The sequence below is a fragment of the Asanoa iriomotensis genome (assembly GCF_016862515.1).
GTDB classification, from domain to species: Bacteria; Actinomycetota; Actinomycetes; order Mycobacteriales; family Micromonosporaceae; genus Asanoa; species Asanoa iriomotensis.
The window spans coordinates 1-55,798 of sequence record NZ_BONC01000014.1 but is presented as its reverse complement, the minus strand read 5'-3'; the positions used below and the strand labels follow the sequence as shown (position 1 = coordinate 55,798).

Sequence of the window (55,798 nt, the reverse complement as noted above, 5' to 3'; positions counted from 1 at the left end):
TGTGCGGCACGAGCGGATCGCACCCCACGATCTCGCCGCTCGGCAACACCACCGACCCAAGCTCATGCGGCTCGACAACGAAGGTGACCCCGTCGCTCTCGACGCTGAACCCAGGGGTCAACAACAAACCAAGATCCGGCACGTACGGCATGGCGCGTAGCGTATCCGCGCTACGCGCGACGGCTCATCGGTTCGCCCATGACGGCAGGGGTTCGCGGGCCTTGAGCCATTCCGGAGGTAGGCCGCGTACGCCGGGGCGGTCGCCGATGCCGGTGTACGCGGACACGATCCCGCCGACGATCGCGGCGGTCGTGTCGACGTCGCCGCCCGCCTGTACACAGGCCGTGATGGCCGTCGGGTAGTCGTCCAGATAGGTTGCGGCGGTCCAAAGAGCGAAGGGCACCGTGTCCTGCGCCGTGACGCGGGAGCCGTTGCCCAGCTCGTAGGCCGCCTCCTCGACCGAGTGCCCGATCAGCCGGACCGCCCGTGCCATGCCGCGTTGGACCGCGCCTTCGACCAGGTACGGGCTCAGCCGGTCCAGTAGCGTCCCGGCAGGTGGACGGGCACCGTCCAACCGGGACGCCGCTGCGTGGGAGGCGGCGACGGCGACCAGGACCGCGCCCGCTACGCCTTCCGGGTGCGCGTGGGTGACCTCGGCCGACGCGATGGCCTCCGACGCCGCGAGGTTCGGTCGGTCCGGGTGGTAGGCGCCCAGCGGCGGCACCCGCATCGCGGCGCCGTTGCCCCACGAACCCTGACCGCCGAACGCCTCGGCGGCCGCCTGCCGCCACGGCACGCCGTCCCTGATCTCGTGGAGGATCACGACCGCGCCGCCGCCGTAGCCTCGGTACGGCTCGCAGCGGTCGGCGAAGACCGCGGCCAGGCGGTCCTGGTCGATCCGGCCGTGGTCGCGCAACTCCCCCGCCACCGAGCAGGCCATGTGCGTGTCGTCCGTCCACTCCCACGGCGCGGCGGGTGGGCGGCCGGCGACCAGGTCGGCCAGCGACCGGCCGACCATGAAGAACTGCGCGCCCAGCGCGTCGCCTACCGACAGGCCGTCGAGGCTGTCATAGGCCAGGCCGAGCCGGGTCGGCTCGTACACGACGGACGTCATCGGCGTCGATCATGCCAGGTCAGTCAATCTTGCCGATCGGTTCGCGCTTCTCCGCCTGGAAGGCGTCCTCTGTGCGGCCGCGGGCCCAGTAGCCCGAGATGGAGATCGACTCGCGGGGGACGCCGCGGGTGCGGAGGACCGCGCGGATCGCTTTCACCGACTCGCGTTCGCCGTGGGCGAAGACGTGCACCCCGCCGCCGTCCGGCCACGGGCCGGCGTCGAGCGCGCGGGCCAGGAAACCGGTGTCGTCCGGGGACGGGTTGACCAGCCAGTTGACCGTCACCTGCTCCGGGCACTTCAGGTCGACGATCTCGGCCTCGTCGCCGATCTCCAGGTGCGCCACGCCGCGGGCGTCGCCGCGCATGGACTCCAGCGCCGCGGCGATCGCGGGCAGTGCCGACAGGTCGCCGACCAGCACGTGCCAGCCGACCGCCGGGTCCGGCGCGTAGGCGCCGCCCGGGCCGGACAGCACCAGGCGGTCGCCGGGCACCGCCTTCATCGCCCACGGTGCGGCCACGCCGGTGTCGCCGTGTGTCACGAAGTCGATCGCGAGCCGGCCCGCGGACCGGTCGACCCACCGGACCGTGTACGTGCGCACCACCGGCAGCTGTTCCCGCGGCAGCGTCGCCCGCAGCGCGGCCAGGTCGTACGGCGGCTCCAGCCCGAGCGCGGGATCGACGAAGACCAGCTTCACGTACGCGTCGGTGTGCCCGTTGTCAGCGAAGTCGGCCAGCGACGGACTCGTCGCGACGACCCGCACCAGGTGCGGGGTGAGCCGTTCGGTCGACTCGACCGTCAGCACGTACTGCGCACGTGTTCCCATGGGAGCTTAGGCTACCCTCACGGCCGGCGATCGTCGGTGGCCAGGCTGGCCGTCAGGTCCGCGCGGGTGGTGACGCCCAGCTTCGCGTACACGTGCGTGAGATGGGTTTCGACCGTCCGGCGCGTGACGTAGAGGCGTTGGGCGATCTCCGGATTGCTGCAGCCCTGCGCCGCGAGTGTCGCGACCCGGTGCTCGGCGGAGGTGAGCGCGGCCGAGCCGGTGACCGCCGCGCGGCGGGGGCGTGCGCCGGCCGCCGTCAGCTCGTGCCGGGCGCGCCGCGCGAGCAGCCGCATGCCGCCTCGGTCGGCCAGTGCCAGCGCCTGGCGGAGTGGCGCGCGGGCGGCGACGCGCTGGTTGCCCCGGCGCAGGGCGGCACCGAGGTCGACCAGCACCCGCGTGTGCTCCAGGCGCTCCGTGCTGCCGTCCAGCAGCGCTGCCGCCTGTTGGAGGTGTTCGACGGGTGCGGCCCCTGTCCGCGCGAGCGCGCGCAGGCCGGCCGCCCGCGCCCCGGGCAGGCGGACGCGGTCGGCCAGTTCGAGGTGCTCCTGCGCCAGCCGGCGGGCCGCGGCCCGGTCACCCAGCGCGACCAGGGCCTCGGCGGCGTCGACCCGCCAAGCGGCCAGGCCCGGGTGCGCCGCGCCGAATGCCCGCCAGAGGTCGCCCGCGGCGCACAGGTCGGCGTGGGCGGCGCCCGGCTGGTGCCGGGCCAGCGAGAGCCTTCCCCGGGCTTCCAGCAGATGCGCGGTGGCCAGGAGGCCGGGCGGCAGGTCGCCGTCGGCGCCGATCGTCCGCAGCACGCGCTGGGCCTCGTCCAGCTCGTCCAACTGGGTCAGCGCCTCGACGAACGGCAACGCTGTCCACATGAGAATCGGCAGCGGCGAGATCGGGAGCTTGAACTCGTAGGCGAACCGCGCGTCCGCCTCCGCGTCGCGGATCCGGCCGGCCCGGATGTCGGCGAGCGCGCGCAGGAAGCTGCCGTGGGTGAGCGCGACCAGCCAGCCCTGTGGCCGCGCCACCTCGATCAGGGCGGTGCACTGGGCCCGCGCCGTGTCGAGGTCACCGCTGTCGATGAGGACGAACTTGGCCAGGGTGCCCACCACCGTGCCGTCGATCGCTCCACTGTCGAGCGCGGGCGCGAGCCGGGCCAACGTCTCCGTGGCGGGCACGCCGTCGAACAGGGACGCGCACGCCGTGACCACCTGCCAGGCGGGGTCGTCGTGCGGCGCCGCGGGCTGCCGCAGGCGCTGCCGCGCCGCATCCACGGTGGACGCGTCGAGCCAGCTGTTCGCGATCAGCTCCGCTTCCAGCTGGACGCGGCGGTCGGGCGCGATGCCGGCCGCCCGGTCGAGACCGACCCGGCACAGTTGGGCCGCCTCGACGAACCGCCCGACGAGGCCCAGCGCGCGAGCCCCGGACAGGGCGATCCGCGAACGTTGCTCGGCCGTCGTCGCCAGCTCGACCGCGGTGGCGAGCAGCGCGGGCGCGTCGGGCCGCACCTGAGCGGCCAGCGAGAGGGCCAGCTCGCTGCGGACCTCGGCCTCGTCCGCGCGGGTCGGCGGAGGCTCCGCCAACGCGCGCTGTAGGAAGACCACCGCGCTCTGCGGCGCGCCGCGGACCGCGGCCCGGGCGGCCGCCTCGCGAAGCGTGTCGACGGTGGCGGCGTCCCGCACCGGCTGCGTGTGCAGCAGGTGGAGCGCCACGGTCTCCGGGTCGGCCCGCTCGGCGTGGAGCAGCCGCGCGGTGCGGGCGTGCCAGCGGCTCAGCTCACCCGCCGGCAACTGGGCGTGCAGGGCCGCGGCGACCAGCGGATGCACCAGGAACCACCGGTCACCGTCGCGGTCGAGCAGGCCCGCGGCGCACAGGCGGTCGGCCAGCCCGATGACCTCGTCAGCGCTCAACTCGGCGAGTTCGCCGGCGTGCCGCAACGGCGCGTCGCGACCGAGCACCGCGAACGCGCGAGCGAGCGCGGCCGCGCCCGCCGGCAGCCGCGCCAACAACCGCCCGACGCTGCGGGCGACCTGTTCCGGGCCGAAGGTGCGCAACGTGGCGGCGACCGCGTCGGTCGGCTCGACCCGCTCGGCGACGATGTGGTTGATCAGCGCGCCGAGCAGGAACGGGTTGCCGGCGGTGGCCGCGTGGCAGGCGGTGGCGAAGGCCGGCTCGGCGGCCGGCAGCCGCGCGGACACCACCGTGGCCACGGCGTCGGACCCCAACGGCCCCGGGCGCACGGGCGGCTCCGGAGCCGTCGCGAGCAGCTCGTCGAGCAGATCGGCGTCGCTGGGTGGCTCGCCGGATCGCACCGCGCACAGCACCGCGAGCGGCAGGTCCGCGAGCTGCCGGCCGAGCCCGGCGAGCCAGCGCAGCGACGGCGGGTCCGCCCAGTGCACGTCGTCGACGACCATCAGGGTCGGCCGTTGCTCGGCGACGCCGGCGGCGAGCCAGGTCAGGCCGTGCGTGGCGGCGTGCATGGCGTCACCGCCGCGCACCGGCTCCGCCTCGTCGGCGTCGAGCGCCCGGCGGGCGAGGGCGGCCGCGCCGACCGCGAGCCTGTCCCACTCGGCGCCGCGGAGCGCCGCGAACACCTGCCGGGCGACGCCCCAGCCGGCGTCCTGCTCCAGTGGGCTGCCGGCGGCGCGCAGGGTCCGCATCCCGGCGCGTGCGGCCGCCGCCGCGGTGGCCGCCAGCAGGCTCGACTTGCCGATGCCGGCCGGACCGTCGACGACGATCAACCGTCCGGCGCCGGACCGCACCTCGGTGAGCTGCCGCCACAGCGACGCCAGCTCGGCGTCGCGTTGCAGCAGACCCATAGACACACGCCAACGGTACGGGCCGGGCGCCACCCGTAATTGTCGTGGTGGCCTCCACGATTCGCGCTCGGCGGCGGCGGACCAGCATCGAGACACATCCACCTACGAGGAGACGGACATGAATCTCAACTCTGTGCGCCGGACGCTGGCGGCCGCAGCGGCCGCCGTCCTGTGCGGCACGATCGCCCTGTCGGCCGGGCCGGCGTCGGCCAACGTGCTGGTGCAGGTGCCGCCCGGGTGCGGCAGCTACTCCGGCACCTGGGTCCCGCGAGTGCAGCTTGACGACCACAGCGGCGACGCATCCCCGCTTGGCAGCCTCGTTGGGGCGCCCCACATCATCAACGGCGGGTTCGGGCTGATCGTGGTCGGCACGCGGTTCTCCGATCACATCCAGGGCAGCGGGGTGGCGGACATCATCTGTGGTCTCCGCGGGAACGACTGGATTCACAGCGGCAGCGGCAACGACGAGATCTTCGGCGGGCTCGACGTCGACAGCCTCTGGGGCGAGGCCGGCGACGACACGCTGTACGGCGCCGAGGGCGACGACTGGATGTGGGGCGACAACCCGGCCAACTCCAACGGCACCAACGACGGCCCCGACACGTTCTACGGTGGCGCGGACGACGACACGATGTTCGGCGGGCAAGGCCGCTCGAACGGCGACGGCGACGATTTCCACGGCGGATCGGACGGGTTCGACACCGCCGACGGGGAGACCGGCGACGACGATTGCGAGAACATCGACGACATCGTCTGGTGCTGACGGACCTCCGCCGCGGTCGGCACGGCCGGCCGCGGCGGGGTGCTGGGTACCGTTGGGGCATGGATCGACCGGAGGTCCGGGACCTCGTCTACTTCGTCGCGGTGGCGGAGCACCGGCATTTCGGCAAGGCCGCCGCACAGCTGGGCATGGCGCAACCTCCGTTGTCCCGCGCGATCAGCCGGCTCGAGCGCCGCATGGGTGTCCCGCTGCTCACGCGCACCAGCCGCCGGGTCGACCTGACCGCCGCCGGCGAGGTGTTCCTGCGGGAGAGCCGCAGGCTGCTCGCCGGGCTCGACAGCGCGGTGCGCCGCACCCAGCAGGCGGCCCGGCCGCGGCGGCTGGTGGTCGCCGCGCCGACCGGCACCGGCGCGGGCCTGCTCGCCGAGATGCTGGACGCCTACCGGAGCGGCCCGGAGCCCGTGCCCGTCGACGTGCACTTCACCGGCGACACCGGCGGCGCCGTGCGGGACGGCACCGCCGACGCGGCGCTGATGTGCAGCAGCGACGACCTCGACGGGCTGGAGACGGTCGACCTCGTTGACGAGACCCCGATCGCGCTCCTCCCCGCCGGGCACCCGCTCGCCGCACGCGACACCCTGACGATGGCCGACCTGGAGCGCGACGAGCACTTCCAGGCGCAGCCGCCCGAGGTCGGCCTCGACGAGCTGCTCGACCGGATCGCGCTCGGCGAGCTCGTGGTCCTGTCGGGTGCCAGCGCGGCCGGCCGGCTCGGCTCGTCCGTCGTCGCCGTCCCGGTGCTCGGGGTGCCGGCCAAGCAGATCGTCATGGCCTGGCCGCGGGCCACGCCGTCGGCGGCCCGCGACCGGCTCGTGCGCGCCGCGGTCGCGACGGTCAGATCTGGTTGACGCCGCCGTCCACGTGCAGCTCGATGCCGGTGATGAAGCTGCTCTGGTCGGAGGCGAGGAACAGGGCCGCGTTGGCCTGTTCCGCGACGTCGGCGACCCGGCCCAGCGGCACACCCGCGGCCACCATCGCGAAGAACTCCTCCGTGCTGAGACCGGCCGGCGTGTTGCCCCGGACCATCGACGTGTCGGTCGCGTGCGGCGCGAGCGCGTTGACCCGGATGCCGCGGTTCTTGAGCTCGTTGGCCCAGCTGCGGGCCAGCGAGCGCACGCCGGCCTTGGCGGCCGCGTAGAGACCGACGCCGGCCGCACCCCGACCGGCGGTGGTGGACGACGACAGGATGACCGACGCGTGGTCGTTGAGCAGCGGCAGCGCCTTCTGCACGGTGAACAGGGCGCTGTGCAGGTTGAGGCGGGTCGCGCGCTCGTAGTCCTCTTCGGTCACCAGCGACAGCGGACCCATGGGCGCGGCGCCGACGTTGGCGTACAGGACGTCGACCCGGCGCCCGTCGGCACCGATGGTGGCGAAGAGCCGGTCCAGGTCGGCCAGGTCCGTCGCGTCCCCCTGCACTCCGGTGGCGCGGGCCGCGCCGATGCCGGCCACCGCGGCGTCGAGCTCCGTCTTACGCCGGCCGGTGAGATAGACGTACGCACCTTCGTCGGCGAAGCGCGCCGCACTGGCGTACCCGATGCCCTCGCTGGCACCCGTGACCACCGCGACCTTGCCGTCGAGCTGACCCATTCCCGATCTCCCCTGACTCGCTGTCGTGGCCGGCGGTTCCGTTGACCGCCGGCCACCCCAGTGCATCGCGCGGGAGCTGCGCAAACAATGATCAATCCGGTACGGACCAATACCTCAGGGGTATCGAATTCAGTTGACCGCCCGCAGGTCCAGCACGACGAGTTGCTCGTCCGTCGCGCTCAGGGGAATCACCTCGGGCTCGTAGTCGGATGAGTCGCCGTTCGGGCGGTACCGGGCAGGGGCGTCAGAGCCGCGAGGCAACCTGATCCCGGCCGCCCAGCCGGTGGTGCGGTCCCACACCACCCTCACCCGCCCGTTCGCCACATCCAGGTAGCCGACCGCGAGGCGGCCGCCGGCGGCCTGCGCCAGGTCACCGCTGTGTGGCAGGACGACCGGATCGCTGCCGTCGAGTGACTGCAGCGCGACCGCGCCGCCGGAGCCCTTGCCGGCGCACCAGGTGGGCCCGCAGAACACATACTGGAGGCTGGGTGCCGCCTTCCACGGCCGCCGTTCCCCGGTCACGACGTTTCGCAGCTCACCCGCTGTCCTCGGATCGGTGCCGGTGCCCCGGTGCTGGTTCTTGATCCACGGCCCGATGTTCGTCAGGTCGAAGCCCTGGCTGCCCGGCACGAGCTTGGCCGGACCGCCGTCCAACGACACCGTGTGTACGGAGTTCGGCGGCGTCTCCGCGTTACCTGGCCCCTGCTGGTCCCAGATGATCGCGTTGCCCGCCACGCTGAACCGGGGTGCCACTCCGTCGGGAAGGTCCGCGAGGTGCCGCGCGGGACCACCGTCGAGTGGCGCCGCCCAGATCTCCCGGCCGGAGCGGTTGTTCCGGCTGCCTTCGAGGAACCAGACGGCCTGCCCGTTGACCTCCCGGGCCATCAGGAGCCCGAGCCCTGGCACGAACCCGTCGCTCACCGTCGGCGTGCCGAGCTCGGTGACCGTCCCGGCCCGCGTGTCGAAGACCGAAGGGGCCGTGTCGCCCTTCCAGAGGCCGCCCGTCACCAGGTATCGGCCATCCCCGAGCACGGCCGCCACCGCGTACTGGGATCCGTCGGGAAGCCGCCCCGGCAGCTTGTGCACGGCGTCCGGCCAGAGCTGCTCCGGCTCCGGCAGGTTGGCGAAGTCGGGGATCCGGTCCGGCGCGAAGCCGTACACGACCGCGGGGTCGGGCTTCGGCGCGGGCGAGGGCCCGGCCACCTGAGTGGCGGTCACCCCGGACACGGCCGCGACCACGACCGCGCAGGCCGAGGCGAGCGTCGCCCGGCGACGCCGACGCCGACGTTGGCGTGCGCGAACCGCGGCGACCGGGTCGGCACCGCCCAGCACCGGCGCCGCGTCCGCCGCGCGGGCGAGCGTACTCGTGAGACGTTCTTCGAGATCGCTGTTCATCCTTGCCTCCCCGACGTCGTCTGCTTGCTCGGTGTGCAGTGCGCGCGCAGTTTCTCCAGGGCGCGCGAGGCCTGGCTGCGCACGGTGACGCGAGAAATGCCCAGCAGCGTGGCGATCTCGTCGTCCGTGCGGTGCTCGTAGTAGCGCAGCACCACGACCGCGCGTTGTCGCCGCGGCAGGCGGGCCAGGGCCGGCCACAGCTCGGATGCCGAGTCGATCCGGTCGAACGCCCGGTCCCCGGCCGGCTGGTCCGGCACCTCGGACATCAGGCGTTCCCGCCGCAACCGGCGCCACCAACTGATGTGCAGCCGCACCATCGCGGTGCGGACGTACGCCTCGGGGTTGTCCCGGTTGACCACGCGCGGCCAGGCCGACCCCAGCCGCGCCAACGCCTCCTGCGCCAGGTCCGCCGCGTCGTGCGGGTTGCCGGTCAACACGTACCCGTATCGCACGAGGGACGTCCATCGTGCACGGACGAAGTCCTCGAACTCCGCTGCGGCACCCTCCATGGCCACCTCCACGTACTCCGGACGCCCGAGCGGCCCGAACTGTTGCATGGCGTCTTGACAATCGGATCCGGGCCGCCGTTGGCTGTGTGCGTAGCGTCGTCCGCAACCCGGTCTCGGCTGAGCTGGCAAGGAGCGTCATGATGCAGAAGGTCCAAGGCGTGGTCGCTCGCAAGAAGGGCGCGCCGGTCGAGATCGTTACGATCAACGTCCCGGATCCGGGGCCGGGTGAGGCGGTCGTGACGGTGCGGTCCTGCGGGGTGTGCCACACGGACCTGCACTACCGCGAGGGCGGCATCAACGACGACTTCCCCTTCCTGCTCGGCCACGAGGCGGCCGGCATCGTCGAGTCCGTCGGGTCCGACGTCCGCGGCCTCGCGCCCGGTGACTTCGTGGTGCTGAACTGGCGCGCGGTGTGCGGTCAGTGCCGCGCCTGCACGCGGGGCGACCTGCACTACTGCTTCGCCACCCACAACGCGAAGCAGAAGATGACCCTGGAGGACGGGACCGAGCTGTCACCGGCCCTCGGCATCGGCGCGCTGGCCGAGAAGACCCTGGTGGCCGCCGGGCAGTGCACCAAGGTCGACCCGCAGGCCCGGCCCGCGGCGGTCGGCCTGCTCGGCTGCGGCGTGATGGCCGGGATCGGCGCCGCGATCCACACCGGCGGCATCACCCGGGGCAGGAGCATCGCCGTGATCGGCTGCGGCGGCGTCGGCGTGGCCGCGATCGCCGGCGCGGCACTGGCCGGGGCGAGCCCGATCATCGCGGTCGACATCGACGCGAAGAAGCTGACGACGGCACGGCAACTCGGCGCCACCCACACGGTCGACTCCTCGCAGGCCGACCCGGTCGCGGAGATCAAGCGGATCTGCGCGGAGACCTACCCGGGCGCCGACGGCGCCGACGTCGTCGTCGAGGCGGTCGGCCGTCCGGAGACGTGGCAGCAGGCGTTCTACGCCCGCGACCTGGCCGGCACGCTGGTCCTCGTCGGGGTGCCCACCCCGGACATGAAGGTGCCGGACCTGCCGCTGATCGACGTCTTCGGCCGCGGCGGAGCACTGAAGTCGAGCTGGTACGGCGACTGCCTGCCGAGCCGTGATTTCCCGATGCTGGTCGACCTCTACCGACAGGGCCGGCTGGACCTCGACGCGTTCGTGACGGAGGAGATCGCCCTGACCGACGTCGAAGCGGCCTTCGACACGATGCGCGAGGGCAACGCCCTCCGCTCGGTGGTCATCTTCTGACCTCCTCGCCGCCGCGGCGGGCGAGGTGGACGATGACGTCGGCCACGATCTCGACCGTTTCCGGCAGCACCCGGCGGATCCGGCCGTATACCTGCTCCTGATCCGCGGGCGGCAGTTCGAGGTAGGCCGAGACGGTCGACAGGTAGCCAACGTAGTCGTCGGCGGTCACTGTCAAACGCTGCGGGATCACGGACTGCCGCACGTCGGTGAACCACTCGGAGCGTTGGAGCTGCGTACCCGGCCATTGCATGTCATGGTCCGGGGGTGTGCCGTCCGGAGACGGGATGTCGTCGGTCTCCAGGAACGGCGACCGGGCCGCGCGGACAGCGTGCTCCACGGCGGGGTCGGCCGGGGCGATCGGGCCGCCGCACGAGGCGAACACGCCGCCCGGCTCCAGCAGCGACGCCATCCGCGGCCAGCGACCGTCCGGGTCCGTCCAATGTAGGGCTGCTGCCGCATAGACCAGGCCGTAGCGCGCGCCGCCGGGTCGCAGGTCCTCGAACGCGGCTCGGACGGTCGTGACGTTCGCCGGCACGTGCCTACGAAGCTCGGCGAGCATGGCACTGTCGGGATCGGTCGCGGTGATCGCGATCCCGTGTCCAGCGAACAGGCGGGTCGCCTTGCCGGTCCCGGCACCGATCTCGAGGGCGGTCCGCACCGGCCGGCCCGCGTAGGCCAGCACCAGGTCGAAGAGTTCCACCGGATAGCCGGGCCGGAACCGTTCATAGGCTTCCGCCACCGCCCCGAAGCTGCGCGCACGAGCAGACATGCCGAGCATCCTGACGCGATCGTCGGCGCGGACGCCACGGCTTTTCGCTCACCAGTGAGCGGAGGCTCGTCCCACCTGCTCGTTGTGCCGGAAGTGCAGGACCGGGCCGCTGGTCCACGCGACCGCCGGCCCCGCCGCGCGGTGCAGTTCGTATGTGCCGGCCTCGGACCGTTCGACGTGGAGCTCCGCGGGCGGGTGGGCGATGACGACGAAGTCCGGATGCGGCCACCACCAGTGGCGTCCGGCGGCGGCATACGCGTCGAACACCGACCAGCGGTCGTCTTCGGCTGGTCTCCTTGTGCGCAGCCACGCCAGACGTGCCACCCGCCCGTCGTGCTGCCTGGCGATCGGCTCGCACGCGACCCCGAAGTGGGACCACCCCGAGGGCGGCTCGACACCCGGCGGCAATGCTCTGCGGATTCCCTGCTCCACCTCCCAGCCCGAGTCCGGGCCGGTGAGATCGGGCCAGCCACGAGCCGCCTTGCGCAACGCCGCCCAGACCGGCGCCGCCGCGGCGTCGACAGCGACCTCGATCCGCGTACGCAACCGCTTGTCCTCGGCCCGCCCGAGTGCCGCACGCACCTCGGTGTCGAGCGGGTCGAGCACGGCCGCGCGGATGCGCGCGCGGGTGCGGTCGATCTCGGCGACGGCGTCGGCCAGCCGGCGAGCGGTGACACGGTCGTATGCCGGATCGCTCCCGAGCGCCTGCCACAGCCAGATCCCGAGCCAGTTGCCGACGACCGTGCCGATGACCGCCCCGAGCCACCAGACGCTCCCGCCGGCCCAGGCACCCAGACCGAGACCCGCGACCACCGGCGCCGGCCGCAGCACCGACCACCACAACGCCCGGACGCTGTCACGCACGCCCACGATCGTGCGGCGCACGAGCCGCGGCCGCGCCTGCCACCGCACCTCGGCCCGGCGGCGTGCCAACGCGAACGCGGCACCCACCGCGATCGGCTCGCCCGCCCGCGGCGCCGACACCCAGACCACGGTGCCCGGCCAGGTCAGGCCCGCCGCTTCGTAGCACAGGCTGACCTGCGCCACCGTGTCCGTGCGCCAACCGCCGCTCGGCCGGCCGCGGAATTCACGCTCCATCCACGCGTGCGCGTGCGCCTCGGTCACCTCGAGCATCGACCCACCTCGACGCGAGGATACCTACCGCCGGCGACCGCTCGTCGCCTCGACGGCCTGCAGGATGAGTTGGGTTGCCGCCTCCGGCTGCGACACGAAGGACACGTGCGACGAGCGCACCTCCACGATCGTGGCGTTCGCGCGTTCGGCCATGAACTTCTGGAGGGCCGGCGGGACCGCCTTGTCCTCGGTGCCGAGCAGGTACCAGCACGGCAGGGACTTCCACGCCGGTGTGCTCGACGGTGCGCCCGCGAAGGCGGCGGCACCGTACGGGCGTTGCGCCGCGGCCATCACCGCCGCCGTCTGCTCGTCGACGTCGGCGGCGAACGTCGCGCGGAACGCGTCCCGGTCCAGGTAGAGGTCCGCGCCCTCGCTGCCGTCCGGCGCCGTGAATGGCACGGGCCGCACCGACGGGCCCACCAGGCTGCCTTCGAACCGGTCGAGGAGTTGCTGCTGGCTCTCGCCCTCGTCGCACATCCAGCCGTTGAAGTAGACGAGGGCCTTGACCTGGTCGTTGCCGGTGGCGGCGACCGAGATGACGTTGCCGCCGTAGGAATGCCCGACGAGCACGATCGGGCCGCTGCGGGTCTTCAGGAACTCGGCCAGGTACCTGGCGTCGCCGGCCAGGTCGCGAAGGGGGTTGGCGAACGCGATGGCGGTGAACCCGCGCTCCCGCAGCGCGCGGATCTCCGGATCGAAGCCGGTCGCGTCGGCCCACGCACCGTGGACCAGGACGATCGTCGGAGCCCCTGTGTCGTCCATGGTCCAAGGTTAGGTCGGCACGGCCCGCCCGCGGGCCGGTATCGCCGGGGAGACGTCGAAGCCTTCCGGCGGCGTACCTCGTTGAGCAGTTAGATGAGCACGCACATGATCGTCCTGCCCGGCGGAGGGTACGCCGAACACGCCGCACACGAGGCCGAGCCGGTGGCCGCGTGGCTCGACGACGAGGGACTGCCGGCGAGCGTGTTCCGCTATCCGGTCAACGTCCCGCATCCGGAACCGCTGCGTGCGCTGCGGGCCGAGATCGCACACCGCCGGGCGCTCGGCGCGGAGAGAATCGGGCTCTTGGGTTTTTCGGCGGGCGGCCACCTGGCCGGGCTGGCCGCCCTCGCGTCCGGCGCCACGCCCGACGAGACCGTGCAGTTCGCCGTGCTCGGTTACGCCATCACGTCGATGGAGACCGAGACCTACCGGCCCGCCCGGCTGATCCTGCTCGGCGAGGACGCCAGCCCCGGGCTGCGCCGGTCGACGTCGCTGGACGCGCTGGTCTCGCCCGACGCGCCGCCGTTCTTCCTGTGGCACACCGCGGAGGACCCGTACGTACCGCCCGAGCACACCTACCGCTTCGCCGCCGCCCTGGCCGCCAACCAGGTGCCACACGCCGTGCACGTGTTCGCGCACGGCCCGCACAGCCTCGGTCTGGCCCGGGACACCGGCGAGACCGCGAACTGGACGACGCTGGCGACGGCCTGGATCCGTGAGCAGACCGTTTACCACAGGAGAAGCCGATGACCCTTGCATTCAACGTATTCGTCGTCGACCCCAAGCCCGTCCCCAGCGCGATCCCCGGATTCGAGGACGCGACCTGGCCGCCGAGCACCTCGACGCTGATCAGCGACGACGACGGCGCCCTGCTGGTCGACTGCCTCATCACCCGGCAGGAAGGGCGTGACGTGGCCGCGTGGGTGAAGTCCTTGAACCACCGACCGGGGTACGTCTACATCACCCATCCCCACGCCGACCATTTCCTGGGTCTGCCCGAGGTGCTGGCGGCGTTCCCGGACGCCCGGCCGGTGGCCCTGGCCGAGTCGATCCCGGCGATGGAGGAGCAGGTCTCACCGGCGTACATGCAGATCTGGGGTGGTTTCTTCCCCGACCAACTGACGGATGCGCCCGTCGTCCCGGCGCCGCTCGACGGCACCACCGTCCCGATCGGCGGATCGACGGCGACGTTGATCCCGGTCGGCACCACCGACACCGTGCACTCCAGCGTCGTCCATGTCCCCGGCCTGCGTTTGGTCGTCTCCGGCGATGTCGTCTACAACCAGACGCACATGTGGTTGATGCGCTCCACACCGGACTCCCGCGCCGCCTGGTTGCGCGCGCTGGACGAGGTGGCGACGCTCGACGCCGAGAAGCTGATCGCGGGCCACCGCCACCCGGCGGCGGTCGACGACGACGCCCGCCGCCAGATCGCCGACAGCCGCCGCTATCTGACCGATTTCGAGGAGGCGCTGGCGCGCAGCACCTCGCCGGCCGAGCTCATCGACCGGATGACCGCCGGCTACCCGGACCTGGCGAACCCCTACACGCTCTGGGTCGCCGCCTACGACCTGCTCGGCACTCGCTAGGCGGCGGCCGGCACCGGCTCGCCGAAGAAGTCGATGATCAGTTGTGTGACGCGCTCGGCCTCGTCGTGATGCACCCAGTGCGACGCGCCGGGCAACCGCTCGACGCGGTCGAGGTTGGGCACGTCGTCCCGCTCGGGCTCGGCAAGCTCGGGGCCGAGGTACTGATCGCCTTCGCCCCAGATGACCAGGGTGGGAGCCTGGATCGGGCGAAGCGCGGCCTCGGCCCGCTTGGGAGACGTCCGCACCGACGACCGGTAGTAATTAATCATGCCGGTCGCCGCCCCCGGCTGCGACCAGGCCTCGAGGTAGTGCGCCATCTCCTCCGGCGTGTAGGCCGGGTCGGCGTCCCGCAGGAAATGCCGGAAGAAATGCCAATCATTGGCGTGTACGACGGTTTCGGGGAGCTCCGGCAGCGCGAAGAAGAAGAAATACCAGGACTTGCGCAACTGGCCGGGGTGGTGGAGCCCCTGCGACAGCTTCCGCGGGTGGGCCGCGTTGAGGACGACCAGGCGGTCGACGACCTCCGGGTGGTTCATCGCGGTGGTCCAGGCGACGGTGCCGCCCCAGTCGTGACCGACCAGAGACGCCGACTGCGCGCCGAGCGCGTGCACGAGCCCGCGCACGTCGTCGGCAAGCTTCTCGCCGTCGTAGGCCTCGACCCGACCCGGCCGTGACGACAGGTTGTAGCCGCGCATGTCGGGCGCGACAACCCGGAACCCAGCCGCGGCGAGCGGCGCGATCTGCCGCCGCCACCCGTACCAGAACTCCGGAAAACCGTGCAGCAGAATGATCAATGGCCCGGTGCCGGCCTCGACGTAATGCAGCCGCACGTCGCCGACCTCGGCGTAACCCTCACTCACCCCACCGAGCCAGTGCCCCTGCTCCTGCCGTTCCACATCCGCCCCCACCGCCGGTAGGTGACCCTTGGTCACACGGATGACAGTACGACTCCGGCTGTTGCCTCGACCGAGGATTGGCTCACACCGAACCACGGCCGGAAGCATCGAGGCTGACGCGGTTGTCCGCGCAGTCGCCTTGCCGACGCGAGGCTGGTGGTCAGTCGCGGGCCGGGGGTCAGTCGCGGGCCGGGGCTGGGTCCACGGCCGTGAGGAGGGTCGCTGGGTCCAGGTCGTCCGGGTATGGGGTCGGGGAGTCCGCGACAGCGAACTGGGTGCGGTAGAGCTCCGCGTAAAGCCCGTCAGCCGCGACCAGCGCCTCGTGGCGGCCGCGTTCGACGATGCGGCCGTGGTCGAGGACCAGGATCTCGTCGGCGTCCCGAACGGTCGACAGGCGGTGGGCGATGACCAGGGCCGTGCGTCCCGACAAGGCCGTCGCGAGGGCGCGTTGGACCGCGGCCTCCGACTCGGAGTCGAGGTGGGCCGTGGCCTCGTCCAGGATGACCACCGACGGGGCCTTGAGCAGCAGGCGGGCGATGGCGATGCGCTGCTTCTCGCCGCCCGAGAAGCGGTAGCCGCGTTCGCCGACCATCGTGTCGAGGCCGTCAGGTAGGTCGCGGACCAGGTCGGCGATCTGGGCGCCCGACAGGGCCGACCAGATCTCCTCGTCGGTCGCGTCGGGTTTCGCGTAGCGCAGGTTCTCCGCGATGGTCTCGTGGAACAGGTGGGCGTCCTGGGTCACCACGCCGATCGTGTCGCGGAGCGAGTCGAGCGTCGCGTCGCGGACGTCGACGCCGCCGACCAGGACCGCGCCGCCCGTCACGTCGTAGACGCGGGACACCAGCATCGACGTCGTCGACTTGCCGGCGCCCGACGGGCCGACCAGGGCGACCATGCGGCCCGGCTCCACCGCGAAGGAGATGCCGTGCAGGACCGGGTCGGAGACCGTGCGGTCGAGGACCGCGACGTCTTCGAGCGACGCCAGGGAGACCTCGGCCGCGGACGGGTAGCGGAACGTCACGTCGCGGAACTCGACCGAGCCGGCGTCGCGCGGAATGGTCACCGCGGACGGCTTCTCGGTGATCGCCGGGGTCAGGTCGAGCACCTCGAAGACCCGGTCGAAGGAGACCAGCGCGCCCATCACGTCGACCCGGACGTTGGACAGCGCGGTGAGCGGGCCGTAGAGCCGCGTCAGCAGCAGCGCCAGGGTGACGACGGTGCCCGCGCTGACCGCGCCCGTCACCGCCAGGTAACCGCCCAGGCCGTAGGTCAGCGCCTGCGCCAGTGACGCCACCAGCAACATCGCGACGAAGAACGTGCGGGAGAACATGGCCTGTTGGATGCCGATGTCGCGGACCCGCTCGGCCCGCTCGCCGAACCGGCGCGCCTCGATCTCGGGCCGGCCGAACAGCTTGACCAGCATCGCCCCGGCCACGCCGAAACGCTCGGTCATCGTGGCGTTCATCTTGGCGTCGAGGTTGTATGACTCCTTGGTGATCGCGGCCAGCTTCCGCCCGACCCGGCGGGCCGGGATGATGAACAGCGGAAGCAGCGCGAGCGACAGCAGGGTGATCTGCCAGGAGAGGGTGAACATCACGACCGCGGTGAGCACCAGCTGGATCGTGTTGCTGACCACGCCCGAGAGCGTGGAGGTGAACGCCCGCTGCGCGCCGAGCACGTCGTTGTTGAGCCGGCTGACCAGCGCGCCCGTCTGGGTGCGGGTGAAGAACGCCAGGGGCATCCGTTGGACGTGGTCGTAGACCCGGGTGCGCAGGTCGAGGATGATGCCCTCGCCGATGCGCGCCGAGTACCACCGCTGGGCGAGCGAGAGCAGCGCGTCGGCGACCGCCAGCACCGCGATCAGTATCGCGATGCGGACCACCTCGGCGGCCGCGTCGGAGGCCCGCCCGGTGATCGTGTTGACCACCCGGCCGGCCAGGATCGGTGTCGCGACGCCGATCGCCGCGCCGACGACGACGGTCACCAGGAAGACCGACATGTCGAGGCGGTAGGGTCGGGCGAACCGCATGATCCGCCGCCAGGTGCCGCTGGCCAGCTTGTGCGACCTGATCGAGTCCCGGTCGCGCTCGGCGCGCAGCATCGTCCAGGCGTTCATGCCTCCCGGAGAAGTCACCCCGAGCCTCCCTGTTGCCGATCGAGGGGGTCAGTCTCCCCGACGGGTACGACAACATTGGGGGTAATCGAGATCTTCCCGAAGGCCCCTTACTCCCCCAGCCCGGCCAGGTCCCGCAGCCGGCGCACCTGTGCGTCCCGCTCGGCGTCGAGCTGCTCGGGCCACGACCGGGAGGCAGCACCGGCGAGCAGGGCCTTCGTCTCCACGACCGCGTCGCGCGGCGCCGCCAGAACAGCTGCGACGAGGTCGGCGACGGCCGAGTCGAGGTCAGCGAGAGGCACGACCACGGCAGCCAACCCCAACTGCAGCGCCTCCTCGGCGCCGACCCGCCGCGCCGTCAGGCACAGCTCCAGCGCACGGGCGTACCCCACAAGCTCGACGAGCCGCTTCGTCCCACCCAGATCCGGCACCAGCCCCAGCGTGATCTCGGCCATCGTCAACCGGGCGTCGGAAGCCAGCACCCGCAGGTCGCACGCGAGCGCGAGCTGCAGGCCCGCGCCGATCGCGTGCCCCTGCACGGCCGCCACGGAGATGAGGTCCGGCCGGTGCAGCCAGGTGAAGCCCTCCTGGTACGGACGGATGCGCTCGGCGGCGGCGTCAGGCGCGAGAGAGGTGATCTCGGCGAGGAACGACGGGGCACCGCCGGAGATGTCCAGACCGGAGGAGAACGACCGCCCTTCGCCGCGCAGCACGACCACGCGGACGTCACCGGGCAGTTCACGACCGATGTCACGCAGTGCCAGCCACATCTCGGGGGTCTGCGCGTTGAGCACGTCGGGCCGGCGCAACGTCACGGTCGCGACCGGCCCGGCGCGGTCGAGCTCTACTCCGCTGGTGGTCATCGCGGGAAATGATCCACGAGCGACGGAAAACCGGGAGGGATGGGGGTCAGGCCTTCTTGCGGCGGCGGGCACCGCCACGCTGACGAAGCTGAACGCCCGACTCCGTGAGCACCCGGTGGACGAACCCGTAGGACCGGCCGGTCGAGGCCGCGAGCGCGCGGATGCTCTCACCGGAGGTGTACCGCTTGACCAGGTCCTTGGCCAGCGTCTGCCGCTCGGCCCCGACGATCCGGCGACCCTTCTCAGTGCTGGTGGCTGTGCCGGTGGCTGCCATGTTGATTCCTCACGTCCCAGACTGTGCGGTTTCATGCGGTCCCACCTATTAGACCGCCTCGGACGATCATGCGCTAGATATCAACTCTTCGCCAACCGACACGCACGGTACTGTCGGCAACCCGATACCGTGATGGCCCGTGACTCCTGAGGAGGCCCGAGCCGCCCATCGGGACGAGCGGACCGACCTCGTCGGCTGGCTCGTCCTGGCGGCGGTGGGAGCGCTTGCGACGTGGCTCGCGGTGCGCGGCGGTGCCCGGCTCGGCACGGCGGGAGCACCGTTCCTCGGCTCGTACGCGTTGACGATCTCCCTGGCCAGCGTGCTTGCGCCGATGGTCGCCGCGGCGGTGGTGGCGGCCGCCTACCGCGGTTGGTGGGAGCGCATGAAATGGCCGCTCGTGCTGCTTTCCGGGTGGCTGGTCGCGATGGCCTGGATGGTGAGCCTGGCCCTGGCCCACGGCCGCGCCGGCCTCACCGATCCATTGATGGCCGACGATGCATACCTGGCCGACGCCACCCGAGTGGGTGACGATCCTCTTCACTATCTGCGGGCTTACACCACCGAAGGGGGTCTTCCTTCCGTGTCGGCCCGGGGACATCCACCGGGGCCGATCCTTCTGCTCTGGGCGTTGATGCGCGTCGGTGTCACGGACCGTATCGGCCTGGGCCTCCTGCTGACCGCCGTCGGCGCGGCCGTCGTGCCCTTGGTGCTCTTCGCGGTGAAGGGGGTCTGCGGCGACCTGGCGGCGCGGCGCTACCTGCCGGTGCTGGCCCTCGCCCCGTACGCGGTCTGGCTCGCCGGCGGCGTCGAGGGCGTCGTCGCGGTGCTGGGCGCGGCGATGATCGCGGCCGGCGTGCACGCCTCCGACGAGCGCCGCACCGGCATCCGCGCCGGCGTCTGGGCCAGCGTCACGGGCCTGCTGCTCGGGGTCGCGGCCCTCTTCGCGTACGGCGTCCCCTGGCTGGGTCTGGCCGCGGCGTTCCTCTACTTCGCCCGGCGACGCGCGGCGCTCAACCTGTTCACCGGCCTCGGCGCGCTGATCCCGGTCGTGGTCGCCGAGCGGCTGGGCTTCAACTGGGTCGACGGGCTGATGGACGCCCGCCACGACTTCGCCGTACGCGTGGAACCGCACCGCAGTGTGCTCTGGTGGAGCGGGATCAGCCTCGTCGTGCTGCTGCTCGCGGCCGGGCCGGCGCTCTACGCGTCCCTGCGCAAGTCGCGCAACACACCGGGCTGGCCGTTCCTCGTCGCGGCCGGCATCGCCGTGCTGTTCACCCTGGTCACCGGCCTGGCCCGGGGCGGGGCCGAGACGAGCTGGCTCCCCTACTTCCCCTGGCTGACGATGGCCGCCATCGCGCCGCGGCACCAGGGCGGCGAGACCATCCCGACCCCGCACCTGCTGGTGGCCGCCGGCGCGGTCACGGCGATCATCATCAAGATGATCTTGACCTGAATCAGGCGAGCTCGACCAACTCGAGGAGGTCGTCGCTCCACGCGTCCTCGTCGCCGTCCGGCAGCAGGATCGCGCGGTCCGGCTTGAGCGCCTGCACCGCGCCCGGGTCGTGGGTCACCAGCACGATCGCGCCCGGGTAGCGGGCGATCGCGTCCAGCACCTGCTCGCGGCTGACCGGGTCGAGGTTGTTGGTCGGCTCGTCGAGCAGCAGCACGTTGGCGCCTGAGCAGACCAGCGTGGCCAGCGCCAGCCGGGTCTTCTCGCCGCCGGAGAGCACGCCCGCCGGCTTGCTCACGTCGTCGCCGCTGAACAGGAACGCGCCCAGGATCTTGCGCAGGTCGCCGTCGGTCTGGTCGGCCGCCGCCGAGCGCATGTGGTCGAGCACGGTGCGCTCGACGTCGAGCGTCTCGTGCTCCTGCGCGTAGTAGCCCAGCCGCAGCCCGTGCCCGGCCACCACCTCACCGGTGTCGGGCGTCAGGATCCCGGCCAGCATCCGCAACAGGGTGGTCTTGCCGGCACCGTTCAGACCGAGGATGGCGACCCGGGAGCCCCGGTCGACCGCCACGTCCACGTCGGTGAAGATCTCCAGCGATCCGTAGGACTTCGACAGACCGGAAGCGGTCAAGGGGGTACGCCCGCACGGCGCCGGCTGCGGGAAGCGCACCTTGGCCACGCGGTCGCCGACCCGCTCGTCGTCGAGCCCCGCGAGCAGCTTCTCGGCCCGCTTGGCCATGTTCTGCGCGGCGGTCGCCTTGGTCGCCTTGGCGCGCATCTTGTCGGCCTGGGCCATCAGCGCCCCGGCCTTCTTCTCCGCGTTGGCGCGTTCCCGGCGGCGCCGCCGCTCGTCGGTCTCGCGCTGTTCGAGATAGGTCTTCCAACCCACGTTGTACGTGTCGACGACGGACCGGTTGGCGTCGAGGTACCAGACCTTGTTGACCACCGCGTCGAGCAGCGTGACGTCGTGGCTGATCACCACGAGGCCACCCTTGTGCGCCGCCATGTAGCCGCGCAGCCAGACGATCGAGTCGGCGTCGAGGTGGTTGGTCGGCTCGTCGAGGAGCAGGATGCCGGCGCCCTCCTCCCCCGCGTCGCGGAACAGGATGCGGGCCAACTCGATCCGGCGGCGCTGACCACCGGAGAGGGTGCCGATCGTCTGCGCGAGCACCCGGTCGGGCAGGCCGAGGTTGGCGCAGATGCGGGCGGCCTCGGCCTCGGCCGCGTAGCCGCCGAGCGCCGCGAACCGCTCCTCCAGCGAGCCGTAGCGGCGCACCAGGGCGTCGGTGGGGTCGGCGGCGAGCTTCGCCTCGACGACCGTCATCTCGGCCAGCAGGGTGTCCAGGCCGCGCGCGGACAGGACCCGGTCGCGGGCGGTGACCTCGAGGTCGCCGGTGCGCGGGTCCTGCGGCAGGTAGCCGACGACGCTGGTGCGATCGACCCCGCCGGCGTACGGGCTGCCCTCGCCGGCGAGCACCTTCAGCGTGGTGGTCTTGCCGGCGCCGTTGCGGCCGACGAGGCCGATCCGGTCGCCGGGCTGCACCCGCAGGGTGGTGTCGGACAGCAGGATCCGCGCGCCGGCGCGAAGCTCCAGCCCGGTGGCAGTGATCATCAGAAACGCTCTCCCCGATTCGAAGGCTGACTCTGGGCACACGAAAGCGCCGATCGGGGCTTTTCCCGTCGGCGCCGGGGCTGGTCAGTCTTCGCAGAGCAGCACGGCGTGAAGTGTACCGGCTCCCCCGGGCAAACCCCCACCGGATTAACGGTGAAGATCATCGGGTACATCCCGGCGCGTCCACACGCGTCGATTGGATGGGGCATGGAACTCAACGAGCGCGCTGACGTCGACACCAGTCAGATCGAGGACCGGCGAGGCGGCGGCGGAGGAGGCGGAGGGATGGGCATCCCGCTGCCGACCAGCGGCGGCGGCATCGTCGGGCTGATCGTCACCCTGCTCGCCGTGCTGGTCGGCGGCGGCTTCGGCGTGAACGCCATGACCGGCGGCGACGAGCCCGCCGACAACGGGGCGATCGAGCAGAGCTGTGACGCGGCCGACAAGCTGAAGCAGCTCGACTGCCGCAACGCCCTCTACGTCAACTCGATCCAGTCGTGGTGGGAGAAGCGGCTGCCGCAGAGCTTCGGCGAGCAGTACAGCGAGGCGCCGACGGTGTTCTTCGACCAGGCGGTGCAGACCGGCTGTGGCGCCGCCGACTCCGGGGTCGGACCCTTCTACTGCCCCGCGGACCACAAGGTCTACATCGACCTCACCTTCTACCAGGTGCTCGCCGACCAGCTCGGCGCCAGCGGCGAGTTCGCGCAGCCCTACGTGCTGGCACACGAGTACGGGCACCACGTGCAGTCGCTGATCGGCACCGAGGCGACCATGCGTCGCCAGCAGGAACGTGACCCGGGCGACGCCAACGCGCTGTCGGTCAAGCTGGAGCTGCAGGCGGACTGCTACGCGGGCGCGTGGGCGAAGAACGCGACCCAGACCGCGGACGCGGACGGTGACCCGATCTTCACGTCGATCACCGACCAGGACATCAAGGAGGGCCTGGACACCGCGGCCGCGATCGGCGACGACACCCTGCAGAAGAAGTCGGGGCAGGACGTCAACCCGGACGGGTTCACGCACGGCACCTCGGCACAGCGCCAGCAGTGGTTCCGCACGGGCTACGACAGCGGCGACCCGAAGTCCTGCGACACGTTCGGCACCAGCTAACCGGCGTCCAGCGGGTTCCCACAGACCCGCCACGTGCCGCGGTCGTCGGTGACCCGCAGCTCGTACGGGGTGATGGCACCGGTCGGATCGACGAGCGCCGCGCTGACGGTGGCGTCCGCCGACCCGGTCGCCACCACCCCGTCGATCTTGTAGCTGGTCACCGCCGGCCGCCCGCCGATGCCGGCGACGAAGTCCTCCCGCTCGACCCGCTCGCGGGTCTCGTTGCAGAGCTGGTCGTACGCGCCGCCGATGTTGCCGGCGGCGAGCCGGGTGAGGAACGTGTCGGCGGCCAGCCGGGCGCCCTGCTCGGGCCCGCGGTGCCCGCCGAGCGCGAAGAAGCCGCCGACCACCAGGCCGGCCGCGACCAGGGTGCCGCCCATGATCCCCACCCGCTTGAGCGGCTGGCGCAGCGCGTCGTCGACCATGCGCGGGAGGCTACTCCCTAGGAATCCGGGTCGCGCACCAGGATCGATACCGCACGCGCGGCGCTGACGGCGTCGACCAGCACGGCGTGCCGGGGCTCGGGCACGTCGAGCAGGCGCTCGGTGCGCAGGTCGCGCAGCGGCGCGAGCCGAGGGTCCGCGAGCACGGCGTCGACCGCGCGCCGGTCGCCGCCGCAGACGACCGCGGCGAGTTTGTGCGCCACCGGCAGCAGGACCCGGACCGCCAACTCGGCCGCGTCCCTGGCCTGGGCCTTCGCCTGGTTGTCGCGGCGGCGGGCGAACCGCTGCTGCGACCAGCCGCCGGCCGCGGTGCGGCTCTGCACGTACGAGCTGTCGACCTTCGACGCGACGAGCCGGTCACCGTCGGCCACGCCGACCGCGACCGACGCCTTGCGGGCCAGCAGCAGCCCGATCCGCCGCGACGCCTGGGCGGCCTCGACGAAGTCGGCCAGGTCGGCGGAGAGCGGCGCGCCCGGCGGCGGGTGCAGCGCCGCGGTGGCGCCGTCGAAGGCCGCGAGCACCAGCGCGTCGTCGGTCGGGCGCTGGGCATAGTCGCCGTGCCGTTCGCGGAAGCCGTCGACCCAGCGGGTCAGGCGGTCGGGGTCGACGTCGACCCAGCGCCCCCCGCCCGCGGCCGGTCGGCTGGTGGTCATTCCCGCGACGGTACGGCACGCCACAATGTCCGGATGACGGAGCCGGTGCTGGACCGCCTGACCGCGTTGTTCGAGGCCGACCGGGACCCCGAGCGGGCCGTCGCCATGCGCGCGTACATGCGGGATCAGTTCGATTTCCTGGGCATCATGTCGCCGCGGCAGCGGGCGCTGGCCCGGCAGGCGGTCGCGGGCGCGCCGCGGCCCACGGAGCGCGACCTGCTCGACCTGGCCGACGCCTGCTGGGCCCGGCCGGAGCGGGAGTACCAGTACTTCGCCTGCGACTACCTGCGCCGGCACGCCGGAGCGCTGTCGCCGGACGCGTTGCCGGCGGTGCGCCGGTTGATCACCACGAAGCCCTGGTGGGACACGGTCGACGTGCTGGCCGCGCGGGTGGTCGGCCCGATGGTGACCCGGGACCGCGCGCTGGTCGCCGCGATGGACGACTGGAGCTCCGACAGCGACCTCTGGGTGATCCGCACGGCGCTCCTGCACCAGCTCTTCTACAAGAAGGACACCGACGCGGACCGCCTGTTCGGCTATTGCAGGCGGCAGGCCGGGCACACCGACTTCTTCATCCGCAAGGCGATCGGCTGGGCGCTGCGGGAGTACGCGAAGACGGATCCCGCCGCTGTCCGCGCTTTTGTCGAGAACACGGTTCTGTCCGGTTTGTCCCGACGCGAGGCGCTCAAGAACCTCTAGTCGTCGAGCAGGAACTTGTCGGACCAGTTGGCGATCTCCCGCAGCGCGGGCGCCAACCCGTAGCCCGCCTCCGTCAGCTCGTAGGTGACGGAGATCGGCGGCCCGGGGTCGACGCTGCGGGTGGCCAGCCCGAGCTCGCACAACTCGGACAGCCGGTCGGAAAGCACCGAGTCACTCACCCCACCGACCTGCCGGGAGAGCTCGCGGAAACCGGTCGGGCCGTTCATCAGCGTGCCGATCACGAGGCCGGACCACCGCTTGCCGAGCACGCTGAACGCGCGCACCAAGCCCTGGTCGCCGCGCGCACAGCGCTCGCCGACCTCGGTGGTGGTGTGACGTTCCGGACTCTCGGCCACAACGCCATGCTATCTCGATAGAGGTCGCTAGTATTTCCGAAGCAGCTAGCGAGACAAGTGTCGCTAGCCTTTTAACGGAGGTAACACTGGTGACGAACACCGAGGTCAAGCGTCCTTCCGTAGTCGTCCTGGGCGGCGGGTACGGCGGCCTCAACGCTGCCAAGGCGCTGGATGACGTCGCCGACGTCACGCTGGTCGACCCGTCCGGCGCGTTCCACCACAACGTCGCGTCCTGGCGGGCCCTGGTCGACCCGGCCTGGATCGACCGGATCTTCATGCCGCTCGACCGGCTCCTGCACAACGGCCACTACGTGCGCGACCGGGCCGTCGCCGTCGACGGCCGCAAGGTGACGCTCGAGTCCGGCGCCGCGCTGGAGCCCGACTACCTCGTGCTGGCGACCGGCTCGCACTACCCGTTCCCGGCCAAGACCGGCGCCAGCGACCACCAGGGCGGCAAGGACCGGCTGCAGGCGGCGCACGACGCGCTGTCGGGCGCGGACCGCGCGCTGATCGTCGGCGCCGGGCCGTCCGGCCTCGAGCTGGCGGGTGAGATCAAGGCGTTCTACCCGGCCAAGGAGGTCACGGTCGTCGACGTCAACGCGGACATCCTCAGCGGCCCGTTCCAGCAGGAGCTGCGCGAGGAGCTCAAGCGCCAGCTCGACAAGATGGGCGTGCGCCTGGTGCTCGGCAGCCCGCTGACCGCCCTGCCGGCCGTCGACCCGGCCACGCCCGGCGCGGTGTCGGTGGCCACGGAGAGCGGCGAGACGATCGAGGCCGACATCTGGTTCCGTGCGTTCGGCGTCCGGCCGGCGACGGACTACCTGCGCGGCGACCTGGCGGAGGCCCGCGACGAGCGCGGCTACCTGGTCGTGGACGACCAGCTCCGGGTCAAGGGCGGCGACGGCGTCTACGCGCTGGGCGACATCGCGACGGCCGACCGCGACACGGCCGGCGCCGCCAGCCGCCAGGGTGCCCTGGTCGCCGCCAACATCAAGGCCGCGATCACCGGCGACGGCGAGGTCCAGGCGTACGACCCGGGCCCGGCCATGATCGTGGTGCCGCTGGGCCCGGAGGGCGGGGCCACCCAGCTACCGACGGGCGTGGGCGGCCCCGAGGAGGCGGCGGCGATCAAGGGCGGCTCGATGCTGGTCGAGATGTACTCGGTCCACTTCGACGCCCCTACGCGATAAGGGCGATCGCCAGCACGACGATGAGCAGGCTGGACGCGAGGGCGGTCACCAACCGCCCTCGCGGCCCGGTCAGCAGCCGGCCGACGAGCGAACCGCCCGAGGCGATCAGGAGCTGCCAGCTCGCCGAGGCGAGGAACGCGGCGACGACGAAGAGCACCTCGCCGCCGGCGGTCAGCTCGTCGGAGGCCTGCCGCCCGAGCACCAGTGCCGCGAAGTAGACGATGGTCATGGGGTTGAGCAGCGTCAGGGCGAGGATTCCGGCGTACGCGCGGGCGGGTGTGCCCAGTCCGTCGCGGCTCCTCGCGGCCCGGGCGGGATCGCGGTGGTGCCGCACGGCGGACACCGCGGTGTGCGCCGCCAACCCGAGTAGCACGACGACCGCCACCCAGCGCAACGGGGTCGCGACGGGCGCGATGACCCCCGCGAGCGCGGCACCGCCGAGCACGGCGACGGCGGCATAGAGCCCGTCCGCGGTGGCGACACCGAGCGCGGCGGCGGCACCGACCTTGAAGGACGTGCGGGCGGTCAGGCCCATGATGAGAATGGCGATGGCGCCGACGGGCACGGCGACGCCGTAGCCGGCGACCAGGCCGGCGACGAACGCGTCGCTCATCGCGGATCAGGAGTGATCGACGCCGCCCCGGAGCCACGCTGCTGTCGGCGACCGGCGAAGGCCGTCACGACAGAAACCTGGGTCAGCGTCAGTGCGATCACCCGGACATCATGGGCGATGCCCGGGCGACCAGCACCTGGATTTCGCGCGCTTCCTAGACGTTGAAGCCCAGCGACCGGAGCTGGTCGCGGCCCTCGTCGGTGATCTTGTCGGGGCCCCACGGCGGCAGCCAGACCCAGTTGATCCGGAAGTCGCTGACGATGCCGCCGCCCGGGCCGGTCGTCAGGGCCGACCGGGTCTGGTCCTCGATCACGTCGGTCAGCGGGCAGGCCGCCGACGTCAGCGTCATGTCGAGGGTCGCGACGTTCTCGTCGTCGACGTGCACCCCGTACACCAAGCCGAGGTCGACGACGTTGATGCCCAGCTCGGGGTCGACGACGTCCTTCATCGCTTCTTCGATGACATCCACAGATGCCTTCGCGGGGCTCACGGTCTCTTCACTCATGCCTTCACCTCGGGTCCCACCGCGACGCCGGCGCGTACCGCGGCGTCCTTGAACGCCATCCAGGGCAGCAGGGCGCACTTCACGCGCGCCGGATAGCGCGCCACTCCGGAGAACGCCACGCCGTCGCCCAACAATTCCTCGTCCGGCTCGACCTGGCCGCGGCCCTGCATCAGCTCGACGAACGCGTCGTGCACCTTGAAGGCCTCGTCGACCGGCTGGTCGGCCAGCAGGTCGTGCAGGACGCTCGCCGAGGCCTGGCTGATCGAGCAGCCCATCCCCTCGTACGAGACGTCCGCGAGCTTGTCGCCGGCCACGGCGACCCGGATCGTCACCTCGTCGCCGCACGTCGGGTTGACGTGGTGCGCCTCACCGCCGAACGGCTCCCGGAGCCCTCGGCCGTGCGGCCGTTTGTAGTGCTCCAGGATGATCTCCTGGTAGAGCTGGTCGAACTGCATCAGCCGAACACCTTTCGCACCCGCTCGAGCCCCCGCACGAGCGCGTCGACCTCCTCGGTCGTCGTATAGACGTAGAACGAGGCGCGCGTCGTGGCGGGCACCCCGTAGCGCACGCAGACCGGCCGCGCGCAGTGGTGCCCGACCCGCACCTCGACACCCTCGTCGTCGAGCACCTGCCCGACGTCGTGCGGGTGGATCCCCTCGAGCGCGAACGAGATCGTGCCGCCGCGCCCCTCGGTCACCGTGGGCCCGAAGATCCGCAGGGTCGGCACCGACTCCAGCGCGGACAGCGCGTACTCGGTGATCTCCTGCTCGTGCGCCTGCACCGCCGGCATGCCGATCTCGGAGAGGTAGTCGATCGCGGCGCCGAGCCCGATCGCCTCGACGATCGGCGGCGTGCCGGCCTCGAAGCGGGCCGGCGGCGGCGCGAACGTCGACTTCTCCATCGTCACGGTCTCGATCATCGAGCCACCGCCGAGCACCGGCGGCATCGCGTCGAGCAGCTCACCGCGGCCCCAGAGCACGCCGATGCCGGTCGGGCCGAGCATCTTGTGGCCCGTGAACGCGATGAAGTCGACACCCAGCGCCCGCACGTCGACCGGCAGGTGCGGCACCGACTGCGAACAGTCGAGCAGCACCAGCGCGCCGACCTCGCGCGCCCGGGCGACGATCCGGGACGGGTCGTTGATCGTGCCCAGGATGTTGGACATGTGCACGATCGAGACGAGCTTGGTGCGCTCGTTGACCAGCGTGTCCAGCCCGGACTCGTCGAGGCGGCCCGCTTCGGTGATCGGGAACCAGCGCAGGGTCGCGCCGGTGCGCTCGCAGAGCAACTGCCACGGCACCAGGTTGGAGTGGTGCTCCATCTCGGAGATCACCACCTCGTCGCCCGGGCCGAGGCGGAACCGGGGATCACTCCCCGGTGTCACGGAGGCGTTGGAGAAGGCGTACGCGACCAGGTTGATCGCCTCGGTCGAGTTCTTGACGAACACCACCTCGGCCGGGTCCGGCGCGTTGACGAACGCCGCCACCTTCTCGCGGGCGCCCTCGTAGGCCAGCGTCGCCTCCGTGCCCAGCGTGTGCACCGAGCGCGACACGTTGCCGTTGTGCCGCTCGTGGTGCGCGCGCATGACATCGAGCACCTGGCGGGGTTTCTGCGACGTGTTGGCGCTGTCCAGGTAGACCAGCGGGTGGCCGTTGACCTCCCGACCGAGGATCGGGAAGTCGGCCCGCAACGAGGCGACGTCGAACGTCGACGGGATCGCGAGAGACGTCATGACTGGGCAGCCCTTCGTTGCGTGGTCAGGCCGCGGCCGGACCGGTTTCCGCCAGGTAGCGCTTGTAGCCCTCGGCCTCGAGCTGCTCGGCCAGCTCCGGCCCGCCCTCCTCGACGATCCGGCCGCCGGCGAAGACGTGCACGTGGTCGGGGGTGATGTAGCGCAGGATGCGGGTGTAGTGGGTGATCAGCAGCACGCCGGTGTCGCCGGTCGCGCGTACCCGGTTGACACCCTCGCTCACCACCTGGAGCGCGTCGATGTCGAGGCCGGAGTCGGTCTCGTCGAGGATCGCGATCTTCGGCTTGAGCAGCTCGAGCTGGACGATCTCGTGACGCTTCTTCTCACCGCCGGAGAAGCCCTCGTTGACGTTGCGCTGTGCGAACGCCGGGTCCATCTGCAGCCGCTCCATCGCGCCGCGCAGGTCGGTCGACCAGGTGCGCAGCTTGGGCGCCTCGCCGTCGATCGCGGTCTTGGCGGTACGCAGGAAGTTGGCCACGGACACGCCGGGCACCTCGACCGGGTACTGCATCGCGAGGAACAGGCCGGCCCGGGCCCGCTCGTCCACGGTCATCGACAGCACGTCGGCGCCGTCGAGGGTGACCGTGCCGTCGGTGATCTGGTACTTCGGGTGGCCGGCGATCGAGTAGGCCAACGTCGACTTGCCCGAGCCGTTGGGGCCCATGATGGCGTGCGTCTCGCCGGCGCGGACCGTGAGGTCGACGCCCACCAGGATCGGCTTGAGCTCGCCGTCGGGCAGCTTGACCGAGACCTTCAGGTCGCGGATCTCCAGGACGCTCATGCGGGCATAACTCCATTGCTCGGTGTGAGGGCGACGTAGACCTCGCCGTCACGGACTTCGACGGGATAGACGGGTACGGGTTCGGTCGCCGGCAGGCCGGTCGGCTCGCCGGTGCGCAGGTCGAAACGGGAGCCGTGCAGCCAGCACTCCAGCGTGCAGCCGTCGATCTCGCCCTCGGAGAGGGCGACCGCGGCGTGCGAGCACTCGTCGTAGGCGACGTAGAAGTTGTCGTCCTCGGCGTGCACCACGGCGAGCTCGAGGTCGTCGACGACGGCCCTGATCGCCGTGCCCTTGGGCACGTCCTCGACGGAGCACAGGCGGATGAACGTCACTGGTCGCCCTTTGCCAACCGGGCCTCGATGGCGTCGCCGAGGCGCTCGCGCAGGATCTCCACCGGGATCTTCTGCAGCAGCTCCGCGAAGAAGCCGCGAACGACCAGCTTGCGCGCCTCGTGCTCCGGGATGCCCCGGGCCATCAGGTAGAACAGCTGCTCGTCGTCGAACCGGCCGGTGGCGCTCGCGTGACCGGCGCCGACGATCTCGCCGGTCTCGATCTCGAGGTTGGGCACCGAGTCGGCCCGCGCGCCGTCGGACAGGACCAGGTTGCGGTTGATCTCGTAGGTGTCGGTGCCGGTCGCCTGCACCTGGATCAGCACGTCGCCGACCCAGACCGTGTGGGCGCCCTCGCCCTGCAGCGCGCCGCGGTAGCCGACGTAGCTGCGGCAGTCCGGCACGCTGTGGTCGACGAGCTGGCGGTGCTCGAGGTGCTGGTCGTCGTCGGCGAAGTAGAGCCCGAACAGCTCCGCGTCACCGCCCCGACCGGCGTATTCCACGCTGGTGAACTGGCGCACGAGGTCGCCGCCGAGGCTGACCTGCACGTGCGTCACCCGGGCGTCGCGGCCGAGCCGGAACTTGACGTGCTGGGCCTGCACCGCGTCGGACGCCCAGTCGGCGACCGTGATCAGCGTGAGCTGCGCACCGTCGGCGACGTCGACCTCGACGTTGTCGGCCAGCGTGGTCGAACCGACCTGCTCGACCACGAGCGTCGCCTTCGCGAAGCGGCCGACCTCGACGACCGTGTGCGCGTACGCGACACCGGAGCCCCCGCCGATGACCCGGACCCGGGCCGGCTCGGCCGGCTCGGCCTCGGACGCGACCTCGATCAGCGTCGCGCCGTCCGCGTTGCCGTAGCCGAGCGCGCTGACCCGGTCGAACGGCACCAGCACCCGGCCGATCCGCTCGTCGCCCTTGGCCAGCTTGGTCACGGTGACGCCGGCGGGCAGGGCCTCGTGCTCCCAGCGCAGGGTGGTCTCGGCCGCCGGCGTCGCCGTGGCCAGACCGCGCAGCCGCTTCAGTGGCGTGAACCGCCACTCCTCCTCGAGGCCGGTCAGCGCCGGGAAGTCGGCGACGTCGGTCGAGTGCAGGCTCTGCGCCTTGGTCTTGGGCAGGCTCGACGTCTTGGGCGGGGTGACCGCCACCTCGGTTTCCGTGGGCATTTAGCCGACGGCCCCTTCCATCTGCAGTTCGATGAGCCGGTTGAGCTCGAGGGCGTATTCCATGGGGAGTTCCTTGGCGATCGGTTCGATGAAGCCGCGCACGATCATCGCCATCGCCTCGTCCTCGGTCAGGCCCCGGCTCATCAGGTAGAAGAGCTGGTCCTCGCTGACCTTGGAGACGGTCGCCTCGTGACCCATCGCCACGTCGTCCTCGCGGATGTCGACGTATGGATAAGTGTCTGAGCGGGAGATCGTGTCGACCAGCAGCGCGTCGCACTTGACGGTGCTCTTCGAGTGGGAGGAACCCTCCAGGACCTGAACCAGGCCGCGGTACGAAGTCCGGCCGCCGCCGCGCGCGATCGACTTCGAGATGATCGTGCTGCTGGTGTGCGGTGCCGCGTGCACCATCTTGGCGCCGGCGTCCTGGTGCTGGCCCTCGCCCGCCATCGCGACCGAGAGCACCTCGCCCTTGGCGTGCTCGCCCATCATCCAGACCGCGGGGTACTTCATGGTCACCTTGGAACCGATGTTGCCGTCGATCCACTCCATGGTCGCGCCCTCGTGCGCCACGGCGCGCTTGGTGACCAGGTTGTAGACGTTGTTCGACCAGTTCTGGATGGTCGTGTAGCGGCAGCGGGCGCCCTTCTTCACGATGATCTCGACGACCGCGCTGTGCAGCGAGTCGGACGAGTAGATCGGCGCGGTGCAGCCCTCGACGTAGTGCACGTAGGCGCCCTCGTCGACGATGATCAGCGTCCGCTCGAACTGGCCCATGTTTTCCGTGTTGATCCGGAAGTAGGCCTGGAGCGGGATCTCCACGTGCACGCCCGGCGGCACGTAGATGAAGGAGCCACCCGACCACACCGAGGTGTTGAGCGCGGCGAACTTGTTGTCGCCGACCGGGATGACCGAGCCGAAGTATTCCTTGAACAGCTCCGGGTGCTCGCGCAGGCCCGTGTCGGTGTCGAGGAAGATGACGCCCTGCTCCTCGAGGTCCTCACGGATCTTGTGGTAGACCACCTCGGACTCGTACTGAGCCGCCACACCGGCGATCAGCCGCTGCTTCTCGGCCTCCGGGATGCCCAGCTTGTCGTAGGTGTTCTTGATGTCCGCGGGGAGGTCGTCCCAGCTCGCCGCCTGCTTCTCGGTCGAGCGGACAAAGTATTTGATGTTGTCGAAGTCGATCCCGCCGAGGTCGGCGCCCCAGTCGGGCATCGGCTTGCGGCCGAACAGCCGCAGGCCCTTGAGGCGCAGGTCGAGCATCCACTCGGGCTCGTTCTTCTTCGCGGAGATGTCACGCACCACCGCCTCGCTGAGCCCGCGCTGCGCCGAGGCGCCGGCGGTGTCGGAGTCGGCCCACCCGTACTGGTAGCTGCCCAGGGCGGCGAGGTGCTCCTCCTGGGTAACGACGGGCTGGACGATCTGCTCGGTCATTTATCTGTCCTCACAGTTGGGGATTGCTGAGCAGGGATATGTGTCGTGCATACCCCGTCGCCGTGTGCGATGGTGGCGAGTCGCTGGACGTGGGTGCCGACCAGGCGGGAGATGACCGCCGTCTCGGCCTCGCACAGCTCGGGAAACTCGGCCGCCACGTGCGCCACCGGGCAGTGGTGCTGACACAGCTGCCCGCCGGTGGCGATCGTGGAAGCGTTGGCAGCGTAGCCCTCGGCGGTCAGCGCGTCGGCGAGCGCCTCGGCGCGTGCGATCGGGTCGTCGCCGGCGCCCTCCATGGCGTCCCGGCAGCGGCCCTCCAGCGTGGCCACCTGCTCGGTGGCGAACGCGTCGACCGCGCCCTCGCCACCGTGTGCGGCGATCCAGCGCAGTGCCGCGGTCGCCATGTTGTCGTAGGTGTGCCGGCCGCAGCGCAGCCGGGCGGCGTCGGTCAGCGTGAACACCTTGGCGGGGCGGCCACGGCCCCGGCCCGCGCGCACCGGGCGCTGACGGGTGACCACGTCGCCCTCGGTGAGCAGGGCGTCCAGGTGCTTGCGGATGGCCGCTGGGCTCAGGCGCAGCGCCTCGCCCAACTCGGCTGCGGTAGCGGTGCCCCGCTCCAGGAGCAGCCGCAGGACCCGATCGCGGGTGCGCTCGTCCGCGGGGGCGACCGGGGAACCGGTCGTCTCCACCTGCGAAGGGAGCATCGCCGCGTTTTTCACTACGACAACGTTACGTAATTCCGCCGGGCGGAGCAAACCGGCACGCCAGTGATCGACGTCACCGAGCAGGGGCGGATCCGGATCTCCTTACTACATTACGTAGGATCTCGGACCGTGATCCCCCTGCTTCGCCGCTTGGCGCTGGCCAACATCATCGCGAACGTCGCCATCGTGGTCACCGGCGGGGCCGTCCGGCTCACCGGCTCGGGCCTCGGCTGCCCGACCTGGCCCCGGTGCACCGACGCCTCGTACGTGCCGAACGCCGAGATGGGCATCCACGGGGTCATCGAGTTCAGCAACCGGATGCTCGGCTGGGTGGTCGGCGTCGTCGCCCTGGCCACCCTGGTCGTGGCCTTCCTGCACCACCGGCGCGAGCGCACCGCGACCAGCCGCGGGCTGTCACGGTTGGCGCTGGGTGTGTTCCTGGGCATCCCCGCGCAGGGTGTGGTGGGCGGGATCACCGTGCTGACCGACCTCAACCCGTGGGTGGTCGGCCTGCACTTCCTCGCTTCGATGGGCGTGCTGGTCGCGGCCTACGCGCTGTGGCGGCGGTCGGTCGACGGCCGGGCGACCCGCACCGTCTTACCCGGTCCCCTGCGCCAGCTCGTCCAGGTGCTGACCGCCGTCTCGGCCGCCGTGATCGTGCTCGGCGTGATCGTGACGGGCTCGGGCCCCCACGCGGGCGACGCCGACGCGCACCGCACCGGGCTCGACCCGGAGATCGTCGCCCAGTTCCACGCCGACGTGGTGTTCCTGTTGCTCGGCCTGAGCGCGGCGGTATGGTTCGCCGCCCGGGCCACCGGCTCGCGGCGCACCGCCCGCGCCGCCCTGGTGCTCGTCGCGGTCGAGCTGTCCCAGGGCGTCATCGGCTTCGTGCAGTACTTCACCGGCCTGCCGGAGATCCTGGTCGGCCTGCACATGCTCGGCGCCTGCCTGGTCTGGCTGGCGACGCTGTCGCTGCTGTGGTCAACCCGTGGCGCGCACGACGGCCGCCGCGAAGCGGTCGGCGGCGCCGCCGCTGGTGCCGAAGAAGAGCGAGGGCTCGGTGAGCTCCAGCTCGATCAGGGTGGGCGCGCCGGTGTCGTCGGGCACCAGGTCGACCCGCGCGTAGAGGAGCCGGTCGCGGCCGCCCGGCACGGTGTCGAGGGCGCGCTCGGCGACGGCCAGCTGCGCGGCTGACGCCTCCGCGGGGTCGATCCGCTCTTCCTTGTAGAGCCCGGTGACGCCCTCGTCGGGCCCGGTCAGCATGGCGCCCTTGCGGGCCGCGTGGCTGAACCGCAGGCCGTCGCCGGCGTTGAGGTAGACCAGGGCGGTCTCGCCGACCGCGTCGATGGCCGCGAGGTAGGGCTGGACCAGCGCGGTCCGCCCGGCGTCGGTGAGCCGCTTCAGGTGGGCCTCGAACGCGTCGGCCTCCGCGGGCAAGCGGTAGCGGCCCGCGTCGACGCTGCCGGCACCGATCGCCGGCTTGACGACCACGTCACCGGCCAGGCCCGCCGGAAGCCCGCCGGACGGCTCGACGACCGTCGTGGGGATCACGGGGACCCCGGCCGCGGCCAACTCGCTCAGGTAGCGCTTGTCGGTGTTCCAGGTGACGACGTCGGCCGGGTTGGCGAGGTTGCCCCGGGCCGCGGCCCAGGCGACGAACTCGGCCCGGCGCGGCGCGTAGTCCCAGGGCGAGCGGAGCACGACGAGGTCGTACGCGGCCCAGTCGACGCCGGGGTCGTCCCAGACGGCCGGCTCGGCGGCGACACCGTGTGCCGCCAGCGGCGCCAGCACCAGGCGGTCGTCGTCCTCGAGGTCAGGAATGGAGTCGCAGGTAACAAGAGCGACCCGGGACGTCTCCCGGGTCGCCGCCTGCTCATGGGTGGGTGTGATGACGGGTCGCTTTCTCTATCTGAGCTGGGTCAGCGCGACAAGGTGCGCCGGGCCATCGACCGCCACAGGTCGTTGCTCGGCCGCATCTGGTCCATGAGTTCGCGCTCCCACTCGTTCTCCACCGTGACGCCGGCGCTCACACACGCCGCGCGAGCCACGTCCGTTCCCTCAGCGAACTGGTCAGCCCAGGTGCCGTCCCCGCCAACGAGGACGATCCGGGCGCCGCGCTTGCCGACGTACTCGACGACCGCCCGTGCGCCACCGTGCTCGGCGGCGAACGACCGGATCCCGGTCACCAGACCCTCAGGGGTCGCGGTGGCGGGTTGATCGGTCGTGAGCGTCGTATCGGAACCATCTGCCATGTCGGAGAGCGTAAGCACGCCTACCGGAATCCGCGTGCCATCCGAACGTGTTTTGTGACGCCTCTCATCGCCGGATTTAAGACAGGCCACAGAAAATTTGTTCACCGAAAGTGAGACATATGCGGTTAAGTTCGGATGACATCTCGGACAACTGCCGTCGCTCGTCCGTGGCCGTCTCGTGATGCGGTCATTTCCGGCGTGTCTGACGCGAAACCGACGGATCCGTCAGAGCAGTGCGTCGAGCGCCACGGCCAGCGAGACGATCGTCAGGTACGTGATCGACCAGTGGAACAGCCGCATCGGCTTGAGCGGCTCACCCGCCTTCGACCGGCCCACCAGGCGATACGCCTCGACCAGGAACGCCACGCCGCTGACCAGCGCGGTCACCCCGTAGAGGGGTCCCAGGCCCAGCGGCCAGGCCGCCAGCGAGGCCGCGACCGTCAGCCAGGTGAACAGCACGATCTCCCGGTTGACCCGGGTGGCCGAACGCACGACGGGCAGCATCGGGATGCCGGCCCGCGCGTAGTCGTCCTTGTAGGTGATCGCCAGCGCGTAGAAGTGCGGCATCTGCCAGAAGAACACCACCGCGAACAGCGCCCAGGCCAGCGGCGACAGCCCGCCGGTGACCGCCGCCCAGCCGATCAGCACCGGCGCGGCACCGCAGGCGCCGCCCCAGAACGTGTTCTGTGGCGTGGTCCGCTTGAGCCAGAGCGTGTAGACGAGGTCGTAGTAGGCGATCGCCGCCGCGGTCAGCCCGGCCGCCAGCCAGTTGGTGAAGCCGGCCATCAGGCCCACCGAGACCACCGCCAGCACCAGCCCGAACACCAGCACGCTCCGCGGCGAGAGCGCGTGGGTCGGCAGCGGCCGCCGCTTGGTGCGGCGCATGAGCTGGTCGATGTCGCGGTCGATGTAGCAGTTGAGCGCGTTGGCGGCGCCCGCGGCGAGCGTGCCGCCGACCAGGACCACCACCATCGTCGAGACCGGCGGGATGCCGCCCGCGGCCAGCATCATCGCCGGCACGGTGGTGACCAGCAGCAGCTCGATGATGCGGGGCTTCGTCAGGGCCACGTAGGCGCGGACCACGGCACGGGGGTCGCGCCGGGCGGGCACCGGGACCGGGCCCGGCACCAGGGTCGGCGACGGACGCTCCGTGACCATGCTCAAGGCCGTGTCCACCTTCCCGCGGGGCTCGTCGTCGGACCGCCGCAGGCGGTCAACAGAACGATCGACAGCGTACGCGGCGCGTATTCGCGCTGATCGGCGACCCGACGCGGTGCGGCGGGAACCACCCGGCAAGTGTCTTCCGCCCCACAACACGTGCCGCAGGGCGAGATCCGGCGGCAGGTGTTTAGCACGGGTCGCTAGGGTCAGAGGTGAGGGACCGGAACACTCGCCGAGGAGCGCATACATCGTGCCTGCCAGCAACTCAGAGCAAGCCTCATTCACCTGGTCCGAGCTGGACCGCAAGGCGGTCGACACGATCCGCGTCCTCGCGATGGACGCGGTCGAGAAGGCCGGCAACGGTCACCCGGGCACGGCCATGAGCCTGGCCCCCGCCGCATACCTGCTGTTCAACCGGGTGATGCGGCACGACCCGACCGACCCGCACTGGCCGGGCCGCGACCGGTTCGTCCTGTCGGCCGGGCACAGCAGCCTGACCCTCTACATCCAGCTCTACCTCACCGGCTACGGCCTCGGTCTCGAAGACCTGATGGCGCTGCGCCAGTGGGGCTCGCTGACCCCGGGCCACCCCGAGCACGGGCACACCAAGGGCGTCGAGACCACCACCGGCCCGCTGGGCCAGGGCGTCGGCAACGCGGTCGGCATGGCGATGGCCGCCCGCCGCGAGAAGGGCCTGTTCGACGCCGAGGGCGACGGCGGGTCGCTGTTCGACCACTTCGTCTACACGATCGTCTCCGACGGCGACATCGAAGAGGGCATCAGCCACGAGGTCAGCTCGCTCGCCGGGCACCAGCGGCTGGGCAACCTGGTGGCGATCTGGGACGACAACGAGATCTCCATCGAGGACGACACCCGCATCGCGAAGAGCGAGGACGTGGCAGCGCGGTACGCGGCGTACGGCTGGCACGTCCAGACCGTCGACTGGCGCACCGGGCACGCCGACGAGGGCGACTACCGGGAGGACCCGGAGGCGCTGTGGCGGGCGATCGAGGCCGCGAAGGCGGTCACCGATCGCCCGTCGTTCATCGTGCTCCGCACGATCATCGGCTGGCCCGCACCCAACAAGCAGAACACCGGCAAGATCCACGGCTCGGCGCTCGGTGCCGACGAGGTCGCCGCGACCAAGAAGGTGCTCGGCTTCGACCCGGCCAAGACGTTCGACGTCGCCGACGAGGTGCTGGCGCACACCCGCGAGGCCATCGTCCGGGGCCAGGCCGACCACGCCGAGTGGGACAAGGGCTTCGCCGCCTGGTCGACCACCAACCCCGAGCGCCGGGCGCTGTTCGACCGCCTGACCTCGCGTACCCTCCCCGCCGGCTGGACGGACGCGTTGCCGGTGTGGCCCGCGGACCCGAAGGGCATCGCCACCCGGGCCGCCTCCGGCAAGATCCTCGAGGCGCTCGCGCCGGTGCTGCCGGAGCTCTGGGGCGGCTCGGCCGACCTGGCCGAGAGCAACAACACCACCATGAAGGGCGAGCCGTCGTTCGTCCCCGCGGAGCACGCCACCAAGGAGTTCCCGGGCGACGAGTACGGCCGGACGCTGCACTTCGGCATCCGCGAGCACGGCATGGGCGCGATCCTCAACGGCATCGTGCTGCACGGCGCCACCCGCCCGTACGGCGGCACGTTCCTGGTCTTCAGCGACTACATGCGGCCGTCCGTGCGGCTCGCGGCGCTGATGAAGCTGCCGGTCACCTACGTCTGGACGCACGACTCGATCGGCCTCGGCGAGGACGGCCCGACCCACCAGCCGATCGAGCACCTCACCGCGCTGCGGGCCATCCCGGGCCTCGACGTGGTGCGCCCGGCCGACGCCAACGAGACCGCGTGGGCGTGGCGCATGGCGATGGAGCACATCGACCGGCCGACCGCGCTGGCGCTGACCCGCCAGGCGCTGCCGACCATCGACCGCGACCGGTACGCGCCCGCGGACGGCACCGCCCGCGGCGGCTACATCCTCTCCGAGGCGTCCAACGGCCAGCCCGAGGTGATCCTCGTCGGCACCGGCTCCGAGGTGCAGCTCTGCCTGACCGCCCAGGAGCGGCTGGAGGCCGCGGGCACCCCGACGCGGGTCGTCTCGATGCCCTGCCAGGAGTGGTTCCGGGCGCAGGACGAGGCCTACCGGCAGACCGTGCTGCCGAACGCGGTCAAGGCCCGGGTCAGCGTCGAGGCGGGCATCGCCATGTCGTGGCGCGACATCGTCGGCGACCTCGGCGAGAGCGTCAGCATCGAGCACTACGGGGCCAGCGCGCCCCACACCGTGCTCTTCGAGCAGTTCGGATTCACCGCCGACCACGTGGTCGCGAAGGCGCACGCCTCGCTCGCGCGGATCGGCGCCATCACCGGCACCACCACGGGCAACTGAGGGAGCGAAGGATCATGACCGACCGGCTGGCCGAGCTTTCCGCCGCGGGCGTCGCCATCTGGCTCGACGACCTGTCCCGCGTCCGGCTGAACACCGGCAACCTGGATCAGTTGCGCCGCGAGCAGCACGTCGTGGGCGTGACGACCAACCCGACCATCTTCGCCAAGGCGCTCTCCGACGCCGACGCGTACGACGGCCAGGTCCGCGACCTGGCCACCCGTGGCGTCTCGACGGAAGAGGCCGTGCGCATGCTCACCGCGTACGACGTGCGCTGGGCGTGCGACGTCATGCGGCCGGCGTACGACGCCTCCGGTGGCGTGGACGGCCGGGTCTCGCTCGAGGTCGACCCGCGGCTCGCCCGTGAGACCGACAAGACGATCGCGGAGGCCAAGGGCCTCTGGTGGCTGATCGACCGCCCCAACGCGTTCATAAAGATCCCCGCGACCGAGGAGGGCCTGCCGGCGATCACCGCGGCGCTCGCCGCCGGCATCAGCGTCAACGTCACGCTGATCTTCTCGCTCGACCGATACAGCCAGGTGATGGACGCCTTCCTGGCGGGCATTGAGCAGGCCAAGGCCAACGGGCACGACCTGACCAACCTGGCGTCCGTCGCGTCGTTCTTCGTCTCCCGCTTCGACACCGAGATCGACAAGCGGCTCGAGAAGATCGGCACCGACGAGGCCAAGGCGATGCGCGGCAAGGGCGCGGTCGCCAACGCGCGGCTGGCCTACGAGCGCTACTCCGAGGTGTTCGCCGGCGAGCGCTGGCAGGCACTGGCCGACGCGGGCGCCAAGCCGCAGCGGCCGCTCTGGGCGTCCACCTCGACCAAGAACCCGGACTACCCGGACACGCTCTACGTCCGTGACCTGATCGCGCCGGGCGTCGTCAACACCATGCCGGAGTCGGTGATCCACGCCTGGGCCGACCACGGCGAGACCGAGGCCGACACCGTCACCGGCAACTACGACGACGCCAAGCAGGTGATGGCGGACCTCGCGCGGGTCGGCATCGACCTCGACGACGTGTTCGACACGCTGGAGAGCGAAGGCGTCGAGAAGTTCTCGGCGAGCTGGCAGGAGCTGATCGACGGGGTCGACGCGTCGCTGAAGGCGGCCGGAGGCGGCAAGTGAGTAGGTACGGCTTCGGGTCCGACGGGATCCCGGAGAACGGCGACGACGCCGGTCCGGCATTCGCCGACGGCGTCGTCGCGGCGGCGGGCATCGCGGTCTACGGCGCCGGCAGCGCCGACGTCGCGGCGACCCGTGCCTCGCTGGTCGGCGCCGGCGTGCCGGCGAAGCTGGTCGACAAGGACGCCACGCTGTGGGGCCCGGACGCCGAGGCCGAGGCGAAGATCCGCCTGGGCTGGGTCGACACCTTCCGGCGCAGCCGGGAGCTGCTCCCCCGGCTGGCGGAGCTGCGCACCGAGCTGGCCGACCTCGACCACGTGGTGCTCGCCGGCATGGGCGGCTCGTCGCTCGCGCCGGAGGTGATCACCCGCACGCTCGGCGTCGAGCTGACCGTGCTGGACACCACCGACCCGGCGCAGATCCGCGCGGCGCTGGCCGACCGGCTGGAGCGCACGCTGGTCGTGGTCTCCAGCAAGTCCGGCGGCACGGTCGAGACCGACAGTCACCGGCGCGCGTACTGGCAGGCGTTCGTCGACAGCGGCATGTCCGAGGCCGAGGCGGGGCGCCACTTCGTGGTCGTCACCGACCCGGGCTCCCCGCTGGAGACCACCGGCCACGAGATGGGCGCACAGGTGTTCCTCGCCGACTCCGACGTCGGCGGGCGCTACTCGGCGCTGACCGCGTTCGGCGTCGTGCCGTCGGCCCTGGCCGGCGTCGACGTGGCCGAGCTGCTCGACCAGGCCGAGGAGCTCCTGCCCGCGCTGTCCGAGGAGAGCGGCAACCCGGGCCTCGCGCTGGGTGCGGCGCTCGGCGCGGCCGCCCTTGCCGGGCGCGACAAGGTGGCGCTGGTCTCCGACGGCACCGGCATCGTCGGCCTCGGCGACTGGGCCGAGCAGCTCATCGCCGAGTCGACCGGCAAGGACGGCAAGGGCATCCTGCCCGTGGTCATCGAGACCCCGGACAGCCCCGGCGCGCACGGCGGCGACGTGGTCACGGTCACGGTCGGCGGCGCACAGCCGCCGGCCGGCGTGCCCGGCGGAGGCGTGCGGCCCGACGTGGCCGTCAACGGCCCGCTCGGTGCCCAGTTCCTCGCCTGGGAGTTCGCGACGGCGGTCGCGGGCCGGGTGATCGGCATCGACCCGTTCAACCAGCCCAACGTGACCGAGTCCAAGAACAACACGACCCGGATCCTCGCCGAAGGGCTGCCGGACGAGTCGCCGGCGTTCACCGAGGGCGCGATCGAGGTGCACGGAGGCAGCGGCGACAGCCTGGCCGCCGTGCTCGGCGGGCTGGTCGACGGCATCGACTCGCACGGCTATTTAGCCGTGCTGGCGTTCCTCGACCGGGTCGGCGACGCCCGCGCCGAGCAGTCCCGGGCGCTGCTGGCCACCGCCGCCGGCCGGCCGGTGACGTTCGGGTGGGGCCCGCGCTACCTGCACTCGACCGGGCAATATCACAAGGGCGGTCCGCAGGTCGGCTCGTTCCTGCAGATCACCGGCGCGGTCGCCGTGGACCTGCCGATCCCGGGCAAGCCTTACGGCTTCGCCGAACTGCAGGCTGCCCAGGCGGCCGGCGACCGGAAGGCGATGACCGACCGCGGTCGGCCCGTCGTCCGGCTCCACCTCACCGACCGGGCCGAAGGCATCGACCAACTGCTGCGCGCGTTGGCGAGCCTGCCCGCCCGCTAGGACGCACCATAGGAGTTGTGGTGAACCCGCTGCGCGATCCCCAGGATCGCCGTTTGCCCCGGATCCCGGAGCCGTGCGCTCTGGTGATCTTCGGCGTGACCGGCGACCTGTCTCGCAAAAAGCTGCTGCCGGCCATCTATGACCTGGCCAACCGGGGGCTGCTCCCGCCCGGCTTCGTCGTGCTCGGGTTCGCCCGGCGCGACTGGGGCGACGGCGACTTCGAGTCACTGGCGATGGAGGCGGCCAAGCGAGGGGCCCGCACTCCCTGGCGCGAGGAGGTGTGGGCCCGGCTCGCCGGCAACATCAAGTTCGTGCCGGGCGCCTTCGACGACGACGAGGCGTTCGACCAGCTCGCGTCTACCCTCGACGAGCTGCGCGACTCGCACGGCATCGCCGGCAACGCCGCGTTCTACTTCGCAATCCCGCCACCGGCCTTCCCGACCGTGCTCAAGCAGCTCGCCCGCACCGGGATGGCCGACAACCGCAAGTCCGGCGGCTGGCGGCGGGTCGTGGTCGAGAAGCCGTTCGGCAACGACCTCGCCTCGGCCAAGGCGCTCAACGGCCTGGTCGACGACGTGTTCACCCGCGACGACGTGTTCCGGATCGACCACTACCTGGGCAAGGAGACGGTCCAGAACATCCTGGCACTGCGGTTCGCCAACAACCTGTTCGAGCCGCTGTGGAACTCCAAATACGTCGACTCGGTGCAGATCACGATGGCCGAGGACGTGGGCATCGGCACCCGGGCCGGCTTCTACGACGCCGCCGGCGCCGCCCGCGACGTGCTGCAGAACCACCTGCTCCAGCTCATGACGCTGGTCGCGATGGAGGAGCCGACGAGCTTCGACGCGGCGGAGATCAGCACCGAGAAGCTCAAGGTGCTCCGCGCGATCACCGTGCCGCAGGACGTCCGTGCGGAGACCGTACGCGGGCAATATCTGCCGGGTTGGGTCGGCGGCGAGCGGGCGGTCGGCTACCTGGAGGAGAAGGACGTGCCGTCCGACTCCACGACCGAGACCTATGTCGCGGTGCGGCTGGGCGTGCAGAACCGGCGGTGGGCCGGCGTGCCGTTCTACCTGCGCTGCGGCAAGCGGCTGCCGCGCCGGGTCACCGAGCTCGCGATCATCTTCAAGAAGGCGCCGCACCTGCCGTTCAACCAGCACGACATCGAGATGCTCGGTGCCAACCAGCTGGTCATCCGGGTCCAGCCCGACGAGGGCGTGGTGCTCAAGTTCGGCTCCAAGGTGCCCGGCACCACCATGGAGGTCCGCGACATCGCGATGGACTTCGAGTACGGCGCCGCGTTCACCGAGTCCAGCCCCGAGGCGTACGAGCGGCTGGTGCTCGACGTGCTGATCGGCGACCGGACGCTGTTCCCCGACGCGGCCGAGGTCGAACAGAGCTGGCGGGTGATCGACCCGCTGGAGGACGCGTGGGCGGGCACCGCTCCCGAGCCGTACCGGGCCGGCGAGTGGGGTCCGCACGCGGCCGACGAACTGCTGCGCCGCGACGGCCGGCACTGGAGGCGGGCATGATCGGGCTGTGGGACACCACCGGCAACGAGGTGGTCAAGGCGCTCGCGACCGAGCGCCGGTCGGCGGGCGGCGTGGCCAGCGGCATGGCGCTGACGCTGATCGTCGTCGTCGACGAGAAACGGGTACGTGAGGCCGAGGCGGCCGCGACGATCGCCGCCTCGATGCACCCGTGCCGGCTGCTGATCGTGGTCCGCGCCGACGTGGAACGCCCGAGCAACCGCCTCGACGCCGAGGTGGTCGTCGGGGGCCGGCTCGGCCCGTGCGAGGCCGTCGTCATGCGGATGTACGGCCGCCTCGCGCTGCACGCCGAGTCGGTGGTCATGCCGCTGCTCGTGCCGGACGTGCCGGTGGTCACCTGGTGGCACGGCGAGCCGCCGGAGCGGATCGCCAACGACTTCCTCGGCGTGGTCGCCGACCGGCGGATCACCGACGTCTCGCAGACCGCGGACCCGGTCGCCGCACTGCGCCAGCGGGCTAAGGACTACGCGCCCGGCGACACCGACCTCGCCTGGACCCGGATCACCCCGTGGCGCACGCTGGTCGCGTCGGCCTTCGACACCACCGAGGAGCGGGTCGTCGGCGCCACGATCGAGGCGTCCGACCACGACCCGACCGCGGCGCTGATGTCCGGCTGGCTCGCCTCCCGCCTCGACATCAAGCCGCGCTGGGAGCAGGACGACAAATACCGGATCATGCATTCGGTCTGCCTCGTGGCCGCCAACAACGACCAGCTCCAGCTGACCCGCGAGCAGGACACGGCCACCTTCACCCGGACCAACCAGCAGGAGCGGCACATGCCGCTGGTCCGCCGCCCGCTGGGCGAGGAACTGGCCGAGGAGCTGCGCCGGCTCGACCCGGACCAGGTCTACGCCGCGGCGCTGGGCGCGATGTCCGGCGAGACCGGCCTCGACACCCGCCCGGCACACCGGGTGCACGTGTGGAAGGACCCGGTGACGGCCGGCCAGGCACCCGGCCTGGGCCCGGGCATCGTCGGCGGCGGCCCGCCGACGCAGCCGGAGGACATGCCACCGCGCACGGGCGACCGGGTCATCCACCCCGCGTCGGCCGGCGCCGGCACCGCGCAGGGCTCCGCACCGACCACACCGTCACCCGCCGAAGGCACACATCGATGAGCGAGCGAAGCGAGCGCAGCCAGCTCAGTGAGCCTCGCTCTTGCTCCGCCGACCGTAGGGACGCGGCGGCATGAGCGAGACAAGCGTCATCGTCCATTCCGACCCGGACGTGCTCGCCCAAGCGGTGGCGGCGCGCCTGGTGGTCACGCTGATCGACGCCCAGGCCGAACGCGGCGCGGCGTCCTGGGTGCTGACCGGCGGCCGGATCGCCGGCGCCGTGCACCGCGCGGTCCGCGACTTCCCGGCCAGCGACGCGGTCGACTGGACCCGGGTTGACTTCTGGTGGGGCGACGAGCGGTTCCTGCCGGCCGGGCACCCGGATCGCAACGAGACCCAGGCCCGCGAGCAGTTGCTGGACGCACTGCGCGTGCCGGCGTCCCGCGTGCACGCGATGCCGCCGTCGGACGGCCCGGACGGCAACGACCCGGAGGCGGCCGCGGCCCGGTACGCACAGGAACTGGCCCGCGCGGCCCGCCCCGGCACGGCGCCACTCCCCCACTTCGACGTGCTCATGCTGGGGGTGGGCGAGGACGGCCACGTGGCGTCGGTGTTCCCGGAGCACCCGGTCGCTTACGAGACGCGCCCGGTGAGCGCGGTCCGCGGCAGCCCGAAACCACCCCCGGTCCGCACGACGCTGACCCTGCCGACCATCAACACCGCGGACCAGGTCTGGCTGGTCGCAGCGGGCCCCGACAAGGCGGGCGCGGTGGGCATGGCCCTGACGGGCGCGGGCCCGGTGCAGCTGCCGGCAGCCGGGGTGCGCGGCGTCAACCGCACGATCTGGCAACTCGACAGCGCGGCGGCCGCCCAGGTCCGCCGCACCTTCCGCAGCGTCCGCAGCTGAAACTCGGAGGCGCGCGGCAGCGCGCCTCCGGATTCCCGGCGCGGGTGACGCCCACTGTCGTGCGCGGCTTTGCCACGGGCGCGGCGGCGGCCGAGGGCGCTCTCGCGCCGCACGACGTCGCCCTGGCCGACCGGGCCGGCATGCCGGCCGAGCGGGGTGCTCTGTTCGCCTGGTATCTCGGTGACGCCGGCCAGGCGGGCTGCGCGACCTCCTGGACAGCCGGGCCTACCGGGTGGAGCTGCCCGAGCAGGCCGCCCTGCTCACCGTGGCGTGGCTGCTGCGGGCCGGCGATCGCGATGCGGCGTACGCCTGGCGACAGATGATCTGCTACCTGTCACTGTCGGAGAGCGACGTCCCACGCACCGTGCTCGACGGGTCGCGTGAAGATCTGGCGGCGGCACCCGGGCCGGTTCGCGAGCGGATCACGCCCGCGGTCGTCGGCCTCGGTTACGTCGCGCACGCCGGCCGGTGGGCGTCGGCTGCTCGGCTGGTCGACGACCGGCCACTGGCTGCTGACGCCGACGGGCTAGAACTCGCCGCGGCGTTGGCGGAGGTTGGCCAGTGCCTCGGCGAGGATGGCGGCGCCGTCGGCGTCGCTGCGGCGTTCTTTTACGTACGCCAGGTGGGTCTTGTAGGGCTCGCTGCGTGGCTTGCCCGGCGGGTTGGTGGCGTCGAGGCCGGCCGGTTGTCCGCAGCGCGGGCAGTCCCAGGTGACCGGTGGGGCCACCTCGGCCGCCAGGGAGATTTCCACGGTGTGGTCGTTGGAGCACCAGTAGGTCACCGAGCGTCGGGGTGCTGGCTCGCACCGCTCGGTGGGGCGGATCGGGCCGGAGCCGACCCGGGTGCCACGGATTGCGCTGCCGCTGGGCACGGTTTGTCGCTCCTGTCGTCGTGCGGGGGTCGGCCGCGGGGGAAGCGCGGCGTCGCGACGCGGTGAAGCGGGCTACATATGCACGTGCGCGGCTCGGACCTGGTCCGAGCCGCGCACGAGTTTACGACTGTTTGGTCGAGATGTGTGCTAGCTCGCGACGGCGAGTTTGAGCCAGAGGCCCAGGCCCACGATGCACGCGAACCACACGATCCCCACCAGGATGGTGTAGCGGTCGAGGTTTTTCTCGGCCACGGACGAGCCGGCGAGGTTGGTGCTGACGCCGCCGCCGAACATGCTGGAGAGGCCGCCACCCTTGCCGCGGTGCAACAGGACCAGCATCGTCAGCAGCCCGCTCGTGATGATCAGCAACACGATCAACGTGTAGGCGAATGCGATCGGCATGGTGGGGTCTGTCCTCTCGGATGGGCGCGACTCGCCAAGGATAGCGGCCGGGTCCGCGCTGGGCGGACCCGGCCACCGCTCCTCACTTCTTGATGTGCTCTGGGAACCGAACGATCTGCACGAACTCGTCCGCGTCGATGCTCGCGCCGCCCACCAGGGCGCCGTCGACGTCGGGCATCTCCATGATCTGGGCCACGTTGGCCGCCTTCACGGATCCGCCGTACAGGATGCGGGTGGTCTCGGCCGTCTCGGTGTCGAACCGCTCGGCCAGCCGGGTCCTGACCGCGCCGCAGACCTCCTGCGCGTCCTCCGGGGTCGCGGTCTTGCCGGTGCCGATCGCCCACACCGGTTCGTACGCGATCACGACCTTGCGCACCTGCTCGGCCTTGAGCCCGTCGAGACCGGCGTCGAGCTGCGAGTAGCAGTGCGCGACGTGCTCACCCGCCTCGCGGACGTCGAGCCCCTCGCCGATGCAGAAGATCGGCGTGAGCTCGTTGGCCAGCGCGGCCTGCACCTTGCTGTTGACCACCGCGTCGTCCTCGTGGTGGTACTGCCGGCGCTCGGAGTGCCCGACCACCACGTAGCCGCAGCCCAGCTTCGACAGCATCGGGCCCGAGATGTCGCCCGTGTAGGCGCCACCCTTGTGCGGCGAGAGGTCCTGCGCGCCGTATCCGATGAGCAGCTTGTCGCCGTCGACCAGCGTCTGCACGCTGCGCAGGTCGGTGAACGGCGGGATGACCACCGTCTCGACGGCGGAGAGCTGCTGCTCGTTGAGGCTGAAGGCCAGCTTCTGCACGAGCGCGATGGCCTCGAGGTGGTTGAGGTTCATCTTCCAGTTGCCGGCCATCAGGGGCCGGCGGGACTGCGTGGCCATCAGGACTCCAGAGCGGCGATGCCGGGAAGGCGCTTGCCCTCCAGGTATTCCAGCGAGGCTCCCCCGCCGGTCGAGATGTGGCCGAACGCGCTCTCGTCGAGACCGAGCGCGCGCACCGCGGCCGCGGAGTCGCCGCCGCCGACCACGGTCAGGCCGTCGACCTTCATGATCGCCTCGGCCACGCCGCGGGTGCCCGCCGCGAACGGCGCCAGCTCGAAGACGCCCATCGGGCCGTTCCAGAACACCGTGTGAGCCCCCGCCAGGGCGCCGGCGAAGGCGGCGACGCTGGCCGGGCCGATGTCGAGCCCGAGCCGGTCGGCCGGGATCGCGTCGGCGGCGACCACCGCGTGGTCGGCATCGGCCGAGAACTCGGTGGCGGCCACCACGTCGGTCGGCAGCACGATCTTGTCGCCGCCGCGGGCCAGCAGGTCGCGGCAGGTGTCGAGCATGTCCTCCTCGAGGAGGGACTTGCCGATCTCGTGACCCTGTGCCTTGAGGAACGTGAAGCACATGCCGCCGCCGACGAGCAGCTTGTCGACCTTGGGCAGCAGCGCCTCGATCACGGCGAGCTTGTCGGAGACCTTCGCGCCGCCGAGGACGACCGCGTAGGGCCGCTCGGGGCTGTCGGTCAGCCGGGCCAGCACCTCGACCTCGCGCAGCACCAAGCCGCCGGCGAAGTGCGGCAGCCGGGCCGGGACGTCGTAGACGCTCGCGTGCTTGCGGTGCACGGCACCGAACGCGTCGTCGACGTACGCCTCGGCGAACGCGGCGAGCTGGTCGGCGAAGACGCCCCGCTCGGCGTCGTCCTTGCTGGTCTCACCGGCGTTGAAGCGCAGGTTCTCGAGCAGCAGCACCTGGCCGCCGCCGAGGCCGGCCACCTTCTCGGTGGCGTCCGGGCCGACGGTGTCGGTGGCGAAGTGCACCTCGCCGTCGAGCAGCTCGCCGAGCCGCCGCGCCACCGGCGCCAGCGTGTACTTCGGGTCCGGTGCGCCCTTCGGGCGACCCAGGTGGGACATCACGACCACCGCGGCGCCCGCGTCCCGCAGTGCAACGATGGTCGGCAGGACCGCCCGGATGCGGCCGTCGTCCGCGATCACACCGGGCTTGTCCTTCTCGAAGGGGACGTTCAGGTCGGCGCGCACGAGCACGCGCCGACCCGCGACTCCCTCCGCGAGGAGATCGTCAAGCGTCTTCATGATGGTCAGAGCGAGGTCCCGACGAGCTTGACCAGGTCGACCAGGCGGTTCGAGTAGCCCCACTCGTTGTCGTACCAGCCGACGACCTTGACCTGGTTGCCGATCACCTTGGTGAGGCCCGAGTCGAAGATGCAGGACGCCGGGTCGGTGACGATGTCGCTGGAGACGATCTCGTCCTCGGTGTAGGTCAGGTAGCCGTTGAGCGCGCCGGCCGCGGCTTCCTTCATCGCGTTGTTGACCTCTTCGACGGAGGTCTCGCGGCCCACGTTGACCGTGAGATCGGTCGCCGAGCCGGTCGGGATCGGCACCCGCAGCGCGTAGCCGTCGAGCTTGCCCTTGAGCTCGGGCAGCACGAGGCCGATGGCCTTCGCGGCACCGGTCGAGGTCGGCACGATGTTGAGCGCGGCCGCGCGGGCCCGGCGGAGGTCCTTGTGCGGGCCGTCCTGCAGGTTCTGGTCCTGCGTGTACGCGTGGATCGTGGTCATCAGGCCGTGCTGGATCGTGAACGTGTCGTGCAGCACCTTGGCCATCGGAGCGAGGCAGTTGGTGGTGCAGGAGGCGTTCGAGATGATCGTGTGCTTGGCCGGGTCGTACTGGTTGTCGTTGACGCCCATGACGACCGTCACGTCCTCGTGCTTGGCCGGCGCGGAGATGATGACCTTCTTCGCACCGCCGTCGACGTGCGCACGCGCCTTGGTGGCGTCGGTGAACAGGCCGGTCGACTCGATCACGACGTCGGCGCCCAGGTCGCCCCAGGGCAGCTTGCCCGGGTCGCGCTCGGCGAACACCTTGAACGTCTGGCTGCCGACCGAGATCTCGTCGGAGGTCGCCTTCACCTCGTAGGGCAGCCGGCCCAGGATCGAGTCGTACTTGAGCAGGTGGGCCAGGGTGGCGTTGTCGGTGAGGTCGTTGGCGCCGACCAGCTGGATGTCCGCCCCAGAGGCGAGAACGGCCCGGAAGAAGTTGCGGCCGATGCGGCCGAAACCGTTGATGCCAACCCGGATGGTCACAGGTTTCATCTCCTCGATGATGAGATAGCCGGCGGCCGCGGTTTCGTCCGCGTACGCCGGCCGGTGTTAGAACCGGTTGCCGGCCCCGTCGCCGTACTTGACGACCCTATCTGAGGGCGTGCGTGAACTGCGCGGCAGGTCGCTTGTCAGACGACCAGCATGTCGGGCGTCACAGCCGCTTCGGTGTCCGGAATGCCCAGATCGCGGGCCCGCTTGTCGGCCAGCGCCAGCAGGCGCCGGATCCGCCCGGCGATCGCGTCCTTGGTCAGCGGCGGGTCGGCCAGGGCGCCCAGCTCCTCCAGCGAGGCCTGGCGGTGGTCGAGGCGCAGCCGGCCGGCCGAGGTCAGGTGGTGCGGGGCGTCGTCGGCGAGGATCTCCAGGGCGCGGGTGACCCGGGCCGCGGCCGCCACGGCGGCGCGGGCCGAGCGGCGCAGGTTGGCGTCGTCGAAGTTGGCCAGCCGGTTGGCGGTCGCCCGGACCTCGCGGCGGACCCGGCGCTCCTCCCAGGCCAGCACGCTGCTGTGCGCGCCGATCCGGGTGAGCAGCGCGGAGATCGCGTCGCCGTCCTTGACCACGACGCGGTCGACGCCACGGACCTCGCGGGCCTTGGCGGTGATGCCGATGCGCCGGGCCGCGCCGACCAGGGCCAGCGCCGACTCGGGGCCGGGGCAGGTGATCTCCAGCGCGCTGGACCGGCCGGGCTCGGTCAGCGAGCCGTGCGCCATGAACGCGCCGCGCCAGGCCGCCACCGAGCAGCAGACGTTGCCGGCGACGACGTGCTGCGGCAGGCCCCGCACCGGTCGGCCGCGGACGTCGAGCAGGCCGGTCTGGCGGGCCAGGATCTCACCGTCCTTGACCACTCGGACGATGTAGTGGCTGGCCTTGCGCAGGCCGCCGGAGGCCAGCACGTGGATCTCGCTCGGGTAGCCGTAGACCTCGGCGATCTCCCGGCGCAGCCGGCGGGCGACCGCACCGGTGTCGAGCTCAGCCTCGACGACCACGCGGCCCGAGACGATATGCAGGCCACCCGCGAAGCGCAGCAACGCGGCCATCTCGGCCCGCCGGCAACACGGCTTGGGCACGTCGACCCGGCTCAGCTCGTCCTTGACCGCGGCGGTCATCGCCATAACTCTTCGTCACCTCGCGTGCCGGTATCCGGCCCGAAGCCGGTGGGTTCTCACGTGCTTAACGACTGGCACCCAGGACAGGCACCAGGGCCGCCCCGAGCGCTGCAGGATCATGCTTCGGGCTGCCGTCCGCAACGGCGACCGGGGCGAGCACCAGCCGCGCACCCAGCGATTCTGCCGCACGGCGGACGGGTTCGGGGTCACCGACGGCGGTCCCGTCGGCGAGAACGGTGTCAACTTTCAGTTCGGGCAGGTACCAGCGCAGGGCGGCCAGGTGATCAGCAGCTGACAGCCCCCACGTCTCGGGTTCGGCCGCCAGATTGAGGGTGACCAGTCGCCGGGCCGGGCTCGCCACGATCGCCGCGGCCAGATCCGGCACCAGCAGGTGCGGGATCACGCTCGTGTACCAGCTGCCCGGCCCGAAGATCAGCCAGTCGGCCGCCTCGACCGCGGCCACCGCCTCCGGACAGGCGGGCGGGTCGGCCGGGGTGAGCCGCACCGCCTCCACGTGGCCGGGCGCGACCGCCACCGCGTGCTGCCCGACGACGGTGAGCAACATGTCGGGCCGCCGGGGGTCGGCGCCCCGGACGTCGGCCTCGATGCCGACCGGCTTGACCGCCATCGGCAGCACCCGGCCGGCGGCGTCGACCATCCGCGCCGCGTGATCCAAAGCGGACACCGGGTCACCGAGCTGTTCCATCAGCCCGACAAGTACCAGATTTCCGACAGTGTGGCCGTCGAGCGGGCTGTGGTCACGCCCGTCCGGCGCGAACCGGTGCTGGAACAGCTCGGCGGTCTGCCGCGTGTCGTCGCGGTCGGCGGCCAGCGCCGCCAGGGCCTGCCGCAGGTCGCCCGGTGGCAACGCCGCGCGCTCGGCGCGGAGCCGCCCGCTGGACCCGCCGTCGTCGGCCACCGTCACCACCGCGGTGATGTCGGAGGCACCACTGCGGCGGAGCGCGCGCAGCGAGGCGGACAGGCCGTGGCCGCCCCCGAACGCGACGACCCGCATCACTCGCGCCCCAGGTCGCGGTGCTGTGCCGACGCGGAGACCCGGGCCTCACGCAGCTTGGTGGCCAGCTCCTCGGCGATCGCCACGCTGCGGTGCTTGCCGCCGGTGCAGCCCACGGCCACGGTCAGGTAGCGCTTGCCCTCGCGCTCGAAGCCCGGCGCGGTGCCCACGATCAGCCGCGAATAGGTCTCGACGAACGGCACCGCACCGTGCTGGCCGAGCACGTAGCCGCTGACCGCCTCGTCCCGGCCGGTCAGGTCGCGCAGCTCCGGCACCCAGAACGGGTTGGGCAGGAAACGGGCGTCGAGCACGAAATCGGCGTCCGGCGGCAGGCCGTACTTGAAGCCGAAGCTGAGCACCGTCACCTTGAGCCGGCGCGCGTCCTCGCCGCCGAACATCTCCTCGACCCGGCGGCGGAGCTGGTTGACGTTGAGGTGGCTGGTGTCGATGATCACGTCGGCCTGCTCGCGGGCGTCCTCGAGCAGCTTGCGCTCGGCCGCGATGCCGTCGGCGAGCCGGCCGTCGCCCTGCAGCGGGTGCGAGCGACGGACGCTCTCGAAGCGCCGGATCAGCACGTCGTCGTCGGCGTCGAGGAACACCACGTGCGGGTTGAAGCCGCGCTCCCGCAGCGCGTGCACGGCGCTGGTCAGGTCGGTCGAGAACGCCCGGCTGCGCACGTCGAGCACCATCGCGGTGAGCCGCGCCGGGCCGCCGGCGGCGTAGGCCAGCTCGGCCATCTCCAGCATCAGCGTCTGCGGCAGGTTGTCGACGACGTAGAAGCCGACATTTTCCAATGCGCGCGCGACCGTGCTGCGGCCGCCGCCCGACACACCCGTGACGATCACGAGCGTGGTGTCGGACCGGTCCAACTCGTCGTGCTCCCGCTCACCCACGACGCGAAATCCTAGGCATCGCGGGAAACATCGGACCCATCGCCCTCTTCCGTCCCGTTCGTCGTCGTTGTGTCGCCGCCCAGAGCGGCCTTGATCGCCTCGGCCGTGCGCTTGCCGACGCCCTGCACCGACGCGATCTCGTCGACCGAGGCGGCGGAGAGGCGCTTGACCGAGCCGAAGTGCCGGAGCAGCACCTTGCGGCGGATCTCGCCCAGCCCGGGGATGCCGTCGAGCTGCGAGGCGGTCATCCGCTTGGAGCGGCGCTGCCGGTGGAAGGTGATCGCGAACCGGTGCGCCTCGTCGCGTACACGTTGCAGCAGGTAGAGGCCCTCCGACGTGCGCGGCATGATCACCGGGAACTGGTCGTCGGGGACCCACACCTCCTCGAGCCGCTTGGCCAGGCCGCACAGCGCGATGTCGTCGATGCCCAGGTCGTGCAGCACCGCGGCGGCCGCCCGCACCTGCGGCTCGCCACCGTCGACCACGACCAGCTGCGGCGGGTACGCGAACCGGCGCGGCTTGCCCGTGTGCGGGTCGATCCCGGGCCGGTCGGGATCGATCTCCATCTCGTCGCCGAGCTCGCCGGTCTCGGCCCGCGCGTCGAGGTAGCGGGCGAAGCGGCGGCGCAGCACCTCGGAGATCGCGGACAGGTCGTCGGTCGCGCCCTTGACGATGAAGCGGCGATATTCACTCTTCCGGGCTAGCCCGTCCTCGAAGACGACCATGCTGGCCACGACGTCGGTGCCCTGGATCTGGGAGATGTCGTAGCACTCGATGCGCAGCGGCGCCGTGTCCATGTCGAGCGCCTCGGCGATCTCCTCGAGCGCCTGGCTGCGGGTGGTCAGGTCGGCGGACCGCTTGAGCTTGTGCCGCGTCAACGCCTCCTGCGCGTTGCGGGCGACGGTGTCGAGCAGCGCCTTCTTGTCGCCGCGCTGTGGCACCCGCATCGTCACCCGGCTGCCCCGGTGCTGGCTGAGCCAGTCGGCGAGCGCGTCGACGTCGGCGGGGACGGCCGGCACCAGCAGCTCGCGCGGGACGTCGGACTCGCCCTGCTCGCCGCCGTAGACCTGGGAGCAGAAGTGGTGCACCAGGTCGCCGGTGGTCAGCTCCTCGGTCTTCTCGACGACCCAGCCGCGCTGGCCGCGGACCCGGCCGCCACGGACGTGGAAGACCTGGACCGCGGCCTCCAGCGGGTCTTCGGCGAAGGCGACCACGTCGGCGTCGGTGCCGTCGCCGAGCACGACGGTCTGCTTCTCCATCGCGCGGCGCAGGGCGGCCAGGTCGTCGCGCAGCCGCGCGGCCCGCTCGAACTCGAGCTCCTCGCTGGCCGACATCATCTCGCGCTCGAGCCGGCGGATCAGGGTGTCGGTCTTGCCGGCCATGAAGTCGACGAAGTCCTCGACGATCTGCCGGTGCTCGACCGCGGTCACCGAGCCGACGCAGGGCGCCGAGCACTTGCCGATGTAGCCGAGCAGGCACGGCCGGCCGATCTGGCCCGCGCGCTTGAACACGCCCTTGGAGCAGGTGCGGGCCGGGAAGACCCGCAGCAGCAGGTCGAGCGTCTCGCGGATGGCCCAGGCGTGCGAGTAGGGACCGAAGTAGCGGACGCCCTTGCGCTTGGCGCCGCGCATCACCTGGAGCCTCGGGAACTCCTCGTCGAGGGTCACCGCGAGATAGGGGTACGACTTGTCGTCGCGGTAGCGGACGTTGAACCGCGGGTCGTATTCCTTGATCCAGGTGTATTCCTGCTGGAGCGCCTCGACCTCGGTGCCCACCGTGATCCAGTCGACCGACGCCGCGGTCGTGACCATCTGGCGGGTGCGCTGGTGCAGCCCGAACGGGTCGGCGAAGTAGGAGTTGAGCCGGCTCCGCAGGCTCTTGGCCTTGCCGACGTAGATCACCCGGCCGGTCGCGTCCCGGAACCGGTAGACGCCCGGAAGATCCGGAATCGAGCCCGGTGGGGGACGGTAGGACGACGGGTCAGCCACGGCCGCAAGCGTATCGCTCGCCTCCGTCAAGATCGGTTGATCTTGGCGGCCGACCCGCCGCCCGGCGGTTGGAACGGTCCGTTGCCAACGCGATGCGTTGGCAACGGACCGTTCCAATCGGCTCAGGCCAGGACGATCGCGTCGCCCTTGACGGTGACCTCGCGCGCCGTGAGCGGCCGCGTGGCCGGGCCGTTGCGCGGTTCACCGCTGTCCAGGGCGAACTTGCTGCCGTGGCAGCTGCAGTTGATCGTGCCGCTGTCGACACTGGCGATCGGACAGCCCTGATGGGTGCAGACCGCACGGAATCCGTGGAACTGCCCCTCGGTGGGCTGGGTCACCACCATCTCGGACGCAGCGAATATCGCGCCGCCGCCGACCGGCACGTCGCTGACCTTGGCGATGACCTCGCCACCCCCGCCTGAGTCGCCGCCCGGGTCCTCGGTCGGATCCGGGTCCTGACCGGTGCCCGAGCCTGTCCCGGCCTCTGTGTCGGTGCCGCAGGCGGCCAGCACGGTCACGGCGCCGACCGCTCCCACACCGGCCAGCAACGCACGCCGGCTCGTCACCGTCTCTTCCCTGCTCATCCGCTATGCCTCTCCTTGGCCGCACGGTCGGTTGAATGTTCAATCCCCACCAGGCCACACGGACGCTTGCCGCTACCGGTTCACGAAGCGCGGGTCGGGACATTTCGTCCAGCACCCTACTGAGCCAACCTCGTGACCTCCCGAGAACCCCTGAAATACGCGCATCCGCGTATCGCTCGGCCGTTCCCCGATCCGGACAGTTATGTGCGCCGATCCCGCCTTGGGGTCGGGTGAGGGGTGGCTCGTGGGTCAGGGTGGTGCCCCGGCGA

General features: G+C 71.6%; 55 protein-coding genes and 2 pseudogenes (1 of these 57 cut by a window edge). 17 read left to right on the top strand and 40 right to left on the bottom strand.

Features of this window, described 5'->3' with window-relative positions; translation table 11 throughout:
• The 4 genes in view from Air01nite_RS12425 to Air01nite_RS12410 are tightly spaced (at most 33 nt apart) and all read right to left on the bottom strand, a layout consistent with a single transcriptional unit that may run on beyond the window.
• On the bottom strand, nt 1-151 hold the 5' end (the start) of the coding sequence (locus tag Air01nite_RS12425) for a DUF4241 domain-containing protein (RefSeq protein WP_203702168.1). The gene continues 488 nt to the left of window position 1, outside the view; only the first 151 of its 639 coding nucleotides appear in the window; its start codon is at nt 149-151; its stop codon lies off the left edge, out of view.
• A 33-nt stretch (nt 152-184) separates the two neighbouring features.
• Entirely contained in the window at nt 185-1,114 is a 930-nt protein-coding gene (locus tag Air01nite_RS12420; protein ID WP_203702167.1) for an ADP-ribosylglycohydrolase family protein, read from the bottom strand.
• Nucleotides 1,115-1,133: 19 nt separating this feature from the next.
• Nucleotides 1,134-1,937, bottom strand: coding sequence for a siderophore-interacting protein (locus Air01nite_RS12415; protein ID WP_203702166.1), 804 nt, complete (start codon nt 1,935-1,937; stop codon nt 1,134-1,136).
• 17 nt (nt 1,938-1,954) lie between these two features.
• A complete protein-coding gene (locus tag Air01nite_RS12410) occupies nt 1,955-4,744 on the bottom strand; it encodes an ATP-binding protein (RefSeq protein ID WP_203702165.1) in 2,790 nt (929 codons plus the stop codon).
• Nucleotides 4,745-4,862: 118 nt separating this feature from the next.
• Between Air01nite_RS12410 and Air01nite_RS12405 the strand changes: the two genes are divergently transcribed.
• Nucleotides 4,863-5,507: a calcium-binding protein gene (locus Air01nite_RS12405; protein ID WP_203702164.1), complete on the top strand. Its 645-nt coding sequence runs from the start codon at nt 4,863-4,865 to the stop codon at nt 5,505-5,507.
• 59 nt (nt 5,508-5,566) lie between these two features.
• Nucleotides 5,567-6,373, top strand: a complete 807-nt coding sequence (locus Air01nite_RS12400) for a LysR family transcriptional regulator (protein WP_203702163.1) — start codon at nt 5,567-5,569, stop codon at nt 6,371-6,373.
• Here the strand turns inward: Air01nite_RS12400 and Air01nite_RS12395 are convergent.
• The 3 genes from Air01nite_RS12395 to Air01nite_RS12385 form a co-directional block, all read right to left on the bottom strand.
• The gene (locus tag Air01nite_RS12395) at nt 6,360-7,112 is read right to left on the bottom strand and encodes an SDR family NAD(P)-dependent oxidoreductase (protein WP_203702162.1); all 753 of its coding nucleotides are present in this window, start codon (nt 7,110-7,112) and stop codon (nt 6,360-6,362) included. The genes Air01nite_RS12400 and Air01nite_RS12395 overlap by 14 nt on opposite strands.
• Nucleotides 7,113-7,241: 129 nt before the next feature.
• The gene (locus Air01nite_RS12390; RefSeq protein ID WP_203702161.1) at nt 7,242-8,507 is read right to left on the bottom strand and encodes a hypothetical protein; all 1,266 of its coding nucleotides are present in this window, start codon (nt 8,505-8,507) and stop codon (nt 7,242-7,244) included.
• The gene (locus Air01nite_RS12385; protein ID WP_239090663.1) at nt 8,504-9,064 is read right to left on the bottom strand and encodes a SigE family RNA polymerase sigma factor; all 561 of its coding nucleotides are present in this window, start codon (nt 9,062-9,064) and stop codon (nt 8,504-8,506) included. Before Air01nite_RS12385 ends, Air01nite_RS12390 begins: the two co-directional genes overlap by 4 nt.
• Before the next feature lie 89 nt (nt 9,065-9,153).
• Between Air01nite_RS12385 and Air01nite_RS12380 the strand changes: the two genes are divergently transcribed.
• On the top strand, nt 9,154-10,257 hold the full coding sequence (locus Air01nite_RS12380) for an S-(hydroxymethyl)mycothiol dehydrogenase (protein ID WP_203702160.1): 1,104 nt from the start codon (nt 9,154-9,156) through the stop codon (nt 10,255-10,257).
• On the opposite strand, the gene Air01nite_RS12375 is transcribed toward Air01nite_RS12380, so the two are convergent.
• Genes Air01nite_RS12375 through Air01nite_RS12365 form a run of 3 tightly spaced genes read right to left on the bottom strand, consistent with a single transcriptional unit; the run spans nt 10,247 to nt 12,922 of the window.
• The gene (locus Air01nite_RS12375; protein WP_203702159.1) at nt 10,247-11,026 is read right to left on the bottom strand and encodes a class I SAM-dependent methyltransferase; all 780 of its coding nucleotides are present in this window, start codon (nt 11,024-11,026) and stop codon (nt 10,247-10,249) included. The genes Air01nite_RS12380 and Air01nite_RS12375 overlap by 11 nt on opposite strands.
• Nucleotides 11,027-11,074: 48 nt before the next feature.
• A complete protein-coding gene (locus tag Air01nite_RS12370) occupies nt 11,075-12,160 on the bottom strand; it encodes a DUF6745 domain-containing protein (protein ID WP_203702158.1) in 1,086 nt (361 codons plus the stop codon).
• 24 nt (nt 12,161-12,184) lie between these two features.
• Complete coding sequence (locus tag Air01nite_RS12365; RefSeq protein WP_203702157.1) at nt 12,185-12,922, bottom strand: alpha/beta fold hydrolase; 738 nt, start codon at nt 12,920-12,922, stop codon at nt 12,185-12,187.
• A 93-nt stretch (nt 12,923-13,015) separates the two neighbouring features.
• Between Air01nite_RS12365 and Air01nite_RS12360 the strand changes: the two genes are divergently transcribed.
• Nucleotides 13,016-13,672 carry an alpha/beta hydrolase gene (locus tag Air01nite_RS12360; protein WP_203702156.1) on the top strand — a complete coding sequence of 219 codons (657 nt, stop codon included), beginning with the start codon at nt 13,016-13,018 and terminating at the stop codon, nt 13,670-13,672.
• Nucleotides 13,669-14,511, top strand: coding sequence for an MBL fold metallo-hydrolase (locus tag Air01nite_RS12355; RefSeq protein WP_203702155.1), 843 nt, complete (start codon nt 13,669-13,671; stop codon nt 14,509-14,511). The genes Air01nite_RS12360 and Air01nite_RS12355 overlap by 4 nt, the downstream gene beginning before the upstream one ends.
• On the opposite strand, the gene Air01nite_RS12350 is transcribed toward Air01nite_RS12355, so the two are convergent.
• The 4 genes from Air01nite_RS12350 to Air01nite_RS12335 form a co-directional block, all read right to left on the bottom strand.
• Nucleotides 14,508-15,443, bottom strand: a complete 936-nt coding sequence (locus Air01nite_RS12350) for an alpha/beta fold hydrolase (protein ID WP_203702154.1) — start codon at nt 15,441-15,443, stop codon at nt 14,508-14,510. The two genes, Air01nite_RS12355 and Air01nite_RS12350, sit on opposite strands and share 4 nt — an antisense overlap.
• A gap of 142 nt (nt 15,444-15,585) precedes the next feature.
• Nucleotides 15,586-17,523, bottom strand: coding sequence for an ABC transporter ATP-binding protein (locus Air01nite_RS12345; protein ID WP_203702262.1), 1,938 nt, complete (start codon nt 17,521-17,523; stop codon nt 15,586-15,588).
• Nucleotides 17,524-17,630: 107 nt separating this feature from the next.
• Entirely contained in the window at nt 17,631-18,383 is a 753-nt protein-coding gene (locus tag Air01nite_RS12340) for an enoyl-CoA hydratase/isomerase family protein (protein ID WP_203702153.1), read from the bottom strand.
• Between the two features lie 46 nt (nt 18,384-18,429).
• Entirely contained in the window at nt 18,430-18,657 is a 228-nt protein-coding gene (locus Air01nite_RS12335; protein ID WP_085066491.1) for a helix-turn-helix domain-containing protein, read from the bottom strand.
• Nucleotides 18,658-18,796: 139 nt separating this feature from the next.
• On the opposite strand from Air01nite_RS12335, the gene Air01nite_RS12330 reads away from it, so the two are divergent.
• A complete protein-coding gene (locus Air01nite_RS12330; protein ID WP_203702152.1) occupies nt 18,797-20,110 on the top strand; it encodes a hypothetical protein in 1,314 nt (437 codons plus the stop codon).
• 1 nt (nt 20,111) lies between these two features.
• On the opposite strand, the gene Air01nite_RS12325 is transcribed toward Air01nite_RS12330, so the two are convergent.
• Nucleotides 20,112-21,716: an ABC-F family ATP-binding cassette domain-containing protein gene (locus Air01nite_RS12325; protein WP_203702151.1), complete on the bottom strand. Its 1,605-nt coding sequence runs from the start codon at nt 21,714-21,716 to the stop codon at nt 20,112-20,114.
• A gap of 207 nt (nt 21,717-21,923) precedes the next feature.
• Here Air01nite_RS12325 and ypfJ point away from each other — a divergent pair, with 207 nt between their 5' ends.
• Nucleotides 21,924-22,826, top strand: coding sequence for a KPN_02809 family neutral zinc metallopeptidase (ypfJ, locus tag Air01nite_RS12320; protein ID WP_203702150.1), 903 nt, complete (start codon nt 21,924-21,926; stop codon nt 22,824-22,826).
• Here the strand turns inward: ypfJ and Air01nite_RS12315 are convergent.
• Nucleotides 22,823-23,251: an Rv0361 family membrane protein gene (locus Air01nite_RS12315; protein WP_203702149.1), complete on the bottom strand. Its 429-nt coding sequence runs from the start codon at nt 23,249-23,251 to the stop codon at nt 22,823-22,825. The genes ypfJ and Air01nite_RS12315 overlap by 4 nt on opposite strands.
• Nucleotides 23,252-23,268: 17 nt before the next feature.
• Nucleotides 23,269-23,922, bottom strand: coding sequence for an acVLRF1 family peptidyl-tRNA hydrolase (locus Air01nite_RS12310; RefSeq protein ID WP_203702148.1), 654 nt, complete (start codon nt 23,920-23,922; stop codon nt 23,269-23,271).
• Between the two features lie 33 nt (nt 23,923-23,955).
• On the opposite strand from Air01nite_RS12310, the gene Air01nite_RS12305 reads away from it, so the two are divergent.
• Nucleotides 23,956-24,621 (top strand): DNA alkylation repair protein, encoded by a 666-nt coding sequence (locus tag Air01nite_RS12305; protein ID WP_203702147.1) that lies wholly within the window; start codon nt 23,956-23,958, stop codon nt 24,619-24,621.
• Here Air01nite_RS12305 and Air01nite_RS41085 read toward each other — a convergent pair.
• Nucleotides 24,618-24,977 (bottom strand): winged helix-turn-helix transcriptional regulator, encoded by a 360-nt coding sequence (locus Air01nite_RS41085; RefSeq protein WP_239090662.1) that lies wholly within the window; start codon nt 24,975-24,977, stop codon nt 24,618-24,620. The two genes, Air01nite_RS12305 and Air01nite_RS41085, sit on opposite strands and share 4 nt — an antisense overlap.
• Nucleotides 24,978-25,066: 89 nt before the next feature.
• Here Air01nite_RS41085 and Air01nite_RS12295 point away from each other — a divergent pair, with 89 nt between their 5' ends.
• The gene (locus tag Air01nite_RS12295; protein WP_203702146.1) at nt 25,067-26,167 is read left to right on the top strand and encodes an NAD(P)/FAD-dependent oxidoreductase; all 1,101 of its coding nucleotides are present in this window, start codon (nt 25,067-25,069) and stop codon (nt 26,165-26,167) included.
• Here Air01nite_RS12295 and Air01nite_RS12290 read toward each other — a convergent pair.
• From Air01nite_RS12290 to Air01nite_RS12250, 9 genes are all read right to left on the bottom strand, one after another.
• Entirely contained in the window at nt 26,157-26,780 is a 624-nt protein-coding gene (locus Air01nite_RS12290; protein WP_203702145.1) for a LysE family transporter, read from the bottom strand. The genes Air01nite_RS12295 and Air01nite_RS12290 overlap by 11 nt on opposite strands.
• A gap of 154 nt (nt 26,781-26,934) precedes the next feature.
• A complete protein-coding gene (locus tag Air01nite_RS12285; protein WP_425546825.1) occupies nt 26,935-27,363 on the bottom strand; it encodes a metal-sulfur cluster assembly factor in 429 nt (142 codons plus the stop codon).
• Nucleotides 27,282-27,740: a Fe-S cluster assembly sulfur transfer protein SufU gene (gene sufU, locus Air01nite_RS12280; protein WP_203702143.1), complete on the bottom strand. Its 459-nt coding sequence runs from the start codon at nt 27,738-27,740 to the stop codon at nt 27,282-27,284. Before sufU ends, Air01nite_RS12285 begins: the two co-directional genes overlap by 82 nt.
• Nucleotides 27,740-29,017: a cysteine desulfurase gene (locus Air01nite_RS12275; RefSeq protein WP_203702142.1), complete on the bottom strand. Its 1,278-nt coding sequence runs from the start codon at nt 29,015-29,017 to the stop codon at nt 27,740-27,742. The genes sufU and Air01nite_RS12275 overlap by 1 nt, the downstream gene beginning before the upstream one ends.
• Nucleotides 29,018-29,042: 25 nt before the next feature.
• Nucleotides 29,043-29,816 carry a Fe-S cluster assembly ATPase SufC gene (gene sufC / locus Air01nite_RS12270; protein ID WP_203702141.1) on the bottom strand — a complete coding sequence of 258 codons (774 nt, stop codon included), beginning with the start codon at nt 29,814-29,816 and terminating at the stop codon, nt 29,043-29,045.
• Entirely contained in the window at nt 29,813-30,139 is a 327-nt protein-coding gene (locus Air01nite_RS12265; RefSeq protein WP_203702260.1) for a non-heme iron oxygenase ferredoxin subunit, read from the bottom strand. Before Air01nite_RS12265 ends, sufC begins: the two co-directional genes overlap by 4 nt.
• 5 nt (nt 30,140-30,144) lie before the next feature.
• Nucleotides 30,145-31,311, bottom strand: coding sequence for a Fe-S cluster assembly protein SufD (sufD, locus tag Air01nite_RS12260; RefSeq protein WP_203702140.1), 1,167 nt, complete (start codon nt 31,309-31,311; stop codon nt 30,145-30,147).
• Nucleotides 31,312-32,745: a Fe-S cluster assembly protein SufB gene (gene sufB, locus Air01nite_RS12255; protein WP_203702139.1), complete on the bottom strand. Its 1,434-nt coding sequence runs from the start codon at nt 32,743-32,745 to the stop codon at nt 31,312-31,314.
• Nucleotides 32,742-33,464, bottom strand: a complete 723-nt coding sequence (locus Air01nite_RS12250) for a helix-turn-helix transcriptional regulator (RefSeq protein ID WP_373310389.1) — start codon at nt 33,462-33,464, stop codon at nt 32,742-32,744. Before Air01nite_RS12250 ends, sufB begins: the two co-directional genes overlap by 4 nt.
• 114 nt (nt 33,465-33,578) lie before the next feature.
• Here Air01nite_RS12250 and Air01nite_RS12245 point away from each other — a divergent pair, with 114 nt between their 5' ends.
• Nucleotides 33,579-34,643, top strand: coding sequence for a COX15/CtaA family protein (locus Air01nite_RS12245; RefSeq protein ID WP_373310388.1), 1,065 nt, complete (start codon nt 33,579-33,581; stop codon nt 34,641-34,643).
• 450 nt (nt 34,644-35,093) lie between these two features.
• On the opposite strand, the pseudogene Air01nite_RS42080 reads toward Air01nite_RS12245, so the two are convergent.
• The 3 genes and pseudogenes from Air01nite_RS42080 to Air01nite_RS12230 all read right to left on the bottom strand — a co-directional run.
• A pseudogene (locus tag Air01nite_RS42080) lies at nt 35,094-35,339 on the bottom strand (DcsG N-terminal domain-containing protein); the annotation flags it as partial.
• Between the two features lie 29 nt (nt 35,340-35,368).
• Complete coding sequence (locus Air01nite_RS12235) at nt 35,369-35,701, bottom strand: hypothetical protein (protein WP_203702138.1); 333 nt, start codon at nt 35,699-35,701, stop codon at nt 35,369-35,371.
• A gap of 225 nt (nt 35,702-35,926) precedes the next feature.
• A complete protein-coding gene (locus Air01nite_RS12230) occupies nt 35,927-36,865 on the bottom strand; it encodes a heme o synthase (RefSeq protein ID WP_373310387.1) in 939 nt (312 codons plus the stop codon).
• A 247-nt stretch (nt 36,866-37,112) separates the two neighbouring features.
• On the opposite strand from Air01nite_RS12230, the gene tkt reads away from it, so the two are divergent.
• The 7 genes and pseudogenes from tkt to Air01nite_RS12195 all read left to right on the top strand — a co-directional run bounded on the left by tkt (nt 37,113) and on the right by Air01nite_RS12195 (nt 45,898).
• Nucleotides 37,113-39,248, top strand: a complete 2,136-nt coding sequence (gene tkt, locus Air01nite_RS12225) for a transketolase (protein WP_203702137.1) — start codon at nt 37,113-37,115, stop codon at nt 39,246-39,248.
• Nucleotides 39,249-39,262: 14 nt separating this feature from the next.
• A complete protein-coding gene (gene tal / locus Air01nite_RS12220) occupies nt 39,263-40,378 on the top strand; it encodes a transaldolase (protein WP_203702136.1) in 1,116 nt (371 codons plus the stop codon).
• A 26-nt stretch (nt 40,379-40,404) separates the two neighbouring features.
• The gene (locus Air01nite_RS12215; protein ID WP_203702256.1) at nt 40,405-42,063 is read left to right on the top strand and encodes a phosphoglucose isomerase-related protein; all 1,659 of its coding nucleotides are present in this window, start codon (nt 40,405-40,407) and stop codon (nt 42,061-42,063) included.
• A 17-nt stretch (nt 42,064-42,080) separates the two neighbouring features.
• Complete coding sequence (gene zwf, locus Air01nite_RS12210) at nt 42,081-43,598, top strand: glucose-6-phosphate dehydrogenase (protein ID WP_203702135.1); 1,518 nt, start codon at nt 42,081-42,083, stop codon at nt 43,596-43,598.
• Nucleotides 43,595-44,566, top strand: a pseudogene (locus tag Air01nite_RS12205) (glucose-6-phosphate dehydrogenase assembly protein OpcA); the annotation flags it as partial. The gene zwf and the pseudogene Air01nite_RS12205, both read left to right, overlap by 4 nt.
• 235 nt (nt 44,567-44,801) lie before the next feature.
• Entirely contained in the window at nt 44,802-45,575 is a 774-nt protein-coding gene (pgl, locus tag Air01nite_RS12200; protein WP_203702133.1) for a 6-phosphogluconolactonase, read from the top strand.
• A 44-nt stretch (nt 45,576-45,619) separates the two neighbouring features.
• Nucleotides 45,620-45,898, top strand: a complete 279-nt coding sequence (locus tag Air01nite_RS12195; protein ID WP_203702132.1) for a hypothetical protein — start codon at nt 45,620-45,622, stop codon at nt 45,896-45,898.
• 203 nt (nt 45,899-46,101) lie between these two features.
• Here the strand turns inward: Air01nite_RS12195 and Air01nite_RS12190 are convergent, their stop codons facing one another.
• The 10 genes from Air01nite_RS12190 to Air01nite_RS12145 all read right to left on the bottom strand — a co-directional run bounded on the left by Air01nite_RS12190 (nt 46,102) and on the right by Air01nite_RS12145 (nt 55,529).
• Nucleotides 46,102-46,446 (bottom strand): RNA polymerase-binding protein RbpA, encoded by a 345-nt coding sequence (locus Air01nite_RS12190; RefSeq protein WP_203702131.1) that lies wholly within the window; start codon nt 46,444-46,446, stop codon nt 46,102-46,104.
• A gap of 147 nt (nt 46,447-46,593) precedes the next feature.
• Nucleotides 46,594-46,848 (bottom strand): preprotein translocase subunit SecG, encoded by a 255-nt coding sequence (secG, locus tag Air01nite_RS12185; RefSeq protein WP_203702130.1) that lies wholly within the window; start codon nt 46,846-46,848, stop codon nt 46,594-46,596.
• Nucleotides 46,849-46,930: 82 nt separating this feature from the next.
• Complete coding sequence (gene tpiA, locus Air01nite_RS12180; RefSeq protein WP_203702129.1) at nt 46,931-47,722, bottom strand: triose-phosphate isomerase; 792 nt, start codon at nt 47,720-47,722, stop codon at nt 46,931-46,933.
• Nucleotides 47,722-48,918: a phosphoglycerate kinase gene (locus tag Air01nite_RS12175; RefSeq protein ID WP_203702128.1), complete on the bottom strand. Its 1,197-nt coding sequence runs from the start codon at nt 48,916-48,918 to the stop codon at nt 47,722-47,724. The genes tpiA and Air01nite_RS12175 overlap by 1 nt, the downstream gene beginning before the upstream one ends.
• 5 nt (nt 48,919-48,923) lie before the next feature.
• Nucleotides 48,924-49,928 carry a type I glyceraldehyde-3-phosphate dehydrogenase gene (gap, locus tag Air01nite_RS12170; protein WP_203702254.1) on the bottom strand — a complete coding sequence of 335 codons (1,005 nt, stop codon included), beginning with the start codon at nt 49,926-49,928 and terminating at the stop codon, nt 48,924-48,926.
• Between the two features lie 146 nt (nt 49,929-50,074).
• Nucleotides 50,075-51,055, bottom strand: coding sequence for a DNA-binding protein WhiA (whiA, locus tag Air01nite_RS12165; RefSeq protein ID WP_203702127.1), 981 nt, complete (start codon nt 51,053-51,055; stop codon nt 50,075-50,077).
• A gap of 58 nt (nt 51,056-51,113) precedes the next feature.
• Nucleotides 51,114-52,064, bottom strand: coding sequence for a gluconeogenesis factor YvcK family protein (locus tag Air01nite_RS12160; RefSeq protein ID WP_203702126.1), 951 nt, complete (start codon nt 52,062-52,064; stop codon nt 51,114-51,116).
• On the bottom strand, nt 52,064-52,957 hold the full coding sequence (rapZ, locus tag Air01nite_RS12155) for an RNase adapter RapZ (RefSeq protein ID WP_203702125.1): 894 nt from the start codon (nt 52,955-52,957) through the stop codon (nt 52,064-52,066). Before rapZ ends, Air01nite_RS12160 begins: the two co-directional genes overlap by 1 nt.
• Nucleotides 52,958-52,968: 11 nt before the next feature.
• Nucleotides 52,969-54,945: an excinuclease ABC subunit UvrC gene (gene uvrC / locus Air01nite_RS12150; RefSeq protein WP_203702124.1), complete on the bottom strand. Its 1,977-nt coding sequence runs from the start codon at nt 54,943-54,945 to the stop codon at nt 52,969-52,971.
• 122 nt (nt 54,946-55,067) lie between these two features.
• Nucleotides 55,068-55,529, bottom strand: coding sequence for a Rieske (2Fe-2S) protein (locus tag Air01nite_RS12145; RefSeq protein WP_203702123.1), 462 nt, complete (start codon nt 55,527-55,529; stop codon nt 55,068-55,070).
• Nucleotides 55,530-55,798: the final 269 nt, after the last annotated feature.

Coding starts and splice junctions, on each gene's coding strand:
- Air01nite_RS12420 (WP_203702167.1), bottom strand. CDS start 1,114: ATGACGTCCGTCGTGTACGAGCCGACCCGGCTCGGCCTGGCCTATGAC.
- Air01nite_RS12415 (WP_203702166.1), bottom strand. CDS start 1,937: ATGGGAACACGTGCGCAGTACGTGCTGACGGTCGAGTCGACCGAACGG.
- Air01nite_RS12410 (WP_203702165.1), bottom strand. CDS start 4,744: ATGGGTCTGCTGCAACGCGACGCCGAGCTGGCGTCGCTGTGGCGGCAG.
- Air01nite_RS12405 (WP_203702164.1), top strand. CDS start 4,863: ATGAATCTCAACTCTGTGCGCCGGACGCTGGCGGCCGCAGCGGCCGCC.
- Air01nite_RS12400 (WP_203702163.1), top strand. CDS start 5,567: ATGGATCGACCGGAGGTCCGGGACCTCGTCTACTTCGTCGCGGTGGCG.
- Air01nite_RS12395 (WP_203702162.1), bottom strand. CDS start 7,112: ATGGGTCAGCTCGACGGCAAGGTCGCGGTGGTCACGGGTGCCAGCGAG.
- Air01nite_RS12390 (WP_203702161.1), bottom strand. CDS start 8,507: ATGAACAGCGATCTCGAAGAACGTCTCACGAGTACGCTCGCCCGCGCG.
- Air01nite_RS12385 (WP_239090663.1), bottom strand. CDS start 9,064: ATGCAACAGTTCGGGCCGCTCGGGCGTCCGGAGTACGTGGAGGTGGCC.
- Air01nite_RS12380 (WP_203702160.1), top strand. CDS start 9,154: ATGATGCAGAAGGTCCAAGGCGTGGTCGCTCGCAAGAAGGGCGCGCCG.
- Air01nite_RS12375 (WP_203702159.1), bottom strand. CDS start 11,026: ATGTCTGCTCGTGCGCGCAGCTTCGGGGCGGTGGCGGAAGCCTATGAA.
- Air01nite_RS12370 (WP_203702158.1), bottom strand. CDS start 12,160: ATGCTCGAGGTGACCGAGGCGCACGCGCACGCGTGGATGGAGCGTGAA.
- Air01nite_RS12365 (WP_203702157.1), bottom strand. CDS start 12,922: ATGGACGACACAGGGGCTCCGACGATCGTCCTGGTCCACGGTGCGTGG.
- Air01nite_RS12360 (WP_203702156.1), top strand. CDS start 13,016: ATGAGCACGCACATGATCGTCCTGCCCGGCGGAGGGTACGCCGAACAC.
- Air01nite_RS12355 (WP_203702155.1), top strand. CDS start 13,669: ATGACCCTTGCATTCAACGTATTCGTCGTCGACCCCAAGCCCGTCCCC.
- Air01nite_RS12345 (WP_203702262.1), bottom strand. CDS start 17,523: ATGAACGCCTGGACGATGCTGCGCGCCGAGCGCGACCGGGACTCGATC.
- Air01nite_RS12340 (WP_203702153.1), bottom strand. CDS start 18,383: ATGACCACCAGCGGAGTAGAGCTCGACCGCGCCGGGCCGGTCGCGACC.
- Air01nite_RS12335 (WP_085066491.1), bottom strand. CDS start 18,657: ATGGCAGCCACCGGCACAGCCACCAGCACTGAGAAGGGTCGCCGGATC.
- Air01nite_RS12325 (WP_203702151.1), bottom strand. CDS start 21,716: ATGATCACTGCCACCGGGCTGGAGCTTCGCGCCGGCGCGCGGATCCTG.
- ypfJ (WP_203702150.1), top strand. CDS start 21,924: ATGGAACTCAACGAGCGCGCTGACGTCGACACCAGTCAGATCGAGGAC.
- Air01nite_RS12315 (WP_203702149.1), bottom strand. CDS start 23,251: ATGGTCGACGACGCGCTGCGCCAGCCGCTCAAGCGGGTGGGGATCATG.
- Air01nite_RS12310 (WP_203702148.1), bottom strand. CDS start 23,922: ATGACCACCAGCCGACCGGCCGCGGGCGGGGGGCGCTGGGTCGACGTC.
- Air01nite_RS12305 (WP_203702147.1), top strand. CDS start 23,956: ATGACGGAGCCGGTGCTGGACCGCCTGACCGCGTTGTTCGAGGCCGAC.
- Air01nite_RS12290 (WP_203702145.1), bottom strand. CDS start 26,780: ATGAGCGACGCGTTCGTCGCCGGCCTGGTCGCCGGCTACGGCGTCGCC.
- sufU (WP_203702143.1), bottom strand. CDS start 27,740: ATGCAGTTCGACCAGCTCTACCAGGAGATCATCCTGGAGCACTACAAA.
- Air01nite_RS12275 (WP_203702142.1), bottom strand. CDS start 29,017: ATGACGTCTCTCGCGATCCCGTCGACGTTCGACGTCGCCTCGTTGCGG.
- sufC (WP_203702141.1), bottom strand. CDS start 29,816: ATGAGCGTCCTGGAGATCCGCGACCTGAAGGTCTCGGTCAAGCTGCCC.
- sufD (WP_203702140.1), bottom strand. CDS start 31,311: ATGCCCACGGAAACCGAGGTGGCGGTCACCCCGCCCAAGACGTCGAGC.
- sufB (WP_203702139.1), bottom strand. CDS start 32,745: ATGACCGAGCAGATCGTCCAGCCCGTCGTTACCCAGGAGGAGCACCTC.
- Air01nite_RS12235 (WP_203702138.1), bottom strand. CDS start 35,701: ATGGCAGATGGTTCCGATACGACGCTCACGACCGATCAACCCGCCACC.
- tal (WP_203702136.1), top strand. CDS start 39,263: ATGACCGACCGGCTGGCCGAGCTTTCCGCCGCGGGCGTCGCCATCTGG.
- pgl (WP_203702133.1), top strand. CDS start 44,802: ATGAGCGAGACAAGCGTCATCGTCCATTCCGACCCGGACGTGCTCGCC.
- secG (WP_203702130.1), bottom strand. CDS start 46,848: ATGCCGATCGCATTCGCCTACACGTTGATCGTGTTGCTGATCATCACG.
- tpiA (WP_203702129.1), bottom strand. CDS start 47,722: ATGGCCACGCAGTCCCGCCGGCCCCTGATGGCCGGCAACTGGAAGATG.
- Air01nite_RS12175 (WP_203702128.1), bottom strand. CDS start 48,918: ATGAAGACGCTTGACGATCTCCTCGCGGAGGGAGTCGCGGGTCGGCGC.
- whiA (WP_203702127.1), bottom strand. CDS start 51,055: ATGGCGATGACCGCCGCGGTCAAGGACGAGCTGAGCCGGGTCGACGTG.
- Air01nite_RS12160 (WP_203702126.1), bottom strand. CDS start 52,064: ATGCGGGTCGTCGCGTTCGGGGGCGGCCACGGCCTGTCCGCCTCGCTG.
- Air01nite_RS12145 (WP_203702123.1), bottom strand. CDS start 55,529: ATGAGCAGGGAAGAGACGGTGACGAGCCGGCGTGCGTTGCTGGCCGGT.